The sequence below is a fragment of the Cypionkella sp. genome, assembly GCF_030652235.1.
GTDB lineage: Bacteria > Pseudomonadota > Alphaproteobacteria > Rhodobacterales > Rhodobacteraceae > Cypionkella.
In genome coordinates, this window is sequence record NZ_JAUSBA010000022.1 from 57,672 (window position 1) to 114,512 (window position 56,841).

52 protein-coding genes, 2 tRNA genes and 1 pseudogene (1 of these 55 cut by a window edge) are annotated in these 56,841 nt (G+C 59.9%); 20 read left to right on the top strand and 35 right to left on the bottom strand.

Annotated elements, in window-relative coordinates:
• Positions 1-58 precede the first annotated feature (58 nt).
• Genes rsmA through lptF form a run of 6 tightly spaced genes read right to left on the bottom strand, consistent with a single transcriptional unit; the run spans position 59 to position 7,493 of the window.
• Positions 59-901: a 16S rRNA (adenine(1518)-N(6)/adenine(1519)-N(6))-dimethyltransferase RsmA gene (gene rsmA, locus Q7V03_RS06065; RefSeq protein WP_304924710.1), complete on the bottom strand. Its 843-nt coding sequence runs from the start codon at positions 899-901 to the stop codon at positions 59-61.
• Positions 902-953: 52 nt separating this feature from the next.
• The gene (pdxA, locus tag Q7V03_RS06070) at positions 954-1,922 is read right to left on the bottom strand and encodes a 4-hydroxythreonine-4-phosphate dehydrogenase PdxA (RefSeq protein WP_304924711.1); all 969 of its coding nucleotides are present in this window, start codon (positions 1,920-1,922) and stop codon (positions 954-956) included.
• Positions 1,923-1,932: 10 nt separating this feature from the next.
• Positions 1,933-3,207: a peptidylprolyl isomerase gene (locus Q7V03_RS06075; protein WP_304924712.1), complete on the bottom strand. Its 1,275-nt coding sequence runs from the start codon at positions 3,205-3,207 to the stop codon at positions 1,933-1,935.
• Positions 3,161-5,293, bottom strand: a complete 2,133-nt coding sequence (locus Q7V03_RS06080; protein ID WP_304924713.1) for an LPS-assembly protein LptD — start codon at positions 5,291-5,293, stop codon at positions 3,161-3,163. Before Q7V03_RS06080 ends, Q7V03_RS06075 begins: the two co-directional genes overlap by 47 nt.
• Complete coding sequence (gene lptG, locus Q7V03_RS06085) at positions 5,293-6,378, bottom strand: LPS export ABC transporter permease LptG (protein WP_304924714.1); 1,086 nt, start codon at positions 6,376-6,378, stop codon at positions 5,293-5,295. Before lptG ends, Q7V03_RS06080 begins: the two co-directional genes overlap by 1 nt.
• On the bottom strand, positions 6,375-7,493 hold the full coding sequence (gene lptF, locus Q7V03_RS06090) for an LPS export ABC transporter permease LptF (protein WP_304924715.1): 1,119 nt from the start codon (positions 7,491-7,493) through the stop codon (positions 6,375-6,377). The genes lptG and lptF overlap by 4 nt, the downstream gene beginning before the upstream one ends.
• Positions 7,494-7,639: 146 nt before the next feature.
• Here lptF and Q7V03_RS06095 point away from each other — a divergent pair, with 146 nt between their 5' ends.
• Complete coding sequence (locus tag Q7V03_RS06095) at positions 7,640-9,112, top strand: leucyl aminopeptidase (protein ID WP_304924716.1); 1,473 nt, start codon at positions 7,640-7,642, stop codon at positions 9,110-9,112.
• Between the two features lie 61 nt (positions 9,113-9,173).
• On the top strand, positions 9,174-9,644 hold the full coding sequence (locus tag Q7V03_RS06100) for a DNA polymerase III subunit chi (protein ID WP_304924717.1): 471 nt from the start codon (positions 9,174-9,176) through the stop codon (positions 9,642-9,644).
• Positions 9,645-9,859: 215 nt separating this feature from the next.
• Here the strand turns inward: Q7V03_RS06100 and Q7V03_RS06105 are convergent, their stop codons facing one another.
• The 3 genes from Q7V03_RS06105 to Q7V03_RS06115 are packed head-to-tail and all read right to left on the bottom strand — an operon-like array spanning position 9,860 to position 12,893.
• Positions 9,860-10,432: a TIGR02281 family clan AA aspartic protease gene (locus tag Q7V03_RS06105; RefSeq protein ID WP_304924718.1), complete on the bottom strand. Its 573-nt coding sequence runs from the start codon at positions 10,430-10,432 to the stop codon at positions 9,860-9,862.
• Positions 10,429-11,046, bottom strand: coding sequence for a MarC family protein (locus Q7V03_RS06110; RefSeq protein ID WP_304924719.1), 618 nt, complete (start codon positions 11,044-11,046; stop codon positions 10,429-10,431). The genes Q7V03_RS06105 and Q7V03_RS06110 overlap by 4 nt, the downstream gene beginning before the upstream one ends.
• Positions 11,043-12,893: an ABC-F family ATP-binding cassette domain-containing protein gene (locus tag Q7V03_RS06115; protein ID WP_304924720.1), complete on the bottom strand. Its 1,851-nt coding sequence runs from the start codon at positions 12,891-12,893 to the stop codon at positions 11,043-11,045. Before Q7V03_RS06115 ends, Q7V03_RS06110 begins: the two co-directional genes overlap by 4 nt.
• A gap of 167 nt (positions 12,894-13,060) precedes the next feature.
• Here Q7V03_RS06115 and ndk point away from each other — a divergent pair, with 167 nt between their 5' ends.
• Positions 13,061-13,483: a nucleoside-diphosphate kinase gene (ndk, locus tag Q7V03_RS06120; RefSeq protein WP_304924721.1), complete on the top strand. Its 423-nt coding sequence runs from the start codon at positions 13,061-13,063 to the stop codon at positions 13,481-13,483.
• A 191-nt stretch (positions 13,484-13,674) separates the two neighbouring features.
• Here ndk and Q7V03_RS06125 read toward each other — a convergent pair whose 3' ends face one another.
• Positions 13,675-14,019, bottom strand: a complete 345-nt coding sequence (locus tag Q7V03_RS06125; RefSeq protein ID WP_304924722.1) for a TfoX/Sxy family protein — start codon at positions 14,017-14,019, stop codon at positions 13,675-13,677.
• Positions 14,020-14,371: 352 nt separating this feature from the next.
• Positions 14,372-14,578, bottom strand: a complete 207-nt coding sequence (locus Q7V03_RS06130) for a heavy-metal-associated domain-containing protein (RefSeq protein WP_304924723.1) — start codon at positions 14,576-14,578, stop codon at positions 14,372-14,374.
• Positions 14,579-14,709: 131 nt separating this feature from the next.
• Between Q7V03_RS06130 and Q7V03_RS06135 the strand changes: the two genes are divergently transcribed.
• Together Q7V03_RS06135 and cueR are read left to right on the top strand one after the other, a co-directional pair.
• On the top strand, positions 14,710-16,914 hold the full coding sequence (locus Q7V03_RS06135; RefSeq protein WP_304924724.1) for a heavy metal translocating P-type ATPase: 2,205 nt from the start codon (positions 14,710-14,712) through the stop codon (positions 16,912-16,914).
• A complete protein-coding gene (cueR, locus tag Q7V03_RS06140; protein WP_304924725.1) occupies positions 16,911-17,315 on the top strand; it encodes a Cu(I)-responsive transcriptional regulator in 405 nt (134 codons plus the stop codon). Before Q7V03_RS06135 ends, cueR begins: the two co-directional genes overlap by 4 nt.
• Here the strand turns inward: cueR and Q7V03_RS06145 are convergent.
• The gene (locus Q7V03_RS06145) at positions 17,298-17,729 is read right to left on the bottom strand and encodes an Rrf2 family transcriptional regulator (RefSeq protein WP_304924726.1); all 432 of its coding nucleotides are present in this window, start codon (positions 17,727-17,729) and stop codon (positions 17,298-17,300) included. The two genes, cueR and Q7V03_RS06145, sit on opposite strands and share 18 nt — an antisense overlap.
• A 357-nt stretch (positions 17,730-18,086) precedes the next feature.
• Here Q7V03_RS06145 and Q7V03_RS06150 point away from each other — a divergent pair, with 357 nt between their 5' ends.
• From Q7V03_RS06150 to Q7V03_RS06180, 7 genes are all read left to right on the top strand, one after another.
• Entirely contained in the window at positions 18,087-20,468 is a 2,382-nt protein-coding gene (locus Q7V03_RS06150) for a glycogen/starch/alpha-glucan phosphorylase (RefSeq protein WP_304924767.1), read from the top strand.
• 15 nt (positions 20,469-20,483) lie between these two features.
• On the top strand, positions 20,484-22,664 hold the full coding sequence (glgB, locus tag Q7V03_RS06155) for a 1,4-alpha-glucan branching protein GlgB (protein ID WP_304924727.1): 2,181 nt from the start codon (positions 20,484-20,486) through the stop codon (positions 22,662-22,664).
• A 48-nt stretch (positions 22,665-22,712) separates the two neighbouring features.
• A complete protein-coding gene (gene glgC / locus Q7V03_RS06160; RefSeq protein WP_304924728.1) occupies positions 22,713-23,984 on the top strand; it encodes a glucose-1-phosphate adenylyltransferase in 1,272 nt (423 codons plus the stop codon).
• An 82-nt stretch (positions 23,985-24,066) separates the two neighbouring features.
• Positions 24,067-25,509: a glycogen synthase GlgA gene (gene glgA / locus Q7V03_RS06165; RefSeq protein ID WP_304924729.1), complete on the top strand. Its 1,443-nt coding sequence runs from the start codon at positions 24,067-24,069 to the stop codon at positions 25,507-25,509.
• Positions 25,506-27,596, top strand: coding sequence for a glycogen debranching protein GlgX (glgX, locus tag Q7V03_RS06170; protein WP_304924730.1), 2,091 nt, complete (start codon positions 25,506-25,508; stop codon positions 27,594-27,596). The genes glgA and glgX overlap by 4 nt, the downstream gene beginning before the upstream one ends.
• On the top strand, positions 27,593-29,230 hold the full coding sequence (locus Q7V03_RS06175; RefSeq protein ID WP_304924731.1) for an alpha-D-glucose phosphate-specific phosphoglucomutase: 1,638 nt from the start codon (positions 27,593-27,595) through the stop codon (positions 29,228-29,230). The genes glgX and Q7V03_RS06175 overlap by 4 nt, the downstream gene beginning before the upstream one ends.
• 117 nt (positions 29,231-29,347) lie before the next feature.
• Positions 29,348-30,880 (top strand): trimethylamine methyltransferase family protein, encoded by a 1,533-nt coding sequence (locus Q7V03_RS06180; protein ID WP_304924732.1) that lies wholly within the window; start codon positions 29,348-29,350, stop codon positions 30,878-30,880.
• A 141-nt stretch (positions 30,881-31,021) separates the two neighbouring features.
• On the opposite strand, the gene Q7V03_RS06185 is transcribed toward Q7V03_RS06180, so the two are convergent.
• Complete coding sequence (locus Q7V03_RS06185; protein ID WP_304924733.1) at positions 31,022-31,480, bottom strand: lytic transglycosylase domain-containing protein; 459 nt, start codon at positions 31,478-31,480, stop codon at positions 31,022-31,024.
• 302 nt (positions 31,481-31,782) lie between these two features.
• On the opposite strand from Q7V03_RS06185, the gene Q7V03_RS06190 reads away from it, so the two are divergent.
• Complete coding sequence (locus Q7V03_RS06190) at positions 31,783-32,367, top strand: HNH endonuclease (RefSeq protein ID WP_304924734.1); 585 nt, start codon at positions 31,783-31,785, stop codon at positions 32,365-32,367.
• Positions 32,368-32,707: 340 nt separating this feature from the next.
• Here the strand turns inward: Q7V03_RS06190 and Q7V03_RS06195 are convergent.
• Positions 32,708-33,046 (bottom strand): annotated as a pseudogene (locus tag Q7V03_RS06195) (ATP-binding protein); the annotation flags it as partial.
• 15 nt (positions 33,047-33,061) lie between these two features.
• Entirely contained in the window at positions 33,062-33,319 is a 258-nt protein-coding gene (locus Q7V03_RS06200; protein ID WP_304924769.1) for a hypothetical protein, read from the bottom strand.
• An 83-nt stretch (positions 33,320-33,402) separates the two neighbouring features.
• On the opposite strand from Q7V03_RS06200, the gene Q7V03_RS06205 reads away from it, so the two are divergent.
• On the top strand, positions 33,403-33,741 hold the full coding sequence (locus tag Q7V03_RS06205; protein WP_304924735.1) for an HK97 gp10 family phage protein: 339 nt from the start codon (positions 33,403-33,405) through the stop codon (positions 33,739-33,741).
• Positions 33,722-33,904 (top strand): hypothetical protein, encoded by a 183-nt coding sequence (locus tag Q7V03_RS06210; RefSeq protein ID WP_304924736.1) that lies wholly within the window; start codon positions 33,722-33,724, stop codon positions 33,902-33,904. Before Q7V03_RS06205 ends, Q7V03_RS06210 begins: the two co-directional genes overlap by 20 nt.
• A 257-nt stretch (positions 33,905-34,161) precedes the next feature.
• Here Q7V03_RS06210 and Q7V03_RS06215 read toward each other — a convergent pair whose 3' ends face one another.
• From Q7V03_RS06215 to Q7V03_RS06295, 17 genes are all read right to left on the bottom strand, one after another.
• Complete coding sequence (locus Q7V03_RS06215; protein WP_304924737.1) at positions 34,162-34,836, bottom strand: hypothetical protein; 675 nt, start codon at positions 34,834-34,836, stop codon at positions 34,162-34,164.
• Between the two features lie 13 nt (positions 34,837-34,849).
• Positions 34,850-34,923 (bottom strand) — tRNA-Gly (locus tag Q7V03_RS06220).
• 67 nt (positions 34,924-34,990) lie between these two features.
• Positions 34,991-36,640 carry a VWA domain-containing protein gene (locus tag Q7V03_RS06225; protein ID WP_304924738.1) on the bottom strand — a complete coding sequence of 550 codons (1,650 nt, stop codon included), beginning with the start codon at positions 36,638-36,640 and terminating at the stop codon, positions 34,991-34,993.
• 185 nt (positions 36,641-36,825) lie between these two features.
• Positions 36,826-37,386, bottom strand: a complete 561-nt coding sequence (locus tag Q7V03_RS06230) for a fasciclin domain-containing protein (RefSeq protein ID WP_304924739.1) — start codon at positions 37,384-37,386, stop codon at positions 36,826-36,828.
• A 143-nt stretch (positions 37,387-37,529) separates the two neighbouring features.
• Entirely contained in the window at positions 37,530-38,183 is a 654-nt protein-coding gene (locus tag Q7V03_RS06235) for an anti-sigma factor domain-containing protein (protein ID WP_304924740.1), read from the bottom strand.
• Positions 38,180-38,719 carry a sigma-70 family RNA polymerase sigma factor gene (locus Q7V03_RS06240; protein ID WP_304924741.1) on the bottom strand — a complete coding sequence of 180 codons (540 nt, stop codon included), beginning with the start codon at positions 38,717-38,719 and terminating at the stop codon, positions 38,180-38,182. The genes Q7V03_RS06235 and Q7V03_RS06240 overlap by 4 nt, the downstream gene beginning before the upstream one ends.
• A gap of 32 nt (positions 38,720-38,751) precedes the next feature.
• Positions 38,752-40,806, bottom strand: a complete 2,055-nt coding sequence (locus Q7V03_RS06245; protein WP_304924742.1) for an ASKHA domain-containing protein — start codon at positions 40,804-40,806, stop codon at positions 38,752-38,754.
• Positions 40,807-40,818: 12 nt separating this feature from the next.
• Positions 40,819-41,196 (bottom strand): cupin domain-containing protein, encoded by a 378-nt coding sequence (locus Q7V03_RS06250; RefSeq protein WP_304924743.1) that lies wholly within the window; start codon positions 41,194-41,196, stop codon positions 40,819-40,821.
• A gap of 69 nt (positions 41,197-41,265) precedes the next feature.
• Positions 41,266-42,420 (bottom strand): CaiB/BaiF CoA-transferase family protein, encoded by a 1,155-nt coding sequence (locus tag Q7V03_RS06255; RefSeq protein WP_304924744.1) that lies wholly within the window; start codon positions 42,418-42,420, stop codon positions 41,266-41,268.
• Positions 42,421-42,431: 11 nt separating this feature from the next.
• Positions 42,432-43,514, bottom strand: a complete 1,083-nt coding sequence (locus tag Q7V03_RS06260; protein ID WP_304924745.1) for a 2'-deoxycytidine 5'-triphosphate deaminase — start codon at positions 43,512-43,514, stop codon at positions 42,432-42,434.
• A gap of 61 nt (positions 43,515-43,575) precedes the next feature.
• Positions 43,576-43,653: transfer RNA gene (locus tag Q7V03_RS06265), tRNA-Pro, on the bottom strand.
• Between the two features lie 63 nt (positions 43,654-43,716).
• The gene (locus Q7V03_RS06270; protein ID WP_304924746.1) at positions 43,717-44,478 is read right to left on the bottom strand and encodes a MerR family transcriptional regulator; all 762 of its coding nucleotides are present in this window, start codon (positions 44,476-44,478) and stop codon (positions 43,717-43,719) included.
• Between the two features lie 12 nt (positions 44,479-44,490).
• Positions 44,491-44,790, bottom strand: a complete 300-nt coding sequence (gene ihfA / locus Q7V03_RS06275) for an integration host factor subunit alpha (protein ID WP_304924747.1) — start codon at positions 44,788-44,790, stop codon at positions 44,491-44,493.
• Positions 44,791-44,890: 100 nt separating this feature from the next.
• Positions 44,891-45,862: a beta-ketoacyl-ACP synthase III gene (locus Q7V03_RS06280; RefSeq protein WP_304924748.1), complete on the bottom strand. Its 972-nt coding sequence runs from the start codon at positions 45,860-45,862 to the stop codon at positions 44,891-44,893.
• Entirely contained in the window at positions 45,859-46,989 is a 1,131-nt protein-coding gene (plsX, locus tag Q7V03_RS06285) for a phosphate acyltransferase PlsX (protein ID WP_304924749.1), read from the bottom strand. The genes Q7V03_RS06280 and plsX overlap by 4 nt, the downstream gene beginning before the upstream one ends.
• Positions 46,990-47,006: 17 nt before the next feature.
• A complete protein-coding gene (gene rpmF / locus Q7V03_RS06290; protein ID WP_054006057.1) occupies positions 47,007-47,210 on the bottom strand; it encodes a 50S ribosomal protein L32 in 204 nt (67 codons plus the stop codon).
• Between the two features lie 171 nt (positions 47,211-47,381).
• The gene (locus tag Q7V03_RS06295; RefSeq protein WP_304924750.1) at positions 47,382-47,957 is read right to left on the bottom strand and encodes a DUF177 domain-containing protein; all 576 of its coding nucleotides are present in this window, start codon (positions 47,955-47,957) and stop codon (positions 47,382-47,384) included.
• A gap of 234 nt (positions 47,958-48,191) precedes the next feature.
• Between Q7V03_RS06295 and Q7V03_RS06300 the strand changes: the two genes are divergently transcribed.
• On the top strand, positions 48,192-48,674 hold the full coding sequence (locus Q7V03_RS06300) for an outer membrane protein assembly factor BamE (protein ID WP_370651079.1): 483 nt from the start codon (positions 48,192-48,194) through the stop codon (positions 48,672-48,674).
• An 18-nt stretch (positions 48,675-48,692) separates the two neighbouring features.
• Here Q7V03_RS06300 and Q7V03_RS06305 read toward each other — a convergent pair whose 3' ends face one another.
• Positions 48,693-49,286 (bottom strand): tyrosine-protein phosphatase, encoded by a 594-nt coding sequence (locus Q7V03_RS06305; protein ID WP_304924751.1) that lies wholly within the window; start codon positions 49,284-49,286, stop codon positions 48,693-48,695.
• 106 nt (positions 49,287-49,392) lie between these two features.
• Here Q7V03_RS06305 and Q7V03_RS06310 point away from each other — a divergent pair, with 106 nt between their 5' ends.
• Both Q7V03_RS06310 and Q7V03_RS06315 read left to right on the top strand, forming a co-directional pair.
• Positions 49,393-50,142: a GNAT family N-acetyltransferase gene (locus Q7V03_RS06310; RefSeq protein WP_304924752.1), complete on the top strand. Its 750-nt coding sequence runs from the start codon at positions 49,393-49,395 to the stop codon at positions 50,140-50,142.
• A 98-nt stretch (positions 50,143-50,240) separates the two neighbouring features.
• On the top strand, positions 50,241-52,052 hold the full coding sequence (locus tag Q7V03_RS06315) for an ABC-F family ATP-binding cassette domain-containing protein (protein ID WP_304924753.1): 1,812 nt from the start codon (positions 50,241-50,243) through the stop codon (positions 52,050-52,052).
• On the opposite strand, the gene Q7V03_RS06320 is transcribed toward Q7V03_RS06315, so the two are convergent.
• Entirely contained in the window at positions 52,049-52,516 is a 468-nt protein-coding gene (locus Q7V03_RS06320; RefSeq protein ID WP_304924754.1) for a hypothetical protein, read from the bottom strand. The genes Q7V03_RS06315 and Q7V03_RS06320 overlap by 4 nt on opposite strands.
• Positions 52,517-53,902 carry a pyridoxal-dependent decarboxylase gene (locus Q7V03_RS06325; protein WP_304924755.1) on the bottom strand — a complete coding sequence of 462 codons (1,386 nt, stop codon included), beginning with the start codon at positions 53,900-53,902 and terminating at the stop codon, positions 52,517-52,519. It abuts the gene before it with no gap.
• A gap of 225 nt (positions 53,903-54,127) precedes the next feature.
• Here Q7V03_RS06325 and cysS point away from each other — a divergent pair, with 225 nt between their 5' ends.
• Both cysS and cimA read left to right on the top strand, forming a co-directional pair.
• Complete coding sequence (cysS, locus tag Q7V03_RS06330) at positions 54,128-55,600, top strand: cysteine--tRNA ligase (RefSeq protein WP_304924756.1); 1,473 nt, start codon at positions 54,128-54,130, stop codon at positions 55,598-55,600.
• A protein-coding gene (gene cimA / locus Q7V03_RS06335; protein ID WP_304924757.1) for a citramalate synthase crosses the window boundary here: on the top strand, positions 55,597-56,841 show its 5' portion. Its footprint extends 378 nt past the window's final position; the window shows 1,245 of its 1,623 coding nt (coding positions 1-1,245); it begins with the start codon at positions 55,597-55,599; the stop codon falls past the right edge of the window. The genes cysS and cimA overlap by 4 nt, the downstream gene beginning before the upstream one ends.

The window sequence follows — 56,841 nt, forward strand, 5'->3', positions numbered from 1 at the left end:
CCCACCAAAAAGCCCGCCAAGTGCGGGCTTTTTGCGTTCCAAGGTTGGGAGAAAAGCGTCAGCCTGCGGCCACAATCCGCGCCAAGGCGCAAAACCGCTCCAACTCGATCTCTTCCGCCCGCGCAGTAGGCGGTATCCCCGCCGCCGCCAGTTGGGCCTCAATCGCTGGTCCCATGCCCTTTAGACTAGAGCGCAGCATCTTGCGGCGCTGCCCGAAGGCCATGGTGGTGATGCGGTTCAGCATCGCTTCATCTGCGGCAAACCGAGGCTCTTCCAACCGCGTCAAATGCACGACCGCCGAATGGACCTTGGGCGCAGGGGTGAAGGCCTCGGGCGGCAGATGCATGACGATCTTGGCATCACAGCGCCAACCCACCAGCAGCGCCAAACGGCCGTAATGATCGGTGCGCGGCTTGGCGACAATCCGCTCGGCCACCTCTTTCTGGAACATCAGCGTCAGGCTTTGCCAGAACGGCGGCCAGACTTTCGGTGTCAGCCAGCGGATCAGCAACTCGGTGCCGACATTATAAGGCAGGTTCGCCACCACCCGCACTGGCGCATTGAGATGCCCCAGCACGTCGATCTCCATCGCATCGGCGTTGATAATCTGCAACCGCCCCGGATAGGCGGCGCCGATCTCCTGCAGCGCAGGCACACAGCGTGGGTCTTTCTCGACCGCCAGCACCCGCCGCGCACCCTCCACCAGCAGCCCACGCGTCAAGCCGCCGGGGCCGGGGCCCACCTCAAGCACATCACAAGCCGAGAGATCCCCGGCCAACCGCGCGATTTTGGCGGTCAGGTTCAGATCGAGCAAAAAGTTCTGCCCTAACTGCTTTTTTGCCACCAGATCATGCGCCTTGATCACCTCACGCAGAGGCGGCAACCCGTCAATCGTGCCCATAACTCATCCTCTGTGTTCAAATATCCCGGGGTCTGGGGCTGGCCCCAGCGGTTTACCCCAAGCGCGCCGCTGCCATCTGATGCGCCATCTTCAACGCCGCAATCAAACTGTCAGGCCGCGCCAACCCTTTGCCCGCAATGTCATAAGCCGTGCCATGATCCGGTGAAGTGCGCACAAACGGCAGCCCCAGAGTAACATTCACCCCGCCATCGAAATCCAGCGTCTTGATCGGGATCAGCGCTTGATCATGATACATGCAGATCGCCGCATCGTAGGCTTCGCGCGCGCGCGAATGGAACATCGTATCGGCGGAAGACGGCCCACGCAGGTCAAACCCCTCCGCCCGCAGCCGCTCTAGCACGGGGGTGATCAGAGTAATCTCTTCAACCCCCATCGCCCCGCCTTCGCCGGCATGCGGGTTCAACCCCGCCACCGCCAACCGAGGCCGCGCCAGCCCGAAATCCCGTCGCAGCCCGGTATCGGTGATCCGAATCGTGTCTTCCAGCAATTCCGCCGTCAAAGCCGCTGGCACGTCCACAATCGCGATATGGATGGTCACCGGCACCACCCGCAGCAAGGGCGAGGCGAGCATCATCACCACGCGGTCCACCCCTGCCAGATGTGCCAGAAACTCGGTATGGCCGGGAAACGCAAACCCCGCGCCATCCTTCAGCGCTTTCTTATGGATTGGTGCGGTGCAGATTGCCGAAGCCTCGCCCCTTTGCACCAAAGCCACCGCCCGCTCAATCACCGCGATCACCCCTGCGGCGTTTTCCGGCGCCGGTTGGCCGGGCAGGGCAGGGCCGGCAAAGCGGTGCGGCAGAACCGGCAGCAGATGCGCAGGCACCAAGACCGCCTCAGCGGGCGAGGCAATCTCTTGAAACGCGTCAAATCCCAAATGCCGTGGATCGCCAATCCAGAACAGCGGCAGCGCCGCCCCTAAAACCGCGCGTGCCGCAAATGCCAATTCCGGGCCAACCCCAGATGGGTCGCCACAGGTCAGCGCAACCGGCAGTCTCATGGCGTGCGGATCATGGTGTACGAATCTGGGCTTCAGAACGCAATTCTTCCAGATAAATATCCGCCTGCGCGCCCAAAACCTGATTGGTCAGCTGCAGCTTGACCTCATCGCGGCTGGGCATCTCGTCTTCCGGCGGACCTCTGCGGCACAGCATCAAGAACACCCGCCAGCCGCCCCGCGTGACAGCGGTAGACGCCTCGCCCGCATCCAGCACAGACAACGTCCCGGCGATATCGCGTGGCACCTGTCCCTGCGCCACGGTTTCCCGGATCAACCGATCCGCCGGAAGCCCCTTGGCCACCGCGTAAAGGTCGTTACAGGTATCCACCTTAGCCCGCACTTTGGCGGCAGAGCCGCCATCATCCGGCACCAAAAACGCGGCGTAATCCACCACGATGCCGCCCGAAGGCTTCACCATCTCCTGCTTTTGTTCCTGCAACTGATAGATCACTACCTGATCATCCAGCACCACCGGCGCTGAAACCTGACCCGAAGCCAATCCCCGCACCGCTTTCGCAGCATCCGGTTTCAACGCGGTCAGCAGCATCCAATCCAAAGACCCGCCGCGCCCCGCAGAGGCCGCACTGGAATTCTGCCGTGCCAAGGCCGCGAAATCCTCACCACCGCGCAGCAACAGCCGCAAATGGTCGGCTTTTTGCAGTGCCGCGGTGCGACCAGCCCCCACCGCCGGGATTACAATCTCTGACAGCTTGACCTGCAACGCTGCCATCGGGCGGCCATTCGCCAAAGCCCGGTCGATCTGAGTTTCTGAGATCGACACCGTTGGCGCGAATTTGCCACGCACAATCTCGCGCCAGACCAGCCCGGATTCGACGAAATCGCGGAAAGTTTCTGGCTGCACACCAGCTTGACCGATGATCTCAACGAACTTCTCGGCGGTCAGATTGGCGCGGGCGGCGAATTCTTCCATCCCGGCTTTCAACTGCTCGGGCGACATCTTGACGCCAAACTGCTTGGCCGCCGACATGCGTAAGCGGTCATCCAACAGCGATGACATTGCCGCGTTTTCAAGATCACCCGGCTGGCGCAAAAGCTGCATGAACAGCACGCGCTGCTCAAACTCAAACTGCGTGATCGCTTGATCATTGACGATCTTGATCGGTGTAAAAGGCCCGGCCGCAACAGGTGCGCCAAAGCCAATCGACGCGATCAGCGCCAAAACCATCGTTATACCTGCGGGTCGCACCATGATCACCTGCCGTCGTCCGTTTCTTATCCTAGCGCCTGCATTGACGCGCGGGCCCCGGCGCAGAGCTGCCGCCAAAGCCCAATAGTTCCACCGAAAGCCCGAAATCCGTGGTCGGTTTCACACTAGTCGAGGACGTGAACCGACGCGAGAGAGAAAGATCGACCAGCAAACATTCGTTGCGGAAGGTCAGCCCCAGCCCGGCTGTCGCCGCCCGCTCGGCCTCAAAATCATAACGGCTGGCGATGCGGCCCGTCCAGTTGTCGGCCAACTGATAGCTGGTCGCCAAAGTCAGCTCGGATATCGGGGTCAGTCGATTTTCCGTCGCATCCGCTTCGGTATGGACATAGCCCGTCGCTACTGTGAAGCGATTACCGGTATAGGCCGCCTGCAATTCGGCTTTGGTCATGTTGAACTGATCATCAAACAACAGCCGATTGGCCAGATTAAATCCGGCCATATCCACCTGCCACGACGTCATCCAATCTGAACTGACCCCGCCAAGGCCCGATCCTGCGCTGAATTGATCCAGATCTTCAGTCCGCAGCACACGTCCCACGGTGACCCCCAAGGTCCAGCCGTTCGGGTCTAGTCGCAGGTAACTGACGCCCAAGTTCGCCCGCGTGCCATTTTCCACAGCATCCGCCCCCGGAAAGCGGCTGAGGTCAAACAGATTGGCCTCGTCAAATTCCACCAGCGCCGAATCCTCGTTCGGGATAGTACTGCCCGTGCGCGAGGCCAGCACGATCTGTATCACCGGCTCGATCACTTGGCTGACGCCATTGGCCTGCGATTTCACCCAAGGCCAACGCAATTCGGCCCCAACTGCCGCATGAGATCGGGTCTTGCTGCCTTCATAGACCGCATCCTGCCCGATCATATAGAAATCTGCCGCAGCCTCGCCCAGCACTGCCGCTTCCATGCCATTGTCCAGCAGGAAGTTCTTGCGCCAGTCGGCGCGCAGCGACACCCGTTGCATGTCGCGTCCATCTGCGATGCCATCGCTGTTGCTGTCGGACAAGGCATCAGTCGAGGTGCGCTCATGGCCATGCGCCTGCAACTCAAAGCCGCCTTCGCCGCCCCAACCGCCCAAGGTAAAGCGGCGATGATAGGTCAGATCTGCCATCCGTGACGGCAGGGTGGCGTTGTCTTCGCCGTCGCGGATCGAGTGAAACGCGATCAGCCGCCCCGAGATGTATTCATTGCGCCGCGTCCGGCTGACCTCGGCGCGGCTCTCCAGACGGTCGACCGTCGGATAATCGTAATCAAGGATATAGGCCGGATCGCTGACCGCCTCGACCCGCAAATCCAGCGTAAAGCCGCGCGGCAAAGTAAATTCGCCAGTGCCCAGCACATAGCCGCGTGTCTCACCGGGGCGCAGATCATCGCGCGACACCCCGCCCGAGATGTCTATGCCGCCAGTCGCAAACGCCTGCCGATAGCGCAGATTGACCGTGCGGCTGCCCTTGGTGGTGAAGAACGGCGTCACGGTTAAATCGCGGCTGTCCCCCATTTTGATGAAATACGGCAGCATCAGCCCGGTGCCAAAGTTGGAATTGTTCTTCAGCGACGGCAGCAAGAACCCCGAGGCGCGCTTCAAGGTCGGATCGGGCATCCGCAGACGCGGAATATAGGCGATGGCGACGCCGCCCAAGCGAAACTGTGCATGATCGAAATAAAGCTGCCGCTCGGTCTGATCATGCACCACACGGCGGGCGCGGATTTCCCACAGCGGCGTCGAACTGCCTGCGCAAATTTTGCAACTGGAGGCCACCACCCGCTGCATCGCAGTATAGCGTCCATCGACCCGCTGAATTTCTGCCGCCGCCAATTGCAACTGTTGCTGCAATACCAACCGCGCCGAGGTCAAAACCCCTTGGGTGAAATCAGCACTCATATCGGCTTGGCTGGCCAAAATCACCATGCCCTTGCCATCGCTCAGCACAATCGGGCCTTCAATCAGCAGCCGATCCTTGGCCTGATCATAGGTCACGCTCTGCGCTGTCAGCTTCTGGCCCTGGTAGAAAATCTCGACATGGCCGCGCGCGATCAGCGTCGAATTGTCCTGAATTTGCAGTGCGTCGGCGACCAAAGTGGCCTTATCCTGCGCCAAAGCGGGCAGGGCGCACAGGAGCGCGGCGATAAAACTCAGGAGGCGCAACATCAGCCATCCTCCAGATGCAGTAGTAACCCAAGTGCCAGAAACGTCGCCGCAATCGGTGGGCTCCACGCCGCCAGTAAGATCGGAATCTGGCCATTTTGCCCCAAAACCTGCGCGAAGTTGCGCAGGAAAAAGATCAAAAATCCGCCAAGCAACGCCAACAGCACCATCTGCCCGGTCTTGCCAAATCGCGCATGGCGCATGGTAAAGCCCGCCGCAATCAGCACCATCGCCGCCAGCAAGACCGGCAAGGCCAGCTCCATCTGCGTCCACACCTGATAGCTGCGCGCCGAAAAGCCAGCCCGCTCCAAGGCTTTGATATACGAGGGCAGCGCCCAAAACGCCACAGACGAAGGATCGCCAAAGCCGTCGCGTAGGCGGTCTTGCGTCAGATCAGTGGGCAGGCGCATCTCCACCGCCGTCGCAAGGGCTGTCTGTTCAGGATTAGCATCGGTCAATGACCAGCGCTTGGCGCCATGCAACACCCATTCCCCCGGCAACAATTGCGCCGACGTGGCCTCGATGCGCTGCGTTGGCGTACCTTCCGGGTTAAAGGTGATCACCGTGACGCCCTGCAACGTCGTGCCACCCGGATCACTGCGCGTAGCCTTGATCACCGACTGACCCGCCGCATTGCCCTGCCGCATCCACAAACCATCCTCTGACAGCGACAGCAGCGATCCCTCTTGCCCACGCTGCGCTGCCAGTCGGTCATAGGCCTTCGAGGTCGCCGCCACCAACGGATTGAACACCGCCACCGCCACCGCGCCGATCAGCAAAGCCATCACCACCGGTGCCAGCAGAAACTGCAACCCTGACCGCCCTGAGGCGCGCACCACCACCAGCTCCGAGGACCGCGCCAGCCCCAAAAACAGCGCAATCGCCGTCAAGATCATGATCAGGGGCAGGATCTGATACAGGCTCTCCGGCACATTCAGCAGCGACAGATACAAAGCCCCGCCCAATGTCACCCCAACCTTACGCAGCTGATCAATCACATCGATCAGCAGCAAAATCGCCGCGAACACGCCAAACACCAGCCCGAACATTTTCAAAAACCGCCGCGCAATATAAAGGGTCAGCGTCATGTTGCCACCGCCAGCTTCGGCACCCGCCGCGGCCTTTGCGTCAACCACAACTCAAACACCCCAATCGCGATCCCCACCACAGGGGCTGCATAGGCCAGCATCCAGCCGCCCGGCACATCCTTGCCGACATTGGTCGAAACCGTCGAGATCGCCTGCACCACCAGCAGCAGCAGCACCGCCACGCCAACCTGCCGCCACAACCCGAACCGACTGAACGCCCCCAACAGCAGCGAGGAAAACCCGATCAGCCCCGCCGCCAGCGCCATGAACGGCTGCGCAATCCGGTCGTGGCCCTCAAACAGCATGTTCTGTGCGGTCTGCCGCACCTCTGCCATCAGCGCCGGGGTCGGGGCCAACAACTCGGGCGTCGACAACTCCGCCATGCTGCGCGTCCGCAGAGCAGGCTCTGCCATCAACCCCGCCAGATCATAGGTGAAATCGGCAAACCGCGTCACCGACAACTGCCCCTTCGGCCCCAAGAACTGCACCATGCCATCGACCATCAGCAGCTTCGGTCCCGCATCCGTCCGCGCAAAAAACGCCTTCTTTGCGGTGTATAGCGCGCGCTGTTCCACCACACGGTCGTCCGCCAAAAACAGATCCAGCAATTCCCCGGTTGGCGCAATCTCGCGGATATACAGTGTGATGCCCTCCGAAGGATGAATGAACTGGCCATCCTTCAAAAACCGCGCCGAGACATTCTGCGAGATCGCCTCTAACCGCTCTGCCAAAGCACTGCGGCTTTCGGGCACCAGCACATGCATCAACACAAGCATCATCCCCGAGACGATCAACCCAAAGTACCACACCGGGCGCGCCAGCCGAAACGCTGAAAAACCGGTCGCCTGCATCACCACCAATTCAGATTCCGACATCAGCCGATTGGCGACATAAACAGCGCCAATGAACGCCGAAATCGGCAGCACCAGCCGGATCACATTCGGCAGAGTCAGCAAGGAGAATTGCAAGAACACAACCGCAGACTGGCCATCGCCAATCAACTGGTCAAACAGCCCCACCGCGCGGTTCACCCAATAGACAGCCACAAGCACTAGCGAGAAAAACCCGAATAGCGCTAGCAGTTGCGATAGCAGATAACGGTCGAATCTCGCCACAAAAGCCCCAAACCCGAAAAACCATTGCTGGTGAACCTAGCGGAAAACCCCGGCGGGGAAAACTGCTATCTGGCCTTCCCACTCCCCCTTCGCTAGCTTGCGATCAACCGCGCCACAAGTCCCCGACATTGCCCCGGAGAAGCCCCTTGTCCCATCCCATCGCCATCCAATTCCAAGCCCTCAGCCTTGAGACACTGCAAAAGCAAACCGGCCGCATCGCCTTGCTGTTTGACGCAGATCACCCGACAAGCCCGGCGGCGCGCAAGCTGAATGCCTTGACCAAGGGCGCTTTGGCCCGCGCAATGGCGTCTGAGGCTGCAACCAAGCTGAAACCCGGCGACAGCCTTGATCTCGCCTTCCCGGCGGGCCTTGCCGCCGATGCGCTGCAACTGATCCGCCTGCCGCGCCGTGCCAGCGTGACCGAGGCGCGCAAAGCGGGTGCCGCTGTGGCCCGCAGCCTGACCCCGTCCGGCACACTGCTGATTGCCGAAGCGCATCCGCAAGCCGCTGAACTGTCCTTCGGGCTTGCGCTGCGCGCCTATGATTTCAGCCCGCATAAATCCAGCCAACCGCCAAGCCCCGGCCCGGTGGTGATCGCGGTGGCCGAACCCGAGGCAATCGCCGCCAAAGCCGCCCCGATGGCGGCGGTGGCCGAAGGTGTGTTCTTCACCCGCGATCTGGTCAATGAACCCGCCAATATCCTGACCACCGATGATTTCGCCGCTCGCCTCGCCGCGATGCAGGAACTCGGGCTGGACGTTGAAATCCTTGAGGAAGACCAACTTGCCAAACTGGGGATGAACGCTTTGCTGGGCGTTGGCCAAGGTTCGGAAAGCCCCTCCAAGGTCGTCGTCATGCAGTGGAATGGTGGCCCGAAAGACCAACCGCCCTTCGCGCTTGTGGGCAAGGGCGTGGTGTTTGACACCGGCGGTATCTCGATCAAGCCTGCGGGCGGGATGGAGGATATGACGATGGATATGGGCGGTGCGGCCACCGTTGCGGGCGTCATGCGTACGCTTGCGCTGCGGGGTGCCAAGGCCAATGTTGTCGGCCTTGTCGGCATCGTTGAAAACATGCCCGATGGCCGTGCCCAACGTCCCGGCGATGTGGTGCGCTCGATGAAGGGTGTCACGATTGAGGTGATCAACACCGATGCCGAAGGCCGACTCGTGCTGGCCGATGTGCTTTGGTATGCGCAGGAACGCTTCAAGCCTTCCGGCATGATCAACCTTGCCACCTTGACCGGGGCGATCATTGTCGCCCTGGGCCATGAAAACACCGGGGTGTTTTCCAATGACGACGCTTTATGTAATGCCTTTCTGAAAGCCGCAGGCGCGGAAGGTGAGGGGGCTTGGCGGATGCCAATGGGCCAAGGCTATGACGACAAATTGAAATCCCGCGTTGCCGATATCGTCAACTCTTGCGGCCGCGATGGCGGATCAATCACCGCAGCCCAATTCCTGCGCCGTTTCGTCAAAGCGGAAACCCCGTGGTGCCACCTTGATATCGCAGGCACAGCACTCTTGAAAACCGACAGCACGCTTGCCCCCAAAGGCGCTACAGGCTGGGGCGTGATGGCGCTCAACCGCCTGATCCGCGATCAATACGAGGAAAAATGACCCCGCGCCGCAAGTTGCTCTTTTCTAAATACTCAGCTTTCTTAGCAAGGCTCACCCAGCCATGAGCCTTGCAATGTTCTATCACCTGACCCGCTCCACACCGCAAGAAACCATGGCGACAATTCTGCCGCGTGCGCTGTCCGCTGGCTGGAAAGTCATGCTGCGTGGCACCGATGGCGCGGCGCTCACGGCACTCGATGCGGCACTCTGGCTGCACCCCGACGACAGCTTCCTGCCGCATGGCCTGGCAGGTGGCCCGCATGACGCCGCCCAACCGATCCTGCTCGGCCAAGGCGCTATTGCCAACGCCGCCGAGGGTCTGATGCTGATCGACGGTGCCGAAACCACCCCAGCCGAGGCCGAGGCATTGCAACGCGTTTGGGTGCTGTTTTATGGCGCGGATGAAGCAGCCCTCAGCGGTGCCCGCCGGCTCTGGACCACACTGACCAGCGCAGGGCTCGCCGCGCAATACTGGTCCGAGGAAAGCGGGCGTTGGCAGAAAAAGACCGAGAAAGCCGCCCGCCCGGCCTGAACACCCCGCGCGTCACTTCCTGTCGGGCGTTCCTCGCTTTTGCAACGAAGAAAGCCGTCAGGCTTGATAAGCGCACCGCAGATAAAGATCAAAAAAAACGCCCAGTAGGGTGCGCTTCAGCGCATCACACCACGGCCCATCAATCCCAACCTCACCGCCATAACCCCATGATTTACTCTAAATCGAGCTATTGTCCACGCGTGGACACGCCAAAATCACCGCGTCAAGATCATCCGATCCCCGGAAATCTGAATCGAAAACCGCCCCAAATAATCCATGCCCAACAGCGAGCCCTGCATCGCTGCCTCATTCACAAACGCTGAGACACCTTGGTCTTCAAATGGCCCGAAAACCACGCTGTCCAAGCTGACCCGCGCCGTCCGAACCATCCCGTTGGCTGTCTGTGCCTGCCCAAGATAGTTCAAACCGCCCAGATCAATCCCCACCGCAGCCGCGTCCTCGGGAGACAAAACAATCCCGGTCGCGCCAGTGTCAGCCATGAACTCCATCTCATGCCCATCCACCGCCAGCCGCAGATAATAATGCCCATCCCTGTCGCGCGGAATCTCCACCCGATCCGCCTGCACAATCTGATCCGATCGAACATCGCGCCGCAGATCGTTCCACAGCCCATACCCCGCCACTAGGCCAACAAAGATCAGCCCCCAAGCCATCGCCACCCGCAAGGCCTGTCCCAAACGCTGCCGATACTCCACGATCACCCAACCCCCGACCGCCGTCAGCAGCAGCCCCAGATACGCCAGCCGTCCCAGATCGTCGCCATTCATCCGATCAACCCAGTGCCGCGCACGCCATCAATTACAAATTGCACAGACAGTGCCGCCAGCAGCATCCCCAACAGCCGGGTGATCACAATCGTGCCCGTGCGGCCCAACAACCGCTCTAGATAGGGTGAGGCGAGCAAAAACAGATAGGTCGCAAAGATCATCCCGGCAAGCAACCCCAGCACGGCCGCTGTTCCCAACCAGCCATCGCCGGATTTTCCGACCAGCAGGATCATCGTCGCAATCGCGCCGGGTCCTGCAATCAAAGGGGTGGCGAGGGGAAACACCGAAGGATCGTGATCAGGGTCCGGCTGCTGCCCCTCGCGGCGCTGAGTGCGGCGTTCAAACAACATATCAAGCGCGGTGAGAAACAACAGGATACCGCCGGCGATGCGGAAGGCGGGCATCGAGATGCCGATGAACCCCAGCAGGGCTTCGCCCAACAGCCCGAACAGGGTCAGCAAGACAAAGGCGATGATGCAGGCCCGACGCGCCATGCGGCGGCGGTGCTCGGCGTCCATGCCTTGGGTCAACGCGATGAACAAAGGCACCAAACCGGGCGGGTCGATCACCACGAACAGGGTCGCAAACGCGGTGATCAGGAACGCGGTTGTCATGGTTTGGTGGCAGTCTCCAGTTTTTCTTGCGCGGACACCCACATCGCTTCGGCGCGATCAAGTGCGTCCATCACTTCGGCGTATTTCTTGTTCCAAGTGTCCAACTCACCGGCGCGGGCGGATTCGTACAATTCGGGATCGGCGAGTTTCTTCGCCAAACGGTCGCGCATTTGGTTCAGCTTGTCGAGGCGTTCTTCGGATTTCTTGACTTCCGAGCGCAGGGCTTTGACTTCGTCCTGGCTGACTTTCTTCGGCTTTTCAGTGACTTTGACAGGCTTGGCTTCTTCGTCGCCTGCCAAAAGCTGACGGCGGTAAGCTTCCAGATCTTCGGTATAGGGCGTGACTGCGCCGCCCTTCACCAGCCAAAGACGGTCCGCGACCAGCCCCAGAAGGTGCATGTCGTGGCTGACAAGAACCACCGCACCGGAGTATTCGGTGAGCGCCTCGACCAAAGCCTCGCGGCTTTCCATGTCGAGGTGGTTGGTTGGCTCGTCGAGGATCAGCAGGTGCGGGGCGTCAATGGTTGCCAGCAGCAGCGACAGGCGGGCTTTTTGACCACCCGACAGACGACCGACGGCGGTTTCGGCTTGGTCGGCCATCAGGCCAAAGCCCGCAAGCCGCGCGCGCAGGCGGGGTTGGCCCTCGGCGGGACGCAGGCGCATGACGTGTTGCAACGGGGTTTCGTCGATCATCAATTCATCGACCTGGTGCTGCGCGAAATAGCCGATGCGCAGTTTCGACGATTGCACCATCTTGCCTTCGCAGGCGACAAGTTTGCCAGCAAGCAGTTTGGACAGCGTGGATTTGCCTTCGCCATTGCGGCCCAGAAGCGCGATGCGGTCGTCTTGGTCGATGCGCAAAGACAGCTTTTTCAGGATCGGGGCGCCGCCATAGCCGACAGCCACGCCTTCCATATTGATGATGGGGGGCGAGAGTTCTTCCGGCACCGGGAAGGTGAAAACCACCTTCTTCGCATCCTCGGGGGCGGTGATCGTCTCCATCTTTTCCAGCATTTTCACGCGGGACTGCGCTTGCGCGGCCTTGGAGGCTTTGGCCTTAAAGCGATCCACAAAGGCTTGCAGGTGCGCGCGCTTGGCGTCTTGTTTGCGAGCTTCGGCTTGCAACACCGAACGACGTTCGGCGACTTGGCGGGCAAATTGGTCGTAGGGGCCGGACCAATATGTCAGCTTTTTGTTGTCCAGATGCAGGATGCCGGTGACCGAACGGTTCAATAGGCCACGGTCGTGGCTGATGATCAGCACGGTATGCGGGTATTTCTGCAAATAACTTTCCAGCCACAAAGAGCCTTCCAGGTCGAGGTAGTTGGTCGGCTCGTCCAAAAGCAGATAGTCGGGTTGCGCGAACAACACGCCTGCGAGGGCCACGCGCATCCGCCAACCACCCGAGAAATCCGAGCAGGGGCGTTGTTGGGCTTCGGTATCAAAGCCGAGACCCTTCAGGATGTTGGCGGCGCGACCTTCGGCGGACCATGCATCAATGTCGTTCAGGCGGTGCTGAATTTCGGCGATGCGGTGCGGGTCGTGGGCGGTTTCTGATTCCAACAGCAAAGCCGCGCGCTCGGTATCGGCGGCCAGAACCGTGTCGATCAGGCTGGTCGAGGACGACGGCACCTCTTGCGCCACACCGCCGATGCGGGCGCGCGAGGGCATGGAAATGTCGCCGCTTTCCAGCGCCAGTTCCTTTTTGATCAGCCGGAACAGCGTGGTTTTGCCAGCCCCGTTGCGCCCGACAAGACCGACCTTATGGCCCGTGGGAATGGTTGCAGAAGCGCCCTCAAACAGCGGGCGGCCTTCGACGGAATAGGTGATGTCTTCGATTTTAAGCATGCGCGGGGATTGCCTTAAGCGGCGGGCGGCGTCAACCGGGGAAGGGAATTTGGCGCGCTTTATCCGGGTCTGCGGGCGTTGTTGACGGCTTTTCAAGCCGCATGACCCGTGATAGCAGGCGCGGAAGAGTATTCCGGGCGATTTTGCCCTTTGTTATGGAGAGCCAAATGGCCGTCGAACGCACCCTGTCGATCATCAAACCCGATGCAACCAAGCGCAACCTGACCGGCAAGATCATCGCCAAATTTGAAGATGCTGGCCTGCGGGTCGTGGCATCAAAGCGCATCCATCTGTCGCCCGCACAGGCTGGCGCGTTTTATGCAGAGCATGCCGCACGCGGCTTTTACGGCGAGTTGTGCGAATTCATGGCGTCTGAGCCGGTTGTGGTTCAAGTGCTGGAAGGCGAATCCGCGATTGCAAAAAACCGCGAAGTGATGGGGGCTACTAACCCGGCGAATGCTGATGCGGGCACGATCCGTAAGGAATTCGCTTTGTCGATGGGCGAAAATTCGGTGCATGGTTCGGATTCGGAAGCTTCGGCTGCGCGCGAGATCTCGTTCTTCTTCTCGGGTCTTGAACTGGTCGGCTGATACCGTTTTACCGCAGGGCGGTTTGCGTTTTAGCTGACGCAAGCCGCCTTTTTGATCATCCACGTTGACTTCAGGTCGGAGGTTGTTTTCCCAGCTGGGAGCCTTTTGTGGTCTTAAGTAATCCGCCCGCAATATGTTGTGTTTGTGGTGCGATTTTTTGGTGAGAGTTGCGGCCAAAGGTGCAACTCTTCTCAGCCGTGGGGCTTCTCGATCACCCCAAAGAATTGCAGGGCCGCTTCCAATTCGGAGCGGCCTTGTGCTTTTGAGCCGACCCGCTCGGCTTTGATCGCATCGAAGCGGGCGCGCAGCGCCTTTTTCTCATCACCTTGGCAATCGTTCCACGGGCGACCCTGCAAGCCCATATGCAGCACGTAATAGCCAATGAAATGGGCTTGGGTGCCCGCGTCCAGCAGGCGACGGTAGGCTTCGTCGGCGCCGAGTTCGCGGATTTCTTCCGCAGAATGGATGCCTGCCTTGGCGAAGGCCACTTCCGAGGCGGGGCCGAGGTTGGGTATGGTTGAAACGGGGCTTGGCATACGGCACCTGAAAATGACAAAGGCCAGCCTAGCGGCTGGCCTTATGGTCGTAAAAGCGAAATCTTTAGATCGACGCCCAATCGCGGAAAACCGTGCCGCTTTGTTGCTGCGGGGATCCGCCCTGCTGGCCCTGCTGTTGCGGGGCCGGGGATTGCGCGCCACCTTGCTGAGGTTGGGCGGGCTTGGAGGTAGACATTTGACTGCTCCGGTCGTTGTTTGGCGTTCTGCCATTTTGCTAAACTGCTCCGCCCTTGCGGCGGTGTTGCGACCGGATCAAGGAAGGATTACGGCCATTTATATACCAACCGCGACGCCCGCAATAGAATTTGCCTTGCCAAGCAGGCATTTGGTTTCACTTTGTTGCGATTATGTGTGCCGCAAAGCCGATCTCATTGAGGGCGGAGAGTATTGATTCGGCACTGGGCGTGCCTTCGACCTCAACTTGACGGGTGGTCAAATCGACGGTGATGGCGCGGGTTCCGGGCAGGGCTGTGAGTGCCGCGGTCACCGAGGCTTTGCAGTGGCCACAGTTCATGTCGGGGATCGAGAGTAGGGTCATGGGGAGCTCCTTTTCTGGCTAGAAGATGGGGGTTCCAGTGGGGGGAAGGTCAAGAGGGCGATTTAATTTCTTGCAGGGCTTGACGTTCCTGTCACTGGAACCCCCATATCGGATATCAAAGGAGACTTCCGATGGACAAGCTGGCGGCGAAAATTAACCTGAGTGTCGAGGGCATGACCTGTGCTGCCTGCACCGGGCGGGTGGAACGGGTGCTGAAGGCGCAAGTGGGCGTGGTGGATGCGGTGGCGAACCTTGTGACGCGGCGGGCCGAAGTGACGGTGTCGCAGGCGGTCGATCCTGTAGGGCTGGCGCTTGCGGTCAGCAAGGCGGGTTATGCCGCGACCCCTTTAGCGCAAGCGGTGGTGCATGATCCGGGGGCCGAGCAACGCGCGTTGTGGCGGGCCACGGCTCTTGCGGCTGTGCTGACCCTGCCGGTGTTCGTGGTCGAGATGGGCGGGCATTTCATCCCTGGCTTTCATATGGTGCTGCACGGGTTGATCGCGCAGCAAAGCTTGTGGCTGGCCGAGTTTGTGTTGGTGACGCTGGTGCTGCTTGGGCCCGGGCGGCGGTTTTTCAGCAAGGGCTTGCCCGCTTTGGCGCGGGGTGGCCCGGATATGAACAGCCTTGTTGCGGTGGGCAGTGGGGCGGCCTGGGTCTATTCCAGCGTGGTGACGTTTTGGCCCGCTTTGATCCCGCAAGCTTCGCGCTCGGTGTATTTCGAGGCGGCGGCGGTGATTGTCACCTTGATTTTGCTGGGCCGCAGCCTTGAGGCGCGGGCGCGTGGCCGGGCGGGGGCTGCGATTGCACGGCTGGTGAAGCTGGCGCCGAAAACTGCGCGGCGCCTGGTGGATGGCTTGGTGCAAGAGGTTGAGGTGGCATCTTTGCTGCCGGGGGACCGCGTGCAGATCCGGCCCGGAGAGCGGATTCCGGCGGATGGCCTGGTGGTCTCGGGCCATTCGACGGTCGACGAGTCGATGTTGACCGGGGAGCCTTTGGGGCAGGAAAAGCTGGACGGTGCACGGCTGACGGGGGGCACGGTGAACGGCACTGGGGCCATGGTGATGCAGATCACTGAGGTTGGGGCCGCCACGGTGCTGGCGCGAATCATCGCGATGGTCGAGGCCGCGCAGGGTGGCAAATTGCCAGTGCAGGCGTTGGTGGACCGGATCACGTTGTGGTTCGTCCCCATGGTGATGGCGGTGGCAGCGCTGACCGTGCTGGTCTGGTTGATCTTCGGGCCGGGTCTGGCCGAGGCGTTGGTCGCAGGGGTGTCGGTGCTGATCATTGCTTGCCCCTGTGCGATGGGGTTGGCGGTGCCGGTCTCTATTCTGGTTGGCACTGGGCGGGCGGCGGAACTGGGGATTCTGTTCCGTAAAGGTGAGGCCTTGCAACGACTTGAGTCTGTGCGGCTGGTGGCGTTTGACAAGACCGGCACCCTGACGATGGGGCGGCCCGTGGTGCAAGCGGTGGTCGGCGGTGCGGGCGTGCTTGAGATTGCGGCAGCGGTCGAGGCGGCGTCAGAGCATCCTTTAGCGGCGGCTGTCGCGGCAGAAGCGGCGCGGTTGGGGTTGCAGGTGGCTTTGGTGCAGGGGTTTGAGGCCGAGCCGGGGCAGGGTGCGCGGGCTTTCCTAGACGGTGTGGCGGTCAGTGTTGGCTCGGCACGGATGTTCCCTGACTTGGATGCGGGGCTGGCAGAGCAAGCTGCTGCAGCGCAGGCCAAGGGGCAGGGTGTTTTGTTTGTGGGGCGAGACGGTAAGGCGATTGGCATGATCACGGTGGCCGATCCGATCAAGCCCTCTGCGCAGGCGGCAGTGGCCGCACTGCAAGCGGCTGGCGTGCGGGTGGCGATGATCACTGGCGATGCCGCGGCCACGGCGCGGGCGGTGGCGAGGGTGCTTGGTATCACCGAAGTCCATGCCGGGGTGCTGCCTGCGGGCAAGGCTGCGGTGATCGCTGGCCTTGGCGCGGATGTGGGTTTTGTCGGCGACGGGATCAACGACGCGCCCGCGCTGGCAGCGGCAGAGGTGGGCTTTGCGATGGGCACCGGCACTGATGTGGCTATCGAGGCCGGGGATGTGGTGCTGATGACAGGTGATCCGTTGGGCGTGGTGCGGGCGCTGGAACTTTCACGCGCAACCATGCGCAATATCAGGGAGAATCTGCTTTGGGCCTTTGGCTATAACGCCGCCTTGATCCCAGTGGCGGCTGGGGTGCTGGTGCCATTCGGTGGCCCACAACTGTCGCCGATGCTGGCCGCGGGGGCGATGGCTTTGTCGTCGGTTTTTGTACTGTTCAACGCGCTACGATTGCGGCGCTTCAAAGGAGCACGCGCATGAATATCGCCGAAGTTGCCAAAGCGGCGGGGCTGCCTGCCAAAACCATCCGCTATTATGAAGACATCGGCCTGATCCAGCCCAAGCGCAGTGAGAACGGCTACCGCGCCTTTGCCGAGAGCGATCTGCACAAGCTGGCCTTTGTCGGGCGGGCGCGGTCTTTGGGGTTCTCGATTGTGGAATGTCGGGCACTGCTGGCGCTTTATGAGGACCGCGCGCGGGCGAGTGGCGATGTCAAAGCGCTGGCGGTGACGCATCTGGTTCAGATCAGGGCCAAGATCGTCGAACTGCGCGCGATGGAGGCGACTTTGGCCGATCTGGTGCAGGCCTGTAACGGCGATCATCGGCCGGATTGCCCGATTCTGCGCGGGCTTTCTCAGCCGGTCTCAGGCGACTCGCAGTAGCTTTTCAAGGTCGGTATTACCGCCGACGAGGTCCTGCAGGCTGACCGCATCGAGGGTCTTGTAGAAGCCCTCGAGCGCGTTGGTCAGCACGCATTTTAACCGACAGGCGCCGGATAAGGGACAGGAGCCGGATTGCTCGGCACAATCGGTGAAGGGCAAGACCTGCTCAAAAATCCGAAACACCGTGCCGACCTTGATCTCGGCAGCATCAGACCCCAGCATCATACCGCCCGCCCGTCCGCGCCGGGTTTTCAGCAAGTTCTGCCGGGCCAGCAGATGGATCACCTGCGCCAGATGGTTTTCGGACGCGCCGCAAGCAACCGCAATCTCGTGCTTTTGCACGATGCGACCTTTGTTCACTGCGCAAAACATCAGCGTGCGCATCGCCAAATTGGTGCGTGTGGTCAGGCGCATGGGCTCTCCGATCCTGCAAGATTTGACGCAGTTTTGCGCAGTTTTTTGCAGTCTGCCTTGATTCAGATCAGATACAGCATTGTACCGCAGACTGAGGCCTGCGCGGGGTTTGGGCCGTGATCGTTTTTATTGGATGGGATCAAAGCGCTTTGATCAAGAAAACCTCTCTAATAAAAAAGAAAAACATAGTGAAATCTCAAATTGTTTGCGGTAACAAGAAAGCGGTTTGAATGATTTGTGCTGAGACCGGGTTTTGGCTGACGCCGCAGGGGTATGGTGCTTGCTTGACCCGGGACAGCAGAGAGATAGTCTCAAAGACAACCGAAATGGAAAGATGTGGAACGCGCTTTGAAGGATATGGATCTGACCCCGGCTTTGCTGAAAACCGATGTGCTGCGGCACCTGACCTTTACCATTGGCAAAGACCCGGCCAATGCCAGCGCGTATGATTGGCGCATGGCGCTGTCGTTTGCCATTCGTGACCGGATCATGGAGCCGTGGTTTGCCTCGACCCGCCGGACGTGGGCGGAAGATCGCAAGCGGGTGTATTATCTGTCGATGGAATTCCTGATCGGGCGGCTTCTGGAAGATGCCACGGTCAACCTTGGCCTGCGCGACATTTCGGAAGACGTGATGCGTGACTTTGGGCAAGACTTTCACGCGCTGGTGGAAGGAGAGCCGGATGCGGCATTGGGCAACGGCGGATTGGGGCGGTTGGCGGCGTGTTTCATGGAAAGCATGGCGACGGTGGGCTGCCCGGCTTATGGTTATGGCATCCGCTATGAGCACGGGCTGTTCCGGCAAAGTTTTGAGCGCGGTCAACAGGTTGAGATGCCGGAAGATTGGCTGTCACACGCCAACCCTTGGGAGTTTGCGCGCCCGGAAAGCGCCTATGTGATCCCGTTCAAGGGCGCGGTCGAGGTCAAGGACGGCAAGGAAATTTGGGTTCCGGCGGAGACGGTTTTGGCCAGCGCTTACGATACCCCGGTGATCGGTTGGCAGGGCAAATGGGCGAACACCCTGCGGCTGTGGTCGGCGAAACCCACCAAGCAGTTCGATCTGGAACGGTTCAATCGCGGCGATTACGCGGCTGCGGCAGAGCCTGAGGCTTTGGCACGCACGTTGTCGCGGGTTCTGTATCCCGATGACACAACCTATCAGGGCAAGGAATTGCGCCTGAAGCAGGAATTCTTCCTGACCTCGGCGGCGTTGCAAGACATCCTGCGCCGCTTCAAGGCCAGCCATTCTGATCTGCGCAATCTGCCCAAACATGTCGCGATCCAGATGAACGACACCCATCCGGCGATTGCTGGGCCAGAATTGATCCGGCTTTTGGTCGATGAAAACGGCATGGGCTTTGAAGATGCCCTCGATACCGCCCGCGATTGCTTGGGCTACACCAACCACACCCTGCTGCCCGAGGCGCTGGAGCGGTGGGCGACCTTTACCTTTGGCAACACGCTGCCGCGCCACATGCAGATTGTCGAGCGGATCGACAGCTGGCACCGCCGCACCTTCAACCCGCCGCATTATATCGGCATCGTCAAGCACCAAGAGGTGCGGATGGGGGAACTGGCGTTCGTGATGGCGCATAAGGTCAACGGCGTGTCAGCGCTGCATTCTGATCTGGTGAAAAAGAACCTGTTCCCCGAGTTGAACGCTTTGCATCCGGGGCGGATTATCAATGAAACCAATGGCGTGACGCCGCGGCGTTGGCTGAAAATGTCGAACCGTCCGCTGTCGACTTTGATCACGGACTCGATTGGCGAAGGCTGGGAAGATGATCTTGACCGTTTGAAAGGGCTGGAGCCTTTGGTCGATGACTCTGCTTTCCGCGCCAAATTTGATGCCGCCAAACGCGCCAACAAGGTGGCTTTGGAGGGTTGGATTGCGCAGGAATGTGGTGTGAAAGTCTCGCCGGATGCGCTGTTTGATGTGCAGGTCAAGCGGATCCACGAATACAAGCGGCAACTGCTGAACATCCTGCAAACCGTCGCGCATTATCAACGCATCAAGGCCAATCCGAAGGCGGCATGGGTGCCTCGGGTGAAAATATTTGGCGGCAAGTCGGCTCCGGGTTACGCGGTGGCAAAGGAAATCATTCATCTTATCAATGATGTGGCGCAGGTTATTAATGCGGACAGTGAAGTCGGCGATCGGCTGAAAGTGATCTATCCGGCGAACTACAATGTCAGCATGGCGGAACGCCTGGTGCCTGCGGCAGACCTTTCCGAGCAGATTTCGACCGCCGGGAAAGAGGCTTCGGGCACTGGCAACATGAAGTTCATGATGAACGGCGCGCCGACCATTGGCACGCTCGACGGTGCGAATGTCGAGATTTTGGCCGAGGTTGGGGCTGAGAACTTCTTCCTGTTCGGCCTGACCACCGATGAGGCGATGAAGCGGCGTGAAGACCCCGAGCAGTCGCGCAAGGCGATTGACGCCAGCCCGGCGCTGCAACTGGTGTTGCAGGCGATTGCCGAAGGCCAGTTCAGCCCGGATCAGAAAGACCGCTATCATGGTCTGGTGCATCGGGTCTGGCACCATGATTACTTCCTCGTTGCGGCGGATTTCGACTCGTTTGATCTGGCGCAAGACCGCGTGGATACCGCCTATGCGGATCGTCAGGCTTGGATTAAAATGGCGGCATTGAACACGGCGCGCTCGGGGTTTTTCAGCTCGGACCGTACCATTCGCAGCTATATGAAAGACGTCTGGACGATCCAATCTGCGCTTTAATATCAAGAGGTTGCCATGACTGACCTGCTCATTGACCCTGGTGCTGCACTCGCGATTGCCGAGGGGCGGCATGGCGACCCGTTCTCGGTACTGGGGTTGCACAAGCGCGGCGGCAAATGGGTGGTGCTGGGGTTTGATCCGGGTGCCGAACATATGTTCGTATTGCCGGGGAAAGCTGGCAAGCCTGTGGCTGCGGTGGCGGTCAAAGGTGCGCCGGGGCTGTTTGTGGCCGAGCTTGCGCGCAAATCGGACTATCGTTTGCGTTGGCAGGGTCATGGTGCAGAATGGGAATGTGAAGACCCGTTCGCATTTGGCCCGGTGCTGGGCGAGTTGGATGAATATCTGTTGGGCGAAGGCAGCCACAAACGGCTGTGGCAGGTGTTGGGCGCGCATATCATCACCCATGAAGGCATTTTGGGCACGCATTTTGCGGTCTGGGCGCCGAATGCCGAAAGGGTTTCGGTGGTTGGCAACTTCAACCAATGGGATGGTCGCCGCCATCCGATGCGCAGGCGCGGCGGCACCGGGGTATGGGAGACGTTTTTGCCCGCGATTGGCGAGGGCGAGGCTTATAAGTACGAAATTCGCGGTCCGGGCGGGGTTTTGCTGCCACTGAAGGCCGATCCGGTTGGGTTTGGATCGGAACATGCGCCGAAGAATGCCAGCGTTGTGCGGCAGATCGAAAATCCGACTTGGCATGATGCCGAATGGATGGCGACGCGCGGGGCCAAGCAGACGATTGATGCGCCGATTTCGGTGTATGAGGTGCATTTGGGCAGCTGGAAGCGCGCGCCGGGTGATCGGATGCTGTCTTATACCGAGCTTGCCGAACAACTGGTCACATATGTTGCCGACATGGAATTCACTCATATCGAGCTGATGCCGATTTCTGAATATCCGTTCGATGGATCGTGGGGCTATCAGCCGGTCGGCCTGTTTGCACCGACGATCCGGCATGGCACGCCGAATGAATTCCGCGCTTTCATGGATGCGGCGCACCAACGCGGCATTGGGGTGTTGCTCGATTGGGTGCCGGGGCACTTTCCAACCGATGCGCATGGCTTGGGGCGGTTCGATGGCACAGCACTTTATGAACATCAAGACCCGCGCGAAGGCTTCCATCAGGATTGGAACACCCTGATCTATAACTATGGCCGGGTAGAAGTTTCCAACTACCTTGTCTCTAACGCGTTGTATTGGCTAGAGGAATACCACATGGACGGCTTGCGCGTCGATGCCGTGGCGTCGATGCTTTACCGTGATTACAGCCGTGAGCCGGGGCAGTGGGTGCCGAACAAAGACGGCGGGCGTGAGAATTACGAGGCGATTGCCGTGCTGCAAAGCATGAACATCACGGCTTACGGCGAGGTCGCGGGCGTGATGACGGTGGCCGAGGAAAGCACGGCGTTTGCAGGCGTGTCGCGGCCAGTGAACCACGGCGGCCTTGGGTTTGGCTTTAAGTGGAACATGGGCTGGATGAATGACACCCTGTCGTACATGCAGAAAGACCCAATCTACCGCCGCTTCCATCATCATCAGATGACGTTCGGTTTGCATTACGCTTGGTCGGAAAACTACATTCTGCCAATCAGCCATGACGAAGTTGTGCATGGCAAAGGCAGCATGTTGCAGAAGATGCCGGGCGATGGTGAACAGAAGTTCGCAAACCTGCGGGCCTACTACGGCTTCATGTGGGCGCATCCGGGCAAGAAGCTTTTGTTCATGGGGTGCGAGTTCGCCCAAGGGAAAGAATGGAACCACAATCAATCGCTGGATTGGCATCAGTTGGACATTCCCGCGCACAAGGGCATGCAAAACCTCGTCCGCGATCTGAACAAAGTTTACCGCGATGTGCCTGCTATGCATGTGAATGACACAAGGCCCGAGGGCTTTGAGTGGATCGAAAACAATGATGCCGAGGCTGGTGTTTATGCGTGGGTCCGCAAGGGCAAGCCCGGTGATGCGATGGTGGTGGCACTGGTCAATATGACTCCGGTGGATCGGGCGTACCGGGTTGGTCTGCCTGCGGCGGGGCAATGGTCTGAGATACTGAACACAGATGCTGCGGTTTACGGAGGAGGTAACCGTGGCAATCTGGGCGGCGTTGTGGCGGAGGCTATCCCGCATCACGGTCGCCCACATTCGGCCTTGGTCAATCTGCCGCCACTCTCGGCGGTTTGGCTAAAGCAGGGTTGAAATCACAGGATAAAAGCGGGCGCAGGCCTGCGTAAAGGGAGGACTACGATGCAACCAAGACCCAACGCCCGCCTGTCATCGCAGGCTATGGCTTTTGTTCTGGCCGGGGGGCGCGGAAGTCGGCTGAAAGAGCTGACAGATCGGCGCGCCAAGCCGGCGGTCTATTTTGGCGGCAAAACCCGGATCATCGACTTTGCTTTGTCAAATGCGCTGAATTCTGGCATCCGCAAAATGGCGATTGCGACGCAATACAAGGCGCATAGCCTGATCCGCCACATGCAGCGTGGTTGGGGGTTCTTTCGGGCAGAGCGCAATGAATACCTAGATATTCTGCCTGCAAGCCAACGGGTATCTGAGAATAAGTGGTATCTTGGCACCGCCGATGCGGTCGCGCAAAACATTGATATCGTTGATTCTTATGGGGTAAAATACATCGTCGTTCTGGCGGGGGATCACATCTATAAGATGGATTACGAGGTGATGTTGCAGCAGCACGTTGACAGTGCCGCCGATGTCACCATCGGCTGTCTGACCGTGCCGCGGATGGAGGCTGTGGCCTTCGGCGTGATGCATGTCGACAAGGATATGCGGATCACCTCGTTTCTGGAAAAACCTGCCGATCCGCCGTCTATCCCCGGTGATCCGGACAATGCATTGGCCTCGATGGGGATCTATATCTTTGACTGGGCTTTCCTGCGCGATCTGTTGATCCGTGATATGGCGGATGACAATTCCAGCCATGATTTCGGCAACGATCTGATCCCGGATATCGTAAAAAACGGGAAAGCCGTGGCGCATAAGTTTGCCGATTCTTGCGTAAAATCGGGGTTGGAGTCAGAGCCCTACTGGCGCGATGTGGGCACGATTGATGCGTTCTGGCAGGCCAATATCGACCTGACCGATTTTATTCCGAAGCTGGATATCTACGATCAAAGCTGGCCGATCTGGACCTATTCCGAGATTCTGCCGCCCGCGAAGTTCATCCATGATGAAGAAACCCGGCGTGGGATGGCGGTGTCATCGCTGGTGTCGGGCGATTGTATCGTCTCGGGCTCGGAAGTGCGCAATTCGCTGCTGTTCACGGGATGTCGCACACATTCGTTCAGCACGCTGGATTATGTTGTGGCGCTGCCGCAGGTGATCGTGAACCGCAGTGCCGAGCTGAAAAACTGCGTGATTGATCGCGGTGTGATCATCCCGGATGGCTTGGTGGTGGGGCAAGACCCTGAAATGGATGCGAAATGGTTCCGCCGGACCGACAGCGGTATCGTGCTGATCACGCAGGATATGCTTGACGCGCGGGCGCGGGCATTGTCCTGACAGGGTAGTCGGGCTGAACGGCTGGGGAGAGCTGCGGCCCTCCCCAGACCCCTCCGGTGGATAGGGAGCGCAGAGGATCATCATGCAGAACGCGGTTGAAATTCGGGGGCGGGTGCTGTCGGTGGCGTCGGAATGTGTGCCATTGATCAAGACCGGGGGTTTGGCGGATGTGGTTGGGGCGCTGCCGGGGGCTTTGGCGAAAGTCGGCTGGGATATGCGGGTGTTGATGCCAGCCTACCGGGCGTTGCGGCCACGCCTTGATGAATTGGATGAGGTTTGGTTCGAGCAAAACCTGTTCGGCGGTGACGCCCGCGTGATGGCGGGCGAGATCGGTGGTTTGCAGGTGATGCTGCTGGATGCGCCGCACCTTTATGACCGCGAGGGTGGGCCGTATTCTGGCCCCGGTGGCGATTGGTTTGACAATGCGCGGCGGTTTGCGGCGTTGTCGTGGGTGGCGGCGCGGATGGCGCGCGACGGCATTGATGGCTGGAAACCCGACATCTTGCACGCGCATGACTGGCAGGCGGGCTTTGCCCCGGCCTATCTATACTACGGCGGCTCCGGCGGTGTGGCTTCGGTGCTGACAATCCATAATATCGCGTTTCAGGGCTGGGCCCCGGCGCAGGCCTTGCTGGATTTGCGCCTGCCGCCTGATCAGTTCTATCCGGGCGCGTTGGAATACTACGGCGGGCTTTCGAGCCTGAAAGCCGGGCTGGTCAGTGCCGACCGGATCACCACGGTTTCCCCCAACTATGCCGCCGAGTTGATGCGGCCCGAGTTTGGCATGGGGATGGAGGGGGTGATCGCGCAGCGCGCGGAGGCGGTTTCGGGGATTTTGAACGGGGTGGATACCGGGGTTTGGTCGCCTGAGGTGGAGCCCATGCCCTATTCGGTGAAAACCTTGAAAGGCAAAGCCGCCAACCGCGCGGCGTTTTGTGCGGAAATGGGGCTGGATGTGCCGGGGCCGCTGGCGATTCTCGTCAGCCGACTTACCGATCAGAAGGGCATTGATCTGCTGGAGGTTTGCATCCCCGATTTCATCGCGGGCGGCGGCGGTCTGGCGATTTTGGGCTCTGGCGATGCTTTGCTGGAAGCCGCGATGCGGAGGTTGGAGGCGCGGTTTCCGGGCCGGATTTCGGTGCGCATTGGCTATGATGAGGCTTACAGCCATCGGTTGTTTGCCGCAGGCGACGCGGTGCTGGTGCCCAGTCGGTTCGAGCCTTGCGGGCTGACCCAGATGTATGGGCTGGCTTACGGGACGGTGCCGCTGGTGTCCTCGGTCGGCGGTTTGGCCGATACGGTGATCCATGCCAGCCCGGCGGCGCTGACGGCGGGGGTGGCGACCGGGATTGTGTTTCATCCGGTGGATGCGACGGGGTTCGGGCTGGCTCTGCGGCAGTTGCTGCAGCTTTACGCACATAAATCCCAATGGGCGCAGGTGCAGAAAAATGCGATGAAGCAGCCTGTGGGCTGGCAGGCCTCTGCCGCCGCTTATGCAGCACTCTATGAGGATATGCTGGCGTGAGCCTATCGGGATACGCCACCGCGGCGGGGCGACCTTGGCCGATGGGGGCCACGTTGACCGATGACGGGGTGAACTTTGCGGTGTTCTCGGCCCATGCCACAGCACTGGAGCTGTGCCTGTATTCGCCGGATGGGCGGCGCGAACAGGCGCGCTTGCCGTTTGCGGACCGCGAGGGCGATGTCTGGCATTTGCATGTGGCGGGCTTGTCTGCCGGGCAGCTTTACGGTCTGCGCGCCTACGGCCGCTATGTGCCAGATGAGGGCCAGCGCTTTAACCCGCATAAGCTGCTGATCGACCCCTATGCGCGGGGTTTGGCGGGGCGGTTGCGTTGGTCGGATGCGGTGATGGGCTACAAGATTGGCGCCTCGCGTGGCGATGGCTCGTTTGATCCCCGCGATAGCGCCTTTGCGGTGCCGAAATCGGTGGTGGTCGATCCCGGTTTTCATTGGGGCAATGACCGCCCGCCGCAGGTGCCAATGGCCGATACGGTGATCTACGAGGCACACGTAAAAGCGTTGACCATGCGCCACCCCGGTATTCCACAAGCGATGCGCGGTACCTATGCGGGCTTGGCGCATCCGGCGATGATCGAGCATTTCAAGCGTTTGGGTGTGACCACGGTGGAATTGCTGCCGGTGCAGGCCTATTTTGACGACCGCTTTCTGGTCGCCAAAGGCCTGCGCAATCACTGGGGCTATCAAACCATGGGGTTCTTCGCGCCCGAGCAGCGTTACGGGGGCGCGCAGCCTTTGCGTGAGATGCAGGCGATGGTGAAGACCTTGCACGCAGCGGGGCTCGAGGTGGTGCTGGACGTGGTCTATAACCACACAGGCGAGGGCGATGCCTGGGGGCCGACCCTGTCTTTCCGCGGCCTTGATAACACCAGCTATTACCGCTTGGTCCAAGGTGGGCGGCACTATGCCAATGATGCGGGCACTGGCAATACGCTTAATCTGACCAACCCGGCGGTGCTGCGGATGGTGATGGATTCGCTGCGCTATTGGGTGCAAGCGGTGCATGTCGATGGCTTTCGGTTTGATCTGGCCTCGGTTTTAGGGCGCGAGCCTGCGGGCTTTGATCCCCAAGGCGGCTTTTTCGATGCGATCCGGCAAGACCCGGTTCTGGCGCGGGTGAAGTTGATCGCCGAGCCTTGGGATATCGGCCCCGGTGGCTATCAACTGGGGGCTTACCCCGCACCGTTTTCCGAATGGAACGACAAATATCGCGACGGCGTGCGCCGCTTCTGGCGCAATGATGCGGGCTTGGCCCCTGAGTTTTCCCGCCGCCTGATGGGCTCGGCGGATAAATTCGACCATTCTCGCAGGCCAGCCACGGCTTCGGTTAATTTCATCACCTCGCATGACGGCTTCACGCTGGAAGATCTGGTCAGCTATACGATCAAGCGCAACCTTGCCAATGGTGAGGACAACCGCGACGGCCATGACGACAATCACGCCGATAACATGGGTATCGAAGGCCCGAGCCCCGACCCCGCGATCCGGGTTGCCCGCGATCTGCGCAAGCGCAACCTGCTGGCGACGCTGATGCTGTCGCAAGGCACGCCGATGCTGCTGGCAGGCGACGAGTTGGGCCATTCTCAGGCGGGCAACAACAATGCCTACGCACAGGACAATGACCTGACGCGGATTGATTGGGGCAATGCCGACACCGTGCTGATTGATTTCGTGGCCAGTCTCATCGCCCTGCGTAAAGCGCATCCGGTGCTGCGGCAAACCCGCTTTCTGCATTCGCAAAAGCGGCAGGCCGATGGCCTGCCCGATGCGATCTGGCGCAGGGCGGATGCGGCGATCCCCAGCCCAAACGATTGGCACGACCCGAGTTTCCGCTGCATTGGGCTGGAATTGCGCATGGCCGCCGAAGGCCCCGATCAGCCTGACGCGCTTTATGTGGTGTTCAACGGCGGCGGGGCGGTGGCTTTGCGCTTGCCCGAAACCGCGGCACAGTGGCGGTTGGTGCTTGACAGCACGCGGCCCGATCTTGCGCCAGAACCCTATACGACGCGGCTGAATATGCCGCCGCAATCTGTTTTCGTCTTTGAACCGCTGCTTACCGGAGGCTCCACATGACCAAGATTTCCACCCAACCGATCGCGGGGCAAAAGCCCGGCACCTCTGGCCTGCGCAAGAAAACCCAGGTGTTCATGGGGCCGCATTACCTTGAGAATTTCGTGCAGGCGATTTTTGATGTGGTCGGCGCGCGCAACGAAGATGGCAGCGGCAAGACCTTCGTTCTGGGCGGCGACGGGCGCTATTTCAACGACCGCGCGGCGCAAGTGATCTTGCGGATGGCGGCGGCGAATGGGGCGCATCGGGTGATCATTGGCCAAGGCGCGATCCTTTCGACGCCAGCGGCCAGCCATCTGATCCGGCTGAACAACACCGATGGCGGGATCATTATGTCGGCCTCGCACAACCCCGGTGGGCCGAATGAGGATTTCGGCGTCAAGTTCAACATGTCGAACGGTGGGCCTGCGCCTGAGGGCATCACCGAAGAGATGTACAAACGTACGACAGAAATCACCGCGTATCACATTGTGGAATCGCAGGATGTTGACCTGTCGGTGATCGGACGCAGCCAGTTGGCGGGCATGATCGTTGACGTCGTCGATCCGGTGACCGATTACGCCACGCTGATGGAAAGCCTGTTTGATTTCCCGGCGATTGCCGCGATGTTCAAAGGCGGCTTTCGGATACGGATGGACAGCATGTGCGCTGTAACCGGCCCCTATGCGGTTGAAATCTTGGAGAAACGTCTTGGTGCTGCGGCAGGCACTTGTGTGAATGCTACGCCTTTGCCGGATTTTGGTGGCATGCACCCCGATCCGAACCCAACTTGGGCCAAGGCGCTGATGGATGAGATGTTCGGCGCCAATGCCCCGGATTTTGGCGCGGCGAGCGATGGTGATGGCGACCGAAACATGGTGGTGGGGGCCGGGGCCTATGTCTCGCCCTCCGACAGCCTTGCGGTTCTGGCGGCCAACGCGCATCTCGCCCCCGGCTATAAAGCGGGGCTGAAAGGGGTGGCGCGCTCGATGCCCACTTCGGCTGCGGCGGACCGGGTTGCGGCCGCGCTGGGGATCGCATGTTATGAAACTCCGACGGGCTGGAAGTTCTTCGGCAACCTGCTTGATGCAGGTCGCGCCACGATCTGTGGCGAGGAGTCGTTTGGCACCGGATCGGACCATGTGCGCGAGAAAGACGGGCTTTGGGCGATTTTGCTGTGGCTGAATATCCTTGCCGTGCGCAAGCAATCAGTGGCGGCGATTCTGGCGGAACACTGGGCGAAGTTTGGCCGTAACTACTACAGCCGCCATGATTTCGAGGCGATTGCCAGTGACAAAGCCGATGCGATGATGGCGGCTTTGCGCGGGTCTTTGGCCGGCCTTGCGGGGACGCAGCTTGAAGGCCTGACCGTGCAAGCCGCCGATGACTTCGCCTATACCGATCCGGTCGATGGCTCGGTCTCGAAAGCCCAAGGCGTGCGGATCATGTTCGAGGATGGCAGCCGCATCGTGCTGCGCTTGTCCGGCACTGGCACCGAGGGCGCAACGTTGCGGCTGTATCTGGAGCGCTATGCGGCAGGGCCCACCGGGCTTGATCTTGACCCGCAAGACGCACTCGCCCCGGTGATCCGCGCCGCGCATAGGCTGGCGGGGATCGAAAGCTATACGGGCCGCGTGACGCCTGATGTGATCACCTGAAGCCAAAATGTCGGTTTCCGCTGAGATGCGGCGGAAACTGACCTTCAATTGTCGGAGTTGACTGCGACCCCGCCCCCAATCGGCGCATCCTTGACACAGGTGTCGAGGGAGATGGCGATGACAGTTCAAGGCGTGCGTTCGGGGCGGCAAGCCCGGCAGGTGGAGCGGGCGAAGAAGGGCGGCGGGATGGGGCGCCCCTATATTGTGCGCAATATCCCGACCTATGATGTGCTGTCCGAAGAAAACCTGCTGAAGGTGGAACACGCCGCCGACCGGATTTTGGCCGAGACCGGCATCGAATTTCGCGATGATGCGGTGGCACTCGATCACTGGAAACGCGCCGGGGCCAAGGTCGATGGCCTGCTGGTGAAATTCGAGCCGGGGATGCTGCGCGAGATCCTGAAATCTGCCCCGCGTGAATTCACCCAGCATGCCCGCAACCCGGCCAATTCGGTGCAGATCGGCGGCAAGAATGTGGTGTTCGCGCCCGCTTACGGTTCGCCCTTCGTGATGGATCTGGATCGCGGGCGGCGGTTTGGCACGCTGGAGGATTTTCATAATTTCATCAAACTGGCGCAATCCTCGCCCAATTTTCACCACTCCGGCGGTACGATCTGCGAGCCGACCGATATTCCGGTGAACAAGCGGCATCTTGATATGGTGCTGGCGCATCTGACGCTGTCGGACCGGCCCTATATGGGATCGGTGACTTCGGAAGACCGCGCCGAAGACAGCATCGAGATGAGCCGGATCGCCTTTGGCCGCGAATTTGTTGACCAGAATTGCGTGATCCTTGGCAACGTGAACGTCAATTCTCCCTTGGTCTGGGACGGCACCATGACCAACGCCCTGCGCGCCTATGCGCGGGCCAATCAGGCGGCGGTTGTGGTGCCCTTCATCCTCGGCGGTGCAATGGGGCCGGTGACCAGTGCGGGCGGCATCGCGCAATCTTTGGCCGAGACGATGGCGGGTTGCGCGCTGACGCAGCTGGAACGCAAGGGGGCGCCGGTGATTTTCGGCAACTTCCTGTCGTCGATGAGCTTGCGGTCTGGCAGCCCGACCTTCGGCACGCCAGAGCCTGCGATTGGCAGCATGGTGATCGGGCAGCTGGCGCGGCGGTTGGGATTGCCTTTGCGGTGTTCGGGGAATTTTACCACCTCAAAGCTGCCGGACGCGCAGGCGATGATGGAGGGCACAATGAGCATGCTGGCCGCGATCCATTGCGGAGCGAATTTTATCCTGCATTCGGCGGGGTTTCTGGATGGCTTGCTGAGCATGTCTTATGAGAAATTCATGCTGGATGCGGATCTGTGCGGCAGCCTGCATTCTTATCTGGACGGCGTGAAGATTGATGATGATCAGCTGGCTGTCGAGGCGTTTGCGGAAGTCGGGCCGGGCAATCATTTCTTTGGCTGCGCCCATACGATGGCGCATTATGAGACCGCGTTTTGGGACAGCGATTTGTCGGATAATGAGCCGTTTGAAAAATGGGAGGCGGCCGGGTCTCTGGATGCTGCCAGCCGGGCCAACAAGCTGTGGAAAAAGCGGCTGGCGGAGTTTGAGGCGCCAGATTTGGACGCGGGAATAGCCCAAGGGTTGGCTGAGTTTGTTGAGGCAAAGAAGGCTTCGGTTGGGGATGCTTGGTATTGAGGTCCCAACTCGGGGCTAAAAAATATACTGTGTTATCAGCGTGTTGATATGGTCAACTTAAGGAAAAATTAACACTTTGACGGCGTAAGGGCGATTTCCGACACGGAAAATCGTGCCGGAAAACGGCTTCGTTTTCCGGCCCTAGCCCCGCAATCCGGTCTTTTCCAGCAGGCCCATGCGCTTGGCCTCATAGTAATAGCCTTTGGCATACCACATCATCGCGCGGTCTTCATTGCCGCGCGACACCAGCCACGCGCCGCGCAGGTATTTTCCGGCGTAATGCAGGTTGGTTTCGGCATCGAGCAAGCCAGAGGCCGGGCCGTGATAGCCCATGGTGGCGGCGGTTTGCGGGTGGATTTGCAGCAGGCCGTAATAGGGGCCGTTGTGTGCTTTTGGATTGTAGCCACTTTCGCGGCGGATTTGACGATGCAACAGGCTTTCCGGGATGTCGTGAATGTGCGCCCATTTCTGGATCAGCGCATGCATCTCGGGCGTGTCGCCGGAAGCGGGTTCCAATTTCGGCGGTCTGGGCCCGCCACAGGCGGCAAGCGTCAGGGCGCTGAGACTGAGAGACAGCAGGGCACGGCGCGACAGGGGCATCAGATTCCTCGGCATCAAGTTTGGGGGCATCAAGTTCCTTGGGGCTACTGGCGTGATAGCGACGCGCGCCCGGTCTGGGAAGGGCCAAGGCCAAGATCGGCGGGAAAAGGTAAGCCAAGCATTGCGGATTGCACAAAACTGGGTCGCAGACAGCGATCTTGGCTTGCTGTCATTCTGTTGTGATCAAAGCTGGGCAGATTGCCGCATATCTTGGGCTTGCGCTTGGCAAAACGCCAGATATGGTTGGGCTTAAGACGACTGCACCCTGTTGACGACTGTTGAAATACGGAGTCTCTTGCGGAATGGACGGCGATTTTAGGACCCAGTTTGTACGCGACCCCGCGGCGCTGAAGCAATTTCCGGCGCTGGTGCTTAATGCGGATTTCCGCCCCTTAAGCTATTACCCGCTGTCGCTGTGGCCATGGCAAGAGGCGATCAAGGCGGCGGTGCTGGACCGGGTGCAGATTTTGGCAGAATACGATCAGGTGGTGCGAAGCCAGCGACAAGAGTTCCGCATACCTTCGGTGGTGGTGCTGAAGGATTATGTAAGACCCCAAAAGCGCGTGGCCTTCACGCGCTTTAATCTTTTTCTGCGCGACGAATTTTGTTGCCAATATTGTGCGGCCAAGGGTGATCTGACGTTTGATCATGTGCTGCCACGCTCGAAAGGTGGCGTTACCAGTTGGGAGAATGTGGTGGCGGCCTGCTCGCCCTGCAATCTGCGCAAAGGTTCGCGGACGCTGAAACAAGCCGGGCTGCATCTGGCAAAAGTGCCAAGGATGCCTACGGCAGAGGAAATGCAGGGCCATGGCCGCCGCTTTCCGCCGAACCACCTGCATGACAGCTGGATCGATTATCTGTATTGGGACGCGGAGTTGGACGCGTAAGTGTCGTCTGCGTGGTCTGTGAAAAACGACCATTAAAAGTCACAAAAACGGGTGTTTTGGTTCCGTAAGGAAGCATCGGATTCACCGGGCCTTGTTTTTGTTCAGTTTCTTGAGTGGTTTTGGTCGAGGCATTTGGCCGCGGCATGAGTAAACTGGTTCTGATCAGCGCAAGATCGCAGGCGTGTCTTGGGTCCAGAATGCTTGATTGGCGGTTGACTGGTCAGAAAGTTCTTTTTTGCTGACTCGGTATTGTGTAGCGCGTCAACCAGTTTGTCCGGGTGCGACAACCACCTTAGCCGGTTTGAGGCCGATGGGGTTAGCGTAGATTGAGGTGACTGGTTCAGATTTCTCCTTCGGTTAGGTTGTCGTTGGTGGTTGTCGCCGGTGCTTGATCATGGGCCAGTTTGCTGGCGGCAGCGGTGCGCTGTCGGAAGCTTTCGGCGTTCATTTCCAGGATTGTCGCGTGATGGACCAGCCGGTCGATGGCGGCGACGGTCATGGCTTTGTCCGGGAAGATCTGATCCCAGCCGCTAAAGGGTTGGTGGGCGGCGATGGCGATGCTGCGGTATTCGTAGCGCCGGGCGATCAGCTCGAAGAGGACGCCGGTCTCGGCCTGATCCTTGTGGGCGTAAGTGATATCATCGAGAATGATCAGGTCGAACTTGTCCAGTTTGGCCAAGGCGGTCGCGGGCGGTCATGCGGCGCCCCCCAGAAGAGCATCGAAGCTGGTGAGGGATGGGTGGGCCACAGCGACATCTTGGGGCAACGTCATGTGTCGCGGCGTTAACCGCAACGTCAGGGCCTCAGGATCTGGCAGGGTCCCGCAGGCAAGGTCTGCGGCGAGCAGGTGCGCCAGTTCGGCCTCACAGGCCCGTTCGTGGGCGATGAACAACAGATCGACCATGCGGCGGCAGGCATCCCGGCGCGGCAGGTCGCGCTGCAGGACCTTCAACGCCGCCCGCTGGTGGCTTCACAACCGTGTCGGTAGGTTGCGGGCCGTCGCCAATGGCTGGAAATCAGTGCGACGGGTGCGGCATGAGAACCACCGTCACGCTGGAAGGGTTCAAGGAATTGGACGCCGCGCTTGCTGACATGACCAAGGCGGTTGCCAAGCAGGTCATGCGGCGGGCGCTGGCAAAGGCGGCTGAACCAATGGCCGAACTGGCGCGCGGGTTTGCGCCGGTGGATGACGGGCACCTTAAGGGCAGCATCATTGTCAGCACCAAGCTGGCGGGCGGTGGCGCAGGTAAGAAAGCATTCGGCAAGGTTATGTCCAGTGGAGGCACCCGTGGTGAGGCTGTTGCAGTGGCGCGCGATGCGAACCGGGGGCAATCGCTCGTGGGGCTTGCAGGCTATGGCCGGAGAACCCGCTGATGGTGAACAGCACCGCGCAGGGCATCGCTGCGCCTTGGGCATTGGCCCCGAAATCAACACGGCTAAATCCCTCGCCATCGCTATGACCACCAACGCGATGTGCATGTATCAGGAACGCGGCGGGGGAAACCCTGCTGACCGGGCTGGCGGCATTGCAGGCTGATCCATCCGATATTCGCCGTGTTCGGCGCATGTTCTGGGCTGGCCTATCTCATGCCGTGGCTGTCACTGAGGCCGAGGCTGGCGATATCATGGATGAGGTTGGCGTGGCTGAGGCTGTGAGCCTGCTATCGCGGGCTGCAACTGCAGCCTTTCCAGCCGCTGAACCGGGAAACGCAGCCCCGGTCACGAAGCCCCGGAAAGTGCAGACTTCGTAGAGCAACTTCTAGGCCATTGGCTTGCCTCTGGCCTAGACTATGATCAATTCTGGCGGCTGATTCCGCGCGAAATCTTTGCCATCCTCGACGGGAATGCCAAGCGGATCAGCCGCGAATATGAGACGGCACGCCAGCAAAACCACGAACTGGCGCACCTGAACTGATCAGTAGCGCGCGCATCCTTAAGGCGCAGGAAGTCAAGCGATGCGTCAAGCAGGGCCAAAGGTTCGCCGCCGATCTCGCCAGCTTTAGCCCGTTGCTCTAGCTTCGCCAGCTCGGCTGCGATCTCGGCCTTGCTAGGATAAAGTTCGCGGTTGGCGTCGTCTGCTTCAAGAGCCGTCAAATAGCGCTGCCAGACAGCGCGCCCGAAGTCTGCCGTGGTGATTGCAGTGCGGGGTGATGCGTGCTTGAGCGGCGCTGGATTGGCGCTGTTTGCGCGTTGCTCTGCCGTTGCGATTTCAAGCTGTAACCTCGCAACCGCTGCCGGATGAAGGCGCAGCGCAGCGCGGCGATCACCGCCAAGAGGCTCTAGAAGTTCACTGCGCGGACTATCTAAGAACGGTCGCAACCGAACCGGCACCGCGATCCGCGCCCAGAATCTACCGTCTTTTTCTTTCCAGTATCGCAGTTTTCCGGCCATCGCTAAACCCCATTCCGGCACCAGCTTTGGCACTAAAAGCGGCACAACTACCCGTAATGCAAGGGTTTTATCTAACATCAATGGGATAGGATGGAGCGGGTGAAGGGAATCGAACCCTCGTATTCAGCTTGGGAAGCTGCTGCTCTGCCATTGAGCTACACCCGCAATATTGTTCAGGTATGCTAGCCACTCGCCCGCGTCAAGGTGGTTTGGTGAAAGCGCGCAGTTGGTTTTACGGCATGTTGATCTCTGTGCGCTCGCCGGGTTTGACCGTGGCGAGGGCTTCGGTCTCGGTGCCGTCTTTGGTGATAACGATGGCATAATCGCCGCCGGGCAGCGTGGTTTGGTCTTCGGCGTTGTAGTTGTGGAACAGCGATTTGCGGTTCCCGTTGATGTCTTTTTTGGCCGAGAAAATCTGCACTTCTGAAGCACCAGGCGCTGTGAAGGCCAGAACGCCAGCCTCTAGGATCACCGCGACATCGGTACGCTCGCCAGCCTTGATTCTGAACGGCACTTCGGCAGAGGCCGCACCCAGTTCGACATAGGCGATGTAATCGCCCGGCGAAAGTTTGGTTTGGTTGCCGGTGCCGTAAGCGGTGGTCAGATTCTCACGGCTGCCGTCAATGCTTTTCTTGGCGGATCTGATGCTGATCTGATGCGCGGTGCCTTCGATCACCATGCCTTCCACATAATAGCCCTCAATTGCGGCAAGGCCGACTTGGATGATTTCATCCTTTTCCAGCAGTTGGCCGGGGGTGAGGGCCAGGGTTTCGGTCTGGCTGGCAAGGCCAAGACCTGCGGTCAGCGTGACCTCACCTGCGGGCAGATAGACGCGGGTGTCGCCATAGAAGGTTGTGTTGACGCCGGAAGTTGTGGTGAAGTTCAGGCTGGCGTCGGGTTCAATCTCCCCACCTTCGGTGCCTTTCGGGTGCAAGATGACGCGGGCGGCGTTGACCACGACTTCCGGCGCGCTGAGAGTATCGGCGGTCAGGGTGATGTCTGTGGTCGCTTGGGTGGAATCGAGGGTGGTGATCAGGCGATACCTGCCGGGTTCTATATAGCCTTTGAAATCATTGTATTCGGTTGTGACGCGGTCGCTCGTGCTGCCATCGGGGTTGATCGCATAGATCTCCCAGTTCACTTGCGAAGTGTCATCGGGTTTGGCGACACCGGGAGCCAACAGCACTTTGGGTGCGAAGTTGATCTTCAACTGCGCGGGCTTGCTGGGTTTAGGGACTGGCACAGGTTCCGGCGCAGGCGCAGAGATCACGGTGGCTTGCAGCGCGACCGCCAGGCTGTCGAGATCATCGGCGGTGATGTATTGGCCGCCAGTGTCTTCGGCGAGGCAGGCGACTTGGTTGCCTTCGTCCTTGGTCAGACCAAAGCCCACCACATGCGCCGTGAAATCAACGCCAGAGGTTTCGAGTTCTTGCGCCAAAGCGCAGGGGTCGCCTTCACAGGTTTCAATGCCATCGGTGATCAGCACGACGGTGGCTTTTTCTTCGGTGGAATGCAGTTCGGCGGCGGCGCGGCGCACGGCGTCGGTCAGCGGGGTTTTGCCAAGGAATTGCATCTTGTCTGCAGCGGCGGCGATGGCGGGCGCGGTGCCTGTGGCCGGGGCGACCAGCGTTTCAATGTCGTCGCATGATCCTTTCGAGCGGTGGCCATAGGCGATCAGGCCCAACTCGGTATCGGCGGGAATGGTTTTCAGCACTTCGGCCAAAGCCTCACGCGCGATCTCAAGCTTCGGTTTGCCATCGATCTGGCCCCACATCGAGCCAGAGCCATCCAGCACGATAATGGTGCGGCCATCGGCAAGCGCGAGACTGGGAAGAAATAGCAAAAACAATGGAATAGCGCGCAAAATTGAGAAATCACGCATTGGTCGAATCCTTGGAAAATACGAACCGTACTGCGGTCAGCTTAGTCAACCCGGTTCAAAACGCAAAGGGCCTTGCAGATTGCTCTGCAAGGCCCTTCATCTGGTCGGACTTTCGTGGGGACTAGGATGGTCCGACCAGTGTTGTCGCGCGACGGGGAGCCGCGCCACAAATTCAGCTGCGAAGATTACATCTTCGGCAGCAGAACCGTGTCGATCACATGGATAACGCCGTTGGATTGCTTGACGTCGGCTTGAGTCACATTGGCGACATTGCCCATCTCGTCGGTGATCATGATTGCGCCGTCTTTCTCGGTCAGCGCCAGTTTGCAGCCGCCGACGGTGTCCACCATATGGGTGCCGCCATCGGTTTTGATCATGCCTGCGATATCGCCCGACATCGCATTGGCGGCGATGACATGGCAGGTCAGGATTTTGACCAAGCTGTCTTTATTCTCCGGCTTTAACAAAGTCTCAACCGTGCCTGCGGGCAGTTTGGCGAAAGCTTCGTTGGTTGGGGCCAGAACGGTGAATGGGCCAGCGCCCGACAGGGTTTCAACCAGGCCCGCAGCGGTTACGGCTGCGACCAGCGTGGTGTGGTCTTTCGAGTTCACAGCGTTTTCCACGATGTTTTTCTCGGGGAACATTTCTGCGCCACCGACCATCGGATTTTCGGCCAGCGCCATGCCGGACGAGAGCGCGAGAAACGCGGTTGCCATTGCGGCTTTGACCATACGGGAAGCGTTCATTGTGTTACCTCTTGTTGGTTGAAGGGCAAGACTGCCTTGCCTAGTGATGAAGGAACGTAAAAGGCGGCTGAAAAGTTTCAGCCGCCATGATTTTTTTTCGATTATTTTACGATAGAGAAGATTTATCTGAAACCATTGGTTTTTCAGATGGTTTTCAGCGGCCCTGCGGCAAGGACCGGCCCAGTCGGTTTGCCATCTGGGCCCCCGCCTTTGGGTTCTAGGGTGATCGCCAAGATATAACCCGCAGCGGCTTGGGGTGCTGGAATGGTCACCGAAGCCGCGGTCAGCACGCCCAAGGACACCGGAGCTTTGTCGCCCTCAATGATCCACAATTCGTAATCTTTGCCAGCTTCGGCATCGGTTCCGGCCAAACGAGTCAGCGTCAACTGATCGCCCGCTATGGCAGCGGCGTAGCGCAGCGGCGAGGCCTCGGCGGAAAGTTCGGCTGTCATCGTCGGGGCAGGTGGCATGGGTGGGGGCAGCATGACGAAGGCCGCGACGGCAATCGCGCCTGCGGTCAAAGCCCCCGCAGCCCAACCAAACCAGCGGCGGACTTTAACGGTTTGCGGGAACAGCCGCGCCTCAATCTGCGGCAGTAGGTTGGGGGCGGGGGACTCGGCGTAATCGTCGTTCAGATCGGACAGGCGATTTTGCCAATCATGCACCAAGGCTGCAAATGCAGGCTCGCGCTTTAGGCGCGATTCCACAGCCGTGCGCTCGGCAAGACCAAGCACGCCCAGCACATATTCGGCGGCGAGTGCCTCATGTTCTGGCAGTTCGAGAGGAGCGCTGGTCATTGTTCCATGCACTCCTTCAGCTTCAACAGACTGCGGCGCAACCAAGTGCGCATGGTATTCAGGGGCACGTTGAATTGGGCGGCAAGGTCGAGATACGAAGTGCCCGTCAGGTAGGCGCCACGCAGGGCTGCGGCCTTCTCGGCTTCCAACGTCTCAAAACATTGGTTGATACGCTTGACCTCGCCCGCCGCAATCAGCCGGGTTTCGGCGTGCGGCGCGGTATCAATCACCGCGTTCATCGCATCTTCATCGCCCGATTGAGTTTCGCGGCGCGCGCGCAGCCGATCAATCGCGTGGTTGCGGGCAAGAGCTATCAGCCAGGTCATGCCACGGCCTTTATCGGCTTCATACCGATTTGCCCGCAGCCATACCCTTGTGAACACCTCTTGCAACGCATCCTCCGCTTCTGCCCGGTTTCCCAAGATACGCAAGAGCACGCCCATAAGTTTCGCAGAGGCACTTGAATAGATTTGCCGGAATGCTATGCGATCCTGCGCGGCAATCCGGGAGAGTAGCTGTGCGATTGGATCATCCATAGACTGTCAACTTAGGGATGGCTGCGGATAGGTCAAGGGCGTCTGCGTCGGCCGCCGCTGCCCGCGCCCGATGTGTTGAAGCTGACATGCGGCAGGGTGACGATTTTCGACAGTTCCGGGAAGGTATCGACCGCGTTCGGGATGGCGGAAGCGTTGACGAAGTGTTCTTGAAAGCGCGGCTCGATGGCGGTTTCGACTTTGTGGATCTGATGCACCGTCGCCTCGATATAATCGCGCGCGCCAACATTGCAGAGCGCAATGCGCGCGCCTGTGCCCGCCGCGTTGCCCGCGCTGATCACTTTATCCAGCGGCACATCAGGGATCATGCCCAAAACCATCGCGTGTTTCGGGCTGATATGCGCGCCGAACGCGCCTGCAAGAACGACCTTTTCGACGGTCTCAATGCCCATCTCATCCATCAGCAGCTTGGCCCCGGCGTAAAGCGCTGCTTTCGCCAGTTGGATGGCGCGGATATCGCCTTGGGTGACAGTGATCATCGGGCCGCCGGTCGCAGTGCCGTCGTGCAGCACATAAGAATGGGTGCGACCTTCGGGGATACAGCGGTTGGTTCCGGTTTGATCGGCGCCACCGACGAGGCCACCTTGGTCGACAAGGCCCGCCATGCGCATCTCGGCCACGGCTTCGATGATGCCAGAGCCGCAGATGCCAGTGATGCCGCTGCCAGCAGTGGCAGCGGCAAAGCCGGGATCTGTGGACCACAGATCGCTGCCGATGACGCGGAAGCGCGGTTCTTTGGTGATAGGGTCGATTTCCACCCGCTCAATTGCGCCAGGAGCCGCGCGTTGACCGGACGAGATTTGCGCGCCTTCAAAGGCCGGGCCGGTGGGGGAAGAACAGGCCAGCACGCGGGTTTCATTGCCAAGCAGAAGTTCGGCATTGGTGCCAACATCGACGATCAGCACCATTTCTTTTGACTTGTTGGGCTCTTCCGACAAGGCGACAGCGGCGCAATCCGCGCCAACATGGCCCGCGATACAGGGCAGGATATAGACGCGGGCGGCAGGGTTAACCGCCTGAATGTCGAGGTCAGCGGCGTCCAGCACCAGCGAACCCGAGGTCGCCAGCGCAAACGGGGCTTGGCCCAACTCCACTGGATCAATGCCCAGCAGCAAATGGTGCATCACCGGATTGCAGACGAAGGTGATCTCATAAATCGAGGTCGGCACGATTTTGGCTTCGGTCGCGATCGACTGGATCAGACCGTTCAAAGCGGTGCGCACGGCGGCAGTCATTTCAACATCGCCACCGGGGTTCATCATCGCATAGGATACCCGGCTCATCAGGTCTTCACCAAAGCGGATTTGCGGGTTCATCACACCAGAAGACGCCAGCACCGAGCCATCATGCAGATCGCAGAGATGAGCGGCAATTGTGGTGGAGCCCAGGTCGATGGCGAGGCCATACAGCTTGCCCTCATGGAACCCCGGCCAGATATCAAGGATGCGGTGGCGGGCGTCGTTGTTGCCTTTGTGCAGCGCCACGGTGACTTTCCATTCGCCCTTGCGCAAAGCCGGTTGCAAACGGCGCAGGATCGGCAGTTCGGCGGCAACCTCGCCCACGCCCCATTGCGCTTGCAGCGCGGTCACAAGCCGCTCAAAATCCCCTGTGGGTTCGTGCATGTCGGGTTCGGCAACCTCGACGTAAAGCGCGCGGGTGGCGGGGTCCATCACGATATCGCGCTGTGACGCCGACTTGCGGATCACCTGCTTGTGCACCTGAGATTCTGGCGGCACGTCGATGACGACGTCGCCCATCACGCAGGCCTGACAGCCCAGACGCCGGCCATCCATCATGCCGCGCTTGGATTTGTAGCGTTCCTCGACGCTGTTCCATTCGCTCAAAGCATCCGCCTCAACCGTAACGCCATGCTTGGAAAACTCGCCGTAGCCCGGTGTGATCTGGCATTTCGAGCAAATCCCGCGCCCACCGCAGACAGAATCAAGATCGACGCCCAACTGACGCGCGGCTGTCAGCACTGGCGTGCCATGCGCAAACCGCCCGCGCTTGCCCGAGGGGGTGAAAATGACGAGGGCATCTTGGGTGGTGGCTTGTGCGGCTTCGGTCATGGCATCCTCACTTCAGGCGAACGTATAGGCGATATCGGGGAAGGCATCGGCGGCGAAAGTGTAGAACCAGCGCACCGGTTGATCGGCGGCCAGCACTCCATGCACGGCATCGCCGGGAATGAAAAGAGCAACGCCGGGTTTCAGGCTATGGGCGGTGCCGTTGATCTGCACGTCAACTTCGCCTTCAAGGCCGAAGTAAAGCTCTGGCTGCGGGTGAGAATGCAGGGCTAAAGTGTCGCCCTTGGCCATCAAAGCGATGCCGCAAACCAATGTATCGCTCGCGGTAACATCGCCGGAGATCAGGGTTTTCCAACGTATGGTTCCGCGCGCGGCATTGTCCCACGTCATGTCGGGCAGGTTAGCTTGGTCGATCCTTACCGGATGTGTCATGCGACCCTCATTGTTCTGAGGCAAACCCTAAGCTGGATCTGCGTCGCATCATTGCCTGTTCGCGGCATATCAGGCGCGGTCTGCGCCGTTCAGCCAAGCAAGGATTGCGGCGCGGTCGCCATCAAGCCGTGGGGCAGGGGCGCGGGCGGTGATCTCATCCAGCGTAGACATTTTGATCGGATTGCCTGCGGCGGTAAAGCTGGGGCCGCCGGGGTTTGCGGCCACGGGCAGCACCATGTGACGCGCCAGCAATTGCGGGTCTTGCAACACCTGGCCCATGTCTTGCACCCGGCCTGTAGGCAAGTGAGCGGCTTCCAGCGTGGCGATCCAATGCGCTGCGGGGGCGCCCAAGGTCACGGCCTCGATCAACCGTTTTAGCAACGCGTGGTGGTCGCAGCGGGCGGCGTTGGTCGCAAAGCGCGGATCGGTAGCAAGCGGCAGGTTGAGTGCGGTGCAAAGCGTGGCAAACATCGCATCATTGCCCGCCGCGATCACGAAAAACCCGTCCGCCGCGCGATAGGTCGAAAACGGCGTGATGGTGGGATGCCGTGCGCCGGTGCGGCCCGGAGGCGTGCCAGTGGCGGTGGTGATAGCGACGCTGTGTTCCTGAATGGCCAGTTGCGCATCCAGCATGGCGATGTCGATTTTAGCGCCTAATCCGGTTTTTTCGCGATCGTAAAGTGCCGCCAACACGCCCTGCGCCAGAAACATCCCTGCCACGATGTCACCGATAGAGGCCCCGACGCGCACGGGCGGGCCACCTTCTTCGCCGGTGATGCTCATCACCCCACCGCGCGCTTGCACCACCATGTCATAGGCGGGTTTCGCGGCATCGGGGCCAGTGTGGCCAAAGCCAGACACCGCACCATAGATCAGCCGGGGGTGTTTGGCGTGCAGGTAGTCATAGCCATAGCCCAGCCGCTCCATCACGCCGGGGCGGTAGTTTTCCAAGACCACATCGGCCCGCGCCAACAACCGTTCAAAAATCGCGCGGTCATCGTCTGCCTTCAGATCAAGGCTGATCGAGGCTTTCCCGGCATTCAGCGCCGCGAAATAGGCACTTTCCCCTGCGATGAAGGGTGGAAAAGACCGGGTATCGTCGCCACTGCCGGGACGCTCCAGCTTGATCACCCGAGCGCCCAGATCGGCCAGTGTCATGCTGCAATAGGGGCCTGCCAGCACATGAGTGAGATCGATGATCGTGATGCCAGAGAGCGGGGCCATCGGGTTTCCGGTTATGTCGTGGTGAACTGTTTGGCAAGCTTTAGGCCCTGACCTTGATAGTTTGATGAAATCTCGCGACCATAAAGGGTTTCGGGGCGCTCGGCCATCCGCTCGTAGACCAGCCGCCCGACGATCTGGCCATGTTCCAGCACGAACGGGGCCTCATGGCAGCGCACTTCCAGAACGCCACGACTGCCCGCACCACCTGCCTCGGCATGGCCAAAACCGGGGTCGAAGAAGCCTGCGTAATGCACGCGGAATTCGCCCACCATGGCCAAGAACGGGGCCATTTCGGCGGCGTAGTCGGGTGGTATGGTGACGGCTTCGCGGGACACCAGAATATAGAATGCGCCGGGATCCAGGATGATGCGGCCGTTTTGGGAATGGATTTCCTCCCAGAACTCAGGCGCGGGATAATAACCGATTTTGTCGAGATCGACGACCCCGGTGTGCGGCTTGGCGCGGTAGCCGACCAGATCGCCCTTGGCGGGCTTAAGGTCGACTGAGAAGCCGAGGCCTTCCGAGATCAGGGCTTCGCCGGAGACAAGGGGGTCTTTGGCGTTTAGCGCTGTCAGTTCGGCATCGGACAGCACGGCTTGGCCTTGGCGGAAGCGGATCTGGTTCAGGCGTTGGCCTGCCCGCACCAGCACCGAGAAGCTTTTCGGGCAGACCTCGGCATAAAGCGGGCCATGATAGCCCTCGGCGATGCGGTCAAATTCGGTGCCGCCGTCGGTGATCAGCCTTGTCAGCAAATCGAGCCGCCCAGTGGAGGATTTGGCATTGGCGACGGCGGTGATGCCTTGCGGCAGGGCAAGGCTTTCCATTAACGGCACGACATAGACGCAGCCTTTTTCCAGCACAGCACCTTGGGTGAGGTCTATGCGGTGCATCTCAAATTCGGCGATGCGGTCCGCGGCTGTGCGGCCCTTACCGATCAGGAACGACGCGCGGACGCGGTAGGCCACGCTGCCAAGCCGCAGATCAAGGCTGGCGGGCTGGATTTGTTCGGGATTAATCGCTGGGCTGGCGGTGATCGCTCCGCTGGCAATCAGGCCGCGCAGGCTTTGGGCAGGTAGCACGCCGGGTTGGCTCATCACTTTATCCTCTAAACGAAAACGCCCGCGCTGCTGGTTGGCAGGCGGGCGGTTTTCGATTTGGTCGGGCCAGAGAGATTTGAACTCTCGACCTTCCGCCCCCCAGACGGACGCGCTAACCAGGCTGCGCTATGGCCCGACACGCGGTCTACATACTGATATTCCGGGCGGGAGCAAGCAGGAAAGCGCAAGACGATCAATGCTATGTTCTGGGGTGGCGCGGGGCGGCCCGCAAGCGCGCGCGAAGTGAAATCAAACGGGCGCGCAAGACATGCAGATCGGTCTGCCGATCTTGCAAAGTATGCACGGGCAGGGCGCGCAGACGCTTGATCAGCGGAGCATCGGCAGGCCAGAGCGGAGACTTGGCTTGGCTTTTCGATTTTGTTGCAACTTCAATGGTTTCCACTGCGATAGTTGTCGTAACCAGTGTGACAACTTCGGAGCTTTCCGGTTCAACCTCAAGCAGTTCAACCTCTACCGCATCGCCCGCATCCCCGACCAGATCGGCGAAGTTGAAGCTGGGCTCGGGTTCTGATTTAGGCTCGCTGCGGCGCAGGGCGGTTTCCAACGCGACGATGGTGGCTGTCGTGGCCTTTTTGGGCGGCAGATCGACCTCATCCCGGGAGCCGAAATTAGAGGCCAGTGCCGCCTCTAACGCGGCTTCGGCATCCATGTCGATATCATCCGGTATAGGCTGACCGGACAAACCAGCCACATGCCGCACGCCCTGTTCGCGCAGAATTTTCTGCACGCCGCGAATGGTCAAGCCCTCGTCATGCAACAGCCGTTTGATGCCGGTCAGCAACGCCACATCAGCGGGGCGGTAATAGCGCCGCCCACCTGCCCGTTTTACTGGGCGAATCTGAGGGAAACGGCTTTCCCAAAACCGCAGCACATGCGCTGGGGTCTGAAGGTCATCGGCCACCTCGGAAATGGTGCGGAAGGCGTCTGGCGACTTTTCCACCCGCTGCAATCCTTACTTCTTGCCAGCCGCCACGCGGTCTTTCATCAGATGCGAGGGCCGAAAAGTCAGCACGCGGCGCGGCGAGATCGGAACCTCATCGCCGGTTTTCGGATTGCGACCGACGCGGGCGGTTTTGTCGCGCACCGAGAACGTACCGAAGGACGAGATTTTAACTGTCTCACCCGATGCCAACGAATCAGACATGTGCTGCAACACCGCTTCGACCAGTTCGGACGATTCGTTGCGGCTGAGGCCAACTTCGTGGAACACCGCTTCGGACAAATCCATACGCGTTAAGGTCTTCTCGCTCATCATATCCCCCCAGGGTTATTTTCGGATACGATGCGCGGTCTGGAATTGCGAGTCAATAACAGTGACTTGGCAGACGTTCTTAAATGCGTATTTCAACGCATTACCAGCGCAGAACCACCGAGCCCCACGCCAATCCGCCACCGATTGCCTCTGTAACCAGCAGGTCACCCTGCTTGATCTGGCCGCGCGCGCGGCCAACCGACAACGCGAGGGGAATCGATGCGGCCGAGGTGTTGCCGTGATCTTGCACCGTCACCACCACATGATCCATGCCAAGCTGCATGCGCTTTGCAGTCGCCTCGATGATGCGGATGTTCGCCTGATGCGGCACGATCCAATCGACATCGTCGCCGGTCATGCCGATTTTCGCCAAGGCAGTATGCGCGGTTTCGGCCAGCTTTTCGACGGCGTGGCGGAAAACCTCTTTGCCCTGCATCCGCAGATGGCCGGTGGTGCCTGTTGAGCTGCCACCATCGACGTAAAGCAGATTGCCATAACGGCCATCGGAATTCAGATCGGTGGCAAGGATGCCGCGATCACTGTTGTCACCCGCGCCCTCGGCGGCTTCCAGCACCAACGCGCCCGCGCCATCGCCGAACAAAACGCAGGTCGAGCGGTCTTTCCAATCCATCAGGCGGCTGAAAGTCTCGGCGCCGATCACCAGCACCCGCTTGGCTTGCCCCGTCAGGATCAGCGCATTGGCGTTGGTCAAAGCAAACACGAAACCCGCGCAGACGGCTTGCACATCAAACGCAAAGCCACGCGTCATGCCCAAGGCACCTTGGATCGTGGTGGCGCAGGAGGGAAAGGTGAAATCGGCCGTCGAAGTGGCGACGATGATCGCATCAATATCAGAGGGGTGCAGCCCCGCATCAGCGAGGGCTGCCAAAGCCGCGCGCGTCCCCAGATCAGCCGTGGTCTGGCCTTCGGCGGCGTAGTGGCGGCGCTCGATGCCCGAACGGGACTTGATCCATTCGTCGGTGGTCTCAACCAAAGCCTCTAGTTCGGAGTTCGGCACGATCCGGTCGGGCAGATAATGCCCGACGCCTTTTACAACGGCGCGTATTGTCATTCGTTGGACTTTGCCTCCGCCCCATCTGCGCCGATCTCAGCATGGGCATCCTGCCCCGCGCGCCCGGTCGATGCAACCCGTGCCGCAAGCCTTTCCAGAAAGCCCGCGTTGGATAACTGGTATGCGAGGGTGATGGCAGCGGCGACGCCAGTTGCATCGGCAGAGCCGTGCGATTTGATCACGGTGCCGTTCAGCCCCAGAAAAATCCCGCCATTGACCCGACGCGGGTCCATCCGGCGTTGCAGGCGTTTCAGTGAATTCAACGCCAGAAGGGCCGCAAACTTCGATAGGATGCCCGCGTTGAACGCCTCTTTCATAAAGTCTGAAATCAGCTTGGCGGTGCCTTCGGCTGTTTTCAGCGCGATATTGCCGGTGAACCCGTCGGTGACGATCACATCCACCCGGTCAGACGGCAAATCGCCACCCTCGACAAAGCCGATGTATTCATAGCCACCCGCCTCGGCGGCCACGGCCAACTGATCATTGGCCTCTTTCAGCTCGGCGCGGCCTTTGTGTTCTTCAGTGCCGACATTCAGCAGCCCGACGCGCGGGCGCGTCAGTTTCATGCCGTTGCGGGCATAGGATGCCCCCATCGCGGCATATTGCAGCAAATCAGCGGCTTCGGCTTTGATATCGGCGCCAACATCCAGCATCACATTAAAGCCGCCAGGATTGCGCGAGGGCCACATGCAGGCAATCGCCGGGCGGTTGACGCCCGGCAGCTTGCGCAGACGGATCATCGACACCGCCATCAGCGCCCCGGTATTGCCACACGATACCGCAACCGTCGCCTCGCCGTCCTTCACCGCATCAATGCAGGACCACATCGAGGTGCCCTGACCGCTGCGCATCACCTGAGACGGCTTATCGCTCATCGACACCACGCGCGGAGCGTGGCGCAGAGTGACTCGAGACGCCAATTCCGGGTGCTTCGCCAGCAAGGGCGCTACAATCGCAGAATCACCATGCAGCAGAAAGCTCGCATCCGGCAGTTGCGCGGCAGACAGCACGAGACCGGCGACAACTGCCACCGGCCCGCGATCTGATCCCATCGCATCAACAGAAATGACGATGCCACTTGCACCAAGCTTAGACGGAGTTTCTGATCCGGTTTCCACGAGGCGCAAGCAGGACTAAGGGCGGCTTACGCCGCGTCCTCGTCTACTTCCACGGCTTTGGTGGCGACAACTTCGCGCGCATCGTAATGACCGCAAGACGGGCAAACGTGGTGCGGGCGCTTCAGTTCGCCACAGTTGGTGCAATCTTGCGGGTTGCCTGCAACCAATGCGTCATGCGAGCGACGCATGTTGCGTTTGGAGCTGGTGGTGCGGTTCTGCGGGACAGCCATGTCACGACCTCGGATAGTGGGGGACAGGCCCCGGATTTTAGTTTGATTTCAGAGTCTTGCTACACATAGAACGACCGCGCAACAAAGCTCTCAATGAGGCGCGGAACATAGTCAGATTTCCGCCACGTGCAACCCCCTTTCTGCAAAGGGTCGCGGATCGCGCCAAACCGCCTATTCAGCCGCCGGCTCATCTGGCTTTTTCAGCTTATCCGCCAATGCGGCCAATCCGGCAAAAGGTTTCAGGTCGGCGGACCGCAACGGCTCTACGCCGGGGGCAGCAAAAGCGGCCTCGGCAAATTCAGCGCCGCGTGCGCGTGGGTAAAGTGGCAAAGCCAGCGCCAAAGCCTCAATCGCCACCGCCGCGATGTCGATGATTTCTGGCAAAGCCTCGGTGTCATCCTCTGGGATTTCCAGCTCATCCGCGTCGGGCTGGGCGTAGTCATAAGCATAGCGCCGCTGGGTCACATCGGCCACACGGCTGCGCACCGGGGCGAGGGTGACCGAACAAGGCTGAATCACCAATGCGGCAAGATCAGCCCGCAGCATCACATCGGCGCGGCCTAACGGGGTCAATTCGCCCTTAAAGCTGAACTCTGGCAGATCAATCAGATCCAGTGCTGCGGCAATCTGGCGGCGGGCGGCATCATCCGGCGCGAAGTTGAACCGCAGGGCCTTGCGCCCCGACACCAAAGCCGAGCGATAGGGTTGGCTGGGCAAGCCCGGGTTGGAAGCAGTTACATCGGTCATCGAGATTTCCCCAATCGTGGTCTTTTCCGGCCTATCCCATCAAGTCATGCGGGTTATTCCGGTGTTTTCGGTCGCATCCGCGTTCCATTCTTGAACAGAGCCGCGTCCTTCTGTAAGCCAAAAGCAACGGGCCTTGGCAACCGTTGCCTTTTCCCTGCGATACTGGCCCGATCAGGCTGGCGCAAGAGCGGCTGGGGCATCGGTGCGGGCAAGACCACGAGGATGAGGGCAGGAATGGCGCAGCTTTTCGGTAAATCGGCTCGGATCGCCTCTGGCGGCCCCTTTCGCGCTTGGGTGATCGGCCTGACTATGGTGCTGATCGCCGCCTGCGCCCCTATCACCCGGGACCACGGCTATATCCCAACCGATGAAGAGCTGGCGCTGATCACCGTTGCCAAAGACACCCGCGAATCTGTGGCGACCAAGATCGGACGGCCCTCGGCCTCGGGCCTGCTGAACGATGTTGGCTGGTATTATGTCGAAAGTCGCTTTGTGACCAAGGGCGCCTTTATGCCGAAAGAGGTCAACCGCGAGGTGGTGGCGATCAGCTTCACCGAGGCCGGTGTAGTGGAAAATATTGAGCGTTTCGGGCTTGAGAAGGGTCAGATCGTGCCACTGTCGCGCCGTGTCACCAAAGATAACGTCAAAGCCGCTGGAATTCTGCAGCAGTTGTTTGGCAATGTTGGTGGCCTGACTGCGGATCAGCTGCTGAGATAAGCCAAGCGTGGCGGGCGGCTAGGCTGGCTCCGACGCAATGCGGGTTTTCAGATCGTTCAGATCAACTTGCTGCAGATATTGCGGAATGTTGATCCTGACGGCGTGAAAGCCAAAGCCGCCCTGTTGCAGTTTCTCCAAAGCCTGATCACGGCTCCTGCCCTGATACAGCATCCGCCACGGGGCTGCGATCATGCCGATGCGGTCCGCGCCATGTGTGCAATGCAGCAAGACCGGGCCGGCGGGGCTTTGGGCATCGCGCAGCGCCCGCAAGGCCAGCGCGATCCTAGCACCGTTCCCATCGGTGACATGGCGGGTGGTGATCTTGATGTGGATCAGCGCCAGACCCGTGCCCACGGCAAGTGGCGAATCATGCACCGTGCGGCGCAGGTTGATCACGGTTTTGACACCGATTTTGGCAAGGTTGTGGAAGCCCTCGGCGCTTGGCGGGGCGCTGCGATAGATCAAGGGCGTCACGCGATGCAGATTGGGCACTCCGGCCAGATCAACTGGTTCTGCCCAATGCCGCGCCGTGGTTTGGCCGCAGAGCCGCGATGGCAGCGCCACAGCCATCAGGCCACGCGCGCCGCGTCGTGTCAGGTTTTGCAACGACATAGCGGTCTCCTTCATGGGCGGGCATGCGATCAGGCTTGCGTCCGGCTTGGCTGCTGCGCAAGGGTAGAGCGGTCAGATCGCTTCTCCAAACCCGGTTACGCTCCCCATGTTTGCATTGACCAAAGGCCGCTACACCGCCCGTCTGGCCGAAACCACCGGTGATGTGGCGCTTGCACAAGCCCTGCGCCACCGCAGCTTTCTCGCCCGGCGTGGTCTTGCGGCAGGGCAGGGCTATGATGCCGATGCCTTTGATGCTCAGTGCCAGCATGTCTTGGTAGAGGAGCGTCCCAGCGGTCGGCTGGTCTGCTGCTATCGGTTAATGTGTTTCGGTGCCGATCAATCGCTTGCCACCAGCTATGCCGCACAGGTCTATGGCCTAAGCGGCCTTGATGGCTTTGTCGGCGCCAAGCTGGAATTGGGCCGCTTCTGCCTTGATCCCGATTGGCATGACCCCGACATTCTGCGGCTGGCTTGGGGGGCAATGGCGCAAATCGTCGATGCGGGGCAAGTCAGCCTGCTGTTTGGCTGCTCATCCTTTGAGGGCGCGGAGTGGCAACCCCATGCCAAAGCTTTGGCCCTGCTGCGCGGCCATCTTGCGCCAAACGCTTGGATGCCTGTGCAAAAAGCCCCCGAGGTGTTCGGTTTTACCGAGGCGTTGCGCGATACGCCCTTCGATCTGCGCGACGCCCTGCAAAGCCTGCCGCCTTTGCTGCGCACTTATCTGGCGATGGCGGGCTGGGTCAGCGATCATGCGGTGATCGACCGCCAGCTTGACACCCTGCATGTGTTCACCGCGGTTGAGATCGAAAAAATCCCGCCCGCCCGCGCGCGTGCTTTGCGCGCAATTTTTGAATAGGCATGCGCGTGCTTTGCGCGCAATCGTGGGATAGGTCTGTGCGTGCTTTGCATGCCATCGCCGATTGACGCCGCCCGAAAGGTGCCCTAGCAGGCGGCATGGCACGCGCACCCCTCCTCCAGCTTTCTGGCATCTCGCTGACTTTCGGCGGCAATCCTGTTTTTGACGAGCTTGATCTTGTCGTCCAACCCGGTGATCGGGTGGCGCTGGTCGGCCGCAATGGTTCGGGCAAATCCACCTTGATGAAGGTGATGGCAGGGCTGGTCGAACCCGATCGTGGCGTCCGCGTGGTCCCCCCCGGCGTGCATGTCGGCTATATGGAGCAAGACCCGGATCTGTCGGGGTTTGAAACCTTGGGCGATTACGCGGCCTCGATGCTGCCAGAGGGCGAAGAGTATAAAGTGGCGATGGTCGCCGAGGGGCTGAAGTTCAACCCCGAAACCCTCGTGTCGATTGCATCGGGTGGCGAGCGTCGTCGTGCCGCCCTGGCCAAGCTGATGGCCGAAGCGCCGGAACTGATGCTGCTCGACGAGCCGACCAACCACCTCGACATCCAAGCCATTGAATGGCTTGAAGAAGAACTTAAAGGCACCCGCACCGCCTTCGTTTTGATTTCACACGACCGCGCTTTCTTGCGCGCCCTAACGCGGGCAACGCTGTGGATTGATCGCGGCCAGATCAAGCGCCGCGAGGCCGGATTTGACGGCTTTGAAGAATGGCGCGAAACCGTTTGGGCCGAGGAAGACGACGCCCGCCACAAGCTGGATCGCAAGATCAAAGCCGAGGCAAAATGGGCGGTTGAAGGCATCTCGGCCCGTCGCAAACGCAACCAAGGCCGGGTGCGCGCATTGGCGGCTTTGCGCGATGAACGCGGTGCGCAAATCCGTCGCCAAGGCACTGCGCAGTTGGAACTGGATTCGGGGACGCAATCGGGCAAACGGGTGATCGAGGCGAAGGGGATCAGCAAGATCTTCGGCGACAAGGTTATCGTGCAGGGCTTCGATCTGCGGGTGCAGCGCGGCGACCGCGTGGCGTTTGTCGGCCCCAATGGTGTCGGAAAAACCACACTTCTCAAGATGTTGACCGGCGAAATTGAACCTGATTCTGGCACAGTGCAGCTTGGCACAAATCTGGAAATCGCGGTGTTCGACCAAGCCCGCGCACGTCTTGATCCCAATGCAACCCTGTGGGACAGCCTGACCAATGATCCGCTGATGGCGGTCTCTGGCAGTTCCGATCAGGTGATGGTGCGCGGTAACCCCAAGCATGTCGTGGCATATCTGAAAGACTTCCTGTTCGACGAATCCCAAGCCCGCGCCCCGGTGCGCTCGCTTTCGGGTGGCGAAAAGGCACGGCTTTTGCTGGCCAAGTTGATGGCGCTGCCGTCGAACCTGCTGATCATGGACGAACCGACCAACGATCTTGACGTTGAAACCCTTGATTTGCTTCAGGATATTTTGGGCGACTATGACGGCACCGTGCTACTGGTCAGCCACGATCGCGATTTCATCGACCGGATTGCCACCTCGACCGTGGCGCTGGAAGGTCGGGGCCGGGCTTCGGTTTATCCGGGCGGTTGGACCGATTACCAGAACCAACGGGTGGTTTCCGGCGGCACGCTGACGGCGGATAACTCTGCCAAATCAGGCGGATTCAGCACACAAGTGAAGTCAGATGTGAAGAAGACCGAAGGCCTGACCTTCACCGAACGCAAACGGCTGGAAGCTTTGCCCGCGCTGATCGAAAAGCTGGAAGCCGAGATCGGAAAAGTCTCAGACCTGCTGTCTGACCCGCTGATCTTCACCAAAGAACCGGTGAAGTTCCGCAAAGCCGGCGAAGCTTTGTCAGAACGCCAAGCGCAACTGACCGCCGCCGAGGCTGAATGGCTGGCTTTGGCCGAGCGCGCCTAAAAGCAATCAGCGGCGGCGACGGGGTACATCAAAAACGCCCGATCATCGCCGCTGCTGCCGGATAGGGTGAGAAAGTCTTGCGCGCCCTCAAAACTCATGCCGCCAGAGTCGACCGTTAGAAGCAATGCACCATCCTCGCGCAGCGCCAAGCCAAACGCCCCAGCATCGCCCTCCATGCCGCAAGACAGCCCGACAGCATCAGGTTCGCAATAGGCGCTGCCGATGTAACTTTCTGATTTCCCGCGTAATTTCACCGAAATATCGACGACCAGTAAGGTGCTCACCTCTTGCCCCTCGGCTGGTGTCAGTGTGATATCCGTGATCTGTTGCTGCGAATGTTTTGCCAGATGCGCCGCATCGTAGTGGCGCTGAAAGCACGAAGCCTCAGGCGGAAACATCGCGGTCGCCCCCGTTTGCGCGTAAAGCGGCAGCGGCAAAATCATCAGCAACAACGCACGAATCATTCATCCCCCGATCAGTTCGGCCACTACCTGCGGGATCATCATGACATCCGCGCGTGTGCAGTCAAACTGGCCGACCTGCACCCGGATCACGTAGCGGCCCTCATGCCGGGTCTGGGTCAGATAAATCCTGCCATCGTCATTTACCCGGTTCAGCAGGTTTTCGGTTTGCGCATCATCGGGTAGGGCGAAAGTATAAAGCGACAGAATAGGTTGCGTGATGATCTTCACATTAGGAATAGCGGCTAAAGCCAAAGCCGACTCTTGCGCCCATGTCACATGATTGCGAATCCGCGCCCGCAACCCCTGCACCCCATAAGCCCGCAAAGTGAACCAGATCTTCAGCGCCCGGAACCGCCGCCCCAAAGGCACGGTCCATTCGTTGAAATTGACAATCTCCTCGCGCCCAGCGGTCTCTAGATAGGTCGGACGCAGGCCCAGCGTTTTCACCTGCGCCGTCGGGTCGCGTAGAAACTGGATGGCGCAATCAAACTGCACACCCAGCCATTTATGCGGGTTAAATACAATGGAATCAGCGCCTTCCACACCTTGCCACAGGTGTCGAAACTCGGGGCAAATCATTGCCGACCCCGCCCAAGCCGCGTCGACATGCACGGGCAAGCCATAGGCCTTGGCCACTGCAATACAGTCCGCAATCCGGTCAAACGCCCCAATTGAGGTACCGCCCGCACATAAAACCACCCCCGCCGGAAGCATTCCCGCTGCCTGATCCGCCGCAATCGCCTCCCGCAGCGCCTCGGGTTGCATCGAAAAGCTGGCATCAGTGGCGATCTTCACCAGATTGTCTTGCCCAATCCCCGCGACCCGAACGGCCTTGTCCACCGAAGAATGTGTCTGCGCTGAAGCATAGAATCGCAGCGGCGCATGACCGCTCATCCCCGTGATATTGCCCTGAAACGCCGTCGCCTGCTCGCGCATTGTCAAAATCGCCGACAAAGTCGCCGTCGTCGCCGAATCGTGGATCGTGCCGACAAATCCCGCTGGCAGCCCCAAAGCCTCGCGCAGCCAGCCCACCATCACCTGCTCCATTTCCGTCGCGGCGGGCGAGGTCTGCCACAGCATACCCTGACAGGCCATCGCATTGGCCAACTGCTCGGCCAGCATCGAGGCGGGTGAGGCATTGGCCGGAAAATACGCGAAAAATCGCGGGTGCTGCCAATGCGTCATGCCCTGCGGCACAATCCGCGCAAAATCGGCAAAAATTACCTCCATCGGCTCGGGCGCATCCGGCGCCACCGCAGGCAGTTGCGCCGCAATCGCCCCTGGCGTCAGCGGCGCGCGCACCGGGCGGTCGCGCAAGCCTTTGTGATAATCCGTCGTCCAATCGGCGGCGCGCTTCGACCAATGGTTCAGATCGTCGTGGTTCATCTCGGGCTCCCTTTGCCGCAGCATGTAGCGCTCTGCGACCCGGAACAAGAGGCTTGGCGCGCCCGCAAATCAGCGCTATGACAGCGGCATGGACACGATGGGCATCATCATTTGCTGCATTACCTGCTGACTTCAAGTCGCGCGGGCCATCACCTCATTCCCTCAACCGGATCAAGCTGATAGACCCGCCGCAGGCCAGCGAGCGAACTATAGGCGAGGGTTGCGATGATCAAACTGTACAATACCAAGACGCGGGTGAAGGAAATCTTCATCCCGATTGATCCCGAAAATGTGCGGATGTATGTCTGCGGCCCGACGGTTTACGACCGCGCCCATCTGGGAAATGGCCGCCCGGTGGTGGTGTTTGACGTGCTGTATCGTCTGCTGCGCCATGTTTATGGGCTCGATCACGTCACCTATGTGCGCAATTTCACCGATGTCGATGACAAGATCAACGCCACTGCTTTGGCCCGCCAACAGGCAGGTGACCCGCGCCCGTTAGAGACGTTGATCCGCGAGCGCACCGAAGAAACCATCCAGTGGTATCACGACGATATGGACGCTTTGGGCGCGCTGCGGCCCAGCATGCGCGAGGACCGCAGCGAAGCCGGGTTGCGGAAGGCAGAACCGCGCGCAACCGAGTATATCGGCGCGATGATCGCCATGATTGAAGACCTAATTGCCAGAAAGAATGATGACGGCGTTGCATTTGCTTATGTCAACGAGGGTCACGCTCTTTTCCGGGTGAAAGCTTACAAAAACTACGGTGCGCTGTCGGGGCGCTCCATTGACGACATGATTGCAGGCGCGCGGGTTGAGGTGGCACCCTACAAAGAAGACCCGATGGATTTTGTGCTGTGGAAGCCGTCCTCTGGCGACGAGCCGGGTTGGGACAGCCCTTGGGGCCGGGGCCGTCCCGGCTGGCATATCGAATGCTCGGCGATGAGCTATGAATTGCTGGGCGCGTCGTTCGACATTCACGGCGGCGGCTTGGATCTGCAATTTCCCCACCACGAAAACGAAATCGCCCAAAGCTGCTGCGCCCATCCCCAGGCCAGTTTCGCGCGTGTCTGGATGCACAACGAGATGTTGCAGGTCGAGGGCAAGAAGATGTCCAAGAGCTTGGGCAATTTCTTTACGGTCAGGGATTTGCTCGATCAAGGCTATCCGGGAGAGGTGATTCGGATGGTGTATTTGGGCACGCATTACGGCAAGCCGATGGACTGGACGAGGGAGAAGGCAATCGAGGCGGAGGTGAAACTCTTCGGCTATATCGAGATGATTGCGCGCTACGGCGATTTGGATGAAGCTAAGTTACTTGAACCGAAAATCGCGATAGTTAACGCGCTGAGTGATGATCTGAATACGCACGAAGCGTTGCGTATTCTTGGAACTTTAAATGGTTCATCCGATGCCAATGACCTCGGCCGAAATATCGAATTTCTAGGGATTTTGAGTTGGGCGCAACTTGCATCAAAAACGCTCCAGTATCGGCGGGCGCTTGAAATTCTTGCGCCCTTGGCAATCCAAATTCAGAAACTACGAGAAGAAGCAAAGGTCAGTAAAAATTTCCTCCATGTAGATGCCTTAAAAAGCGCGATCAGTGAGGCAAATGTTTCAGTGATGATGAGCAAGGATGAAGTCGTTCTTCGTCCAGAAATGGATTTCGACGTGACGAAGTTGGAAGTCCTCAAATGACCCGCGAGCGTCTCTACCTGTTCGACACCACCCTGCGCGACGGCCAGCAAACTCAGGGTGTACAATTCTCCACCGCCGAGAAACGCCAGATTGCCATGGCGCTCGATGCGTTAGGGGTGGATTATATTGAAGGGGGGTGGCCGGGTGCGAACCCGACCGACTCAGAGTTTTTCGCCAATGCCCCGAAAACCCGCGCCACGATGACGGCGTTCGGCATGACCAAACGAGTCGGGCGCTCGGCTGAGAACGATGATGTGCTTGCGGCGGTGCTGGATGCGGGCACGCCTGCGGTCTGTCTGGTCGGCAAGACCCATGAATTTCACGTCACCACCGCGCTGGGTGTTTCCCTAGAAGAAAACAGACAGGCGATTGCGGCGTCGTTCAAACACGTCATCACCAAAGACCGCGAGGCGTTGTTTGACGCCGAACATTTCTTCGACGGCTACCGCGCCAACCCGGCCTATGCGCTGTCGTGCCTGCGTGCAGCCTTGGATGCAGGCGCGCGCTGGATCGTTTTGTGCGACACCAACGGCGGCACTTTGCCTTCCGAAGTCGGTCGCGTGGTGGCCGAGGTGATCGCTGCTGGCATCCCCGGTGATCGCTTGGGCATCCATTGCCACGACGATACCGGCAACGCTGTGGCAAATTCTTTGGCGGCGGTCGAAGCTGGTGCGCGGCAGATTCAAGGTACACTGAACGGCTTGGGCGAACGCTGCGGCAACGCCAATCTGATCACGCTGATCCCGACATTGCTGCTGAAGGAACCCTTCGCCAGCCGGTTGGAATGTGGCGTCACAACCGAGGCCTTGTCTAATCTTGTACGTTTGTCCCGTATGCTCGATGACATCTTGAACCGCGTGCCACGCCGCGCTGCACCCTATGTCGGCGCCAGCGCTTTTGCTCACAAAGCAGGTCTGCATGCCAGCGCTATCCTTAAGAACCCAAGCACTTACGAACATATCCCGCCAGAGTTGGTCGGCAACGAACGCATCATTCCAATGTCAAACCAAGCCGGGCAATCCAATTTGCGCGCCCGTCTGGTTTCGGCTGGCATTGAGGTGGCTGCGGGCGATCCGCGTCTTGGTCGCATCCTTGAGATTATCAAGGAACGCGAGGATCAGGGCTATGCCTACGACTCCGCGCAAGCCAGTTTTGAATTGGTGGCCCGCAAAGAGTTGGGCCTGTTGCCGCAGTTCTTCGAGGTCAAACGCTATCGGGTGACGGTGGAGCGGCGCAAGAAC

What these genes read in the sequence shown, in the direction of transcription:
- rsmA (WP_304924710.1), bottom strand. Translation starts at nt 901, where the DNA reads ATGGGCACGATTGACGGGTTGCCGCCTCTGCGTGAGGTGATCAAGGCG.
- pdxA (WP_304924711.1), bottom strand. Translation starts at nt 1,922, where the DNA reads ATGAGACTGCCGGTTGCGCTGACCTGTGGCGACCCATCTGGGGTTGGC.
- Q7V03_RS06080 (WP_304924713.1), bottom strand. Translation starts at nt 5,293, where the DNA reads ATGTTGCGCCTCCTGAGTTTTATCGCCGCGCTCCTGTGCGCCCTGCCC.
- lptG (WP_304924714.1), bottom strand. Translation starts at nt 6,378, where the DNA reads ATGACGCTGACCCTTTATATTGCGCGGCGGTTTTTGAAAATGTTCGGG.
- Q7V03_RS06100 (WP_304924717.1), top strand. Translation starts at nt 9,174, where the DNA reads ATGAGCCTTGCAATGTTCTATCACCTGACCCGCTCCACACCGCAAGAA.
- Q7V03_RS06105 (WP_304924718.1), bottom strand. Translation starts at nt 10,432, where the DNA reads ATGAATGGCGACGATCTGGGACGGCTGGCGTATCTGGGGCTGCTGCTG.
- Q7V03_RS06110 (WP_304924719.1), bottom strand. Translation starts at nt 11,046, where the DNA reads ATGACAACCGCGTTCCTGATCACCGCGTTTGCGACCCTGTTCGTGGTG.
- Q7V03_RS06115 (WP_304924720.1), bottom strand. Translation starts at nt 12,893, where the DNA reads ATGCTTAAAATCGAAGACATCACCTATTCCGTCGAAGGCCGCCCGCTG.
- ndk (WP_304924721.1), top strand. Translation starts at nt 13,061, where the DNA reads ATGGCCGTCGAACGCACCCTGTCGATCATCAAACCCGATGCAACCAAG.
- Q7V03_RS06125 (WP_304924722.1), bottom strand. Translation starts at nt 14,019, where the DNA reads ATGCCAAGCCCCGTTTCAACCATACCCAACCTCGGCCCCGCCTCGGAA.
- Q7V03_RS06130 (WP_304924723.1), bottom strand. Translation starts at nt 14,578, where the DNA reads ATGACCCTACTCTCGATCCCCGACATGAACTGTGGCCACTGCAAAGCC.
- Q7V03_RS06135 (WP_304924724.1), top strand. Translation starts at nt 14,710, where the DNA reads ATGGACAAGCTGGCGGCGAAAATTAACCTGAGTGTCGAGGGCATGACC.
- cueR (WP_304924725.1), top strand. Translation starts at nt 16,911, where the DNA reads ATGAATATCGCCGAAGTTGCCAAAGCGGCGGGGCTGCCTGCCAAAACC.
- Q7V03_RS06145 (WP_304924726.1), bottom strand. Translation starts at nt 17,729, where the DNA reads ATGCGCCTGACCACACGCACCAATTTGGCGATGCGCACGCTGATGTTT.
- Q7V03_RS06150 (WP_304924767.1), top strand. Translation starts at nt 18,087, where the DNA reads ATGGATCTGACCCCGGCTTTGCTGAAAACCGATGTGCTGCGGCACCTG.
- glgB (WP_304924727.1), top strand. Translation starts at nt 20,484, where the DNA reads ATGACTGACCTGCTCATTGACCCTGGTGCTGCACTCGCGATTGCCGAG.
- glgC (WP_304924728.1), top strand. Translation starts at nt 22,713, where the DNA reads ATGCAACCAAGACCCAACGCCCGCCTGTCATCGCAGGCTATGGCTTTT.
- glgA (WP_304924729.1), top strand. Translation starts at nt 24,067, where the DNA reads ATGCAGAACGCGGTTGAAATTCGGGGGCGGGTGCTGTCGGTGGCGTCG.
- Q7V03_RS06175 (WP_304924731.1), top strand. Translation starts at nt 27,593, where the DNA reads ATGACCAAGATTTCCACCCAACCGATCGCGGGGCAAAAGCCCGGCACC.
- Q7V03_RS06180 (WP_304924732.1), top strand. Translation starts at nt 29,348, where the DNA reads ATGACAGTTCAAGGCGTGCGTTCGGGGCGGCAAGCCCGGCAGGTGGAG.
- Q7V03_RS06185 (WP_304924733.1), bottom strand. Translation starts at nt 31,480, where the DNA reads ATGCCCCTGTCGCGCCGTGCCCTGCTGTCTCTCAGTCTCAGCGCCCTG.
- Q7V03_RS06190 (WP_304924734.1), top strand. Translation starts at nt 31,783, where the DNA reads ATGGACGGCGATTTTAGGACCCAGTTTGTACGCGACCCCGCGGCGCTG.
- Q7V03_RS06205 (WP_304924735.1), top strand. Translation starts at nt 33,403, where the DNA reads ATGAGAACCACCGTCACGCTGGAAGGGTTCAAGGAATTGGACGCCGCG.
- Q7V03_RS06210 (WP_304924736.1), top strand. Translation starts at nt 33,722, where the DNA reads ATGGCCGGAGAACCCGCTGATGGTGAACAGCACCGCGCAGGGCATCGC.
- Q7V03_RS06215 (WP_304924737.1), bottom strand. Translation starts at nt 34,836, where the DNA reads ATGTTAGATAAAACCCTTGCATTACGGGTAGTTGTGCCGCTTTTAGTG.
- Q7V03_RS06225 (WP_304924738.1), bottom strand. Translation starts at nt 36,640, where the DNA reads ATGCGTGATTTCTCAATTTTGCGCGCTATTCCATTGTTTTTGCTATTT.
- Q7V03_RS06230 (WP_304924739.1), bottom strand. Translation starts at nt 37,386, where the DNA reads ATGAACGCTTCCCGTATGGTCAAAGCCGCAATGGCAACCGCGTTTCTC.
- Q7V03_RS06235 (WP_304924740.1), bottom strand. Translation starts at nt 38,183, where the DNA reads ATGACCAGCGCTCCTCTCGAACTGCCAGAACATGAGGCACTCGCCGCC.
- Q7V03_RS06240 (WP_304924741.1), bottom strand. Translation starts at nt 38,719, where the DNA reads ATGGATGATCCAATCGCACAGCTACTCTCCCGGATTGCCGCGCAGGAT.
- Q7V03_RS06245 (WP_304924742.1), bottom strand. Translation starts at nt 40,806, where the DNA reads ATGACCGAAGCCGCACAAGCCACCACCCAAGATGCCCTCGTCATTTTC.
- Q7V03_RS06250 (WP_304924743.1), bottom strand. Translation starts at nt 41,196, where the DNA reads ATGACACATCCGGTAAGGATCGACCAAGCTAACCTGCCCGACATGACG.
- Q7V03_RS06255 (WP_304924744.1), bottom strand. Translation starts at nt 42,420, where the DNA reads ATGGCCCCGCTCTCTGGCATCACGATCATCGATCTCACTCATGTGCTG.
- Q7V03_RS06260 (WP_304924745.1), bottom strand. Translation starts at nt 43,514, where the DNA reads ATGAGCCAACCCGGCGTGCTACCTGCCCAAAGCCTGCGCGGCCTGATT.
- ihfA (WP_304924747.1), bottom strand. Translation starts at nt 44,790, where the DNA reads ATGAGCGAGAAGACCTTAACGCGTATGGATTTGTCCGAAGCGGTGTTC.
- Q7V03_RS06280 (WP_304924748.1), bottom strand. Translation starts at nt 45,862, where the DNA reads ATGACAATACGCGCCGTTGTAAAAGGCGTCGGGCATTATCTGCCCGAC.
- rpmF (WP_054006057.1), bottom strand. Translation starts at nt 47,210, where the DNA reads ATGGCTGTCCCGCAGAACCGCACCACCAGCTCCAAACGCAACATGCGT.
- Q7V03_RS06295 (WP_304924750.1), bottom strand. Translation starts at nt 47,957, where the DNA reads ATGACCGATGTAACTGCTTCCAACCCGGGCTTGCCCAGCCAACCCTAT.
- Q7V03_RS06300 (WP_370651079.1), top strand. Translation starts at nt 48,192, where the DNA reads ATGGCGCAGCTTTTCGGTAAATCGGCTCGGATCGCCTCTGGCGGCCCC.
- Q7V03_RS06305 (WP_304924751.1), bottom strand. Translation starts at nt 49,286, where the DNA reads ATGTCGTTGCAAAACCTGACACGACGCGGCGCGCGTGGCCTGATGGCT.
- Q7V03_RS06310 (WP_304924752.1), top strand. Translation starts at nt 49,393, where the DNA reads ATGTTTGCATTGACCAAAGGCCGCTACACCGCCCGTCTGGCCGAAACC.
- Q7V03_RS06315 (WP_304924753.1), top strand. Translation starts at nt 50,241, where the DNA reads ATGGCACGCGCACCCCTCCTCCAGCTTTCTGGCATCTCGCTGACTTTC.
- Q7V03_RS06320 (WP_304924754.1), bottom strand. Translation starts at nt 52,516, where the DNA reads ATGATTCGTGCGTTGTTGCTGATGATTTTGCCGCTGCCGCTTTACGCG.
- Q7V03_RS06325 (WP_304924755.1), bottom strand. Translation starts at nt 53,902, where the DNA reads ATGAACCACGACGATCTGAACCATTGGTCGAAGCGCGCCGCCGATTGG.
- cysS (WP_304924756.1), top strand. Translation starts at nt 54,128, where the DNA reads ATGATCAAACTGTACAATACCAAGACGCGGGTGAAGGAAATCTTCATC.